We start from the raw sequence: 54,547 nt of genomic DNA, 5'->3' as shown, positions 1-54,547 counted from the left end.
CCTCACCCCTCACCCCTGCTTATGGCTCGAAGCCGCGAACCTTTTGTTAGTCTGCTCCTCTATTACGCCTTCAAGTGGTCAGTTGTTAACCCCATGCTCCGCATTTATTTTCGCGGTCATGTTTATGGTGCAGAAAATGTTCCCCAAAAGGGACCTTTAGTAGTTGTCAGTAATCATGCAAGTGACTTCGATCCGCCAATTCTTTCATGTTGTGTAAGAAGACCTGTTGCTTACATGGCAAAAGAGGAATTATTTCGTATTCCTGTTTTCAGTAAAGCAATTGAATTATACGGTGCTTATCCAGTTAAACGCGGTTCTGCCGATCGCAGTGCAATCCGTGCAGCTGTGAAGTATCTTGAAGATGGATGGGCTGCTGGTGTTTTTTTACAAGGTACTCGCACACCTGATGGCAGAATTACAGAACCAAAACTTGGTGCAGCCTTAATTGCCGCTAAAACAAACGCACCACTTCTACCCGTTAGTTTATGGGGAACTCAAAATATTCAAAGTTCAGCAATACCTCGCTCAGTACCAATTACAGTCCGAATTGGTCAGGCTATACCGCCACCAAGTTCAACAGACAAAGCAGAACTTCTTGCAGTAACGCAACAATGTGCAAATGCGATCGCCTTTCTACACGACTTAGGTCGCTAACCATCATTTTTAGCTATTGCCTGACCTATATTCATGAGTGAACCACCTGTAAAACATTTTTGGGACAGACTAAACAACTCAGCTCTAGTTCGCTTTTTGTTACTGTTTGCTTGTGGTTGGGCTTTAATTTTACTTTTAGACTATTTTCAAACTGTTATTATCATCTTTACTTCAGCAGCAATCTTAGCTTTTTTATTAAGCTACCCAGTGCAATGGCTGCGACGCTTTTTACCTCATAGTTTAGCTGTTATCATTGTTTTTTTACTCAGTCTTGTAGTGATTGCAAGTCTAACGATTACTGTAGGTTTAGCTGTTCTATATCAAGGTCAACAATTAATTGATAGCGTAACAGTTTTTTTGAATTCTCTAGCACCATTAGTTGGTCAAGCGGAAGCTTTTTTACGCGAACGTAACTTACAAGTAAATTTAGAGGGAATTGAAGAACAAATCCGCAATCAAGCTTTAGGATTAATTTTTTCTAGTTTGGCTACCTTACAAGTATTTTTAGCTAATCTAGTCATAATGATTTTGATTGCAGTTGTTGCCTTATTTATGCTACTTGATGGCGAAAGATTATGGAGACTGCTCTTAAAATTTGTACCAAACCAGCAGCGATCGCGTTTAACAGGTGTGATTAAGCGCAAGTTTTTAGGTTTTTTTAGAGGTCAGTTCATCTTAATGGTATTTTTAACCGTTGCTAGTTTTTTGGTTTTTGTAGTGTTAAGAGTCCCTTTTCCATTGGTCTTAGCAATTATTATAGGAGGTTTTGATGCTATTCCTGGTATTGGAGCTACTCTAGGTGTCAGCATCATTACTCTAATTGTTTTATCGCAAAGTGTTTGGTTAGCTTTTAACGTCTTAACTGCTTGTATTATTTTACAACAAATTCAAGATAATTTAATAGCTCCGCGTGTAATGCAAGATTCACTTAATCTTAATCCTGTTGTCGTGTTTTTTGCTTTGTTAGTAGGAGCAAGAGTTGCTGGAATTTTAGGTATCTTTATTGCAATTCCTTTAGCAGGAGTCATTGTAACTTTGTTTGAAATTGATGAAATGAAAGCAGAGGTATAAATATAATGCTTATGAATGATTCGTGAACTTAACAATGTGTTAGCAGAAGGGCTAATAGCTAATGGTTAAGCCAATGAATAAGTTTTCTCCTATTAATTAGCAATGAACAGTTAGCAAGTTCAAGGAGCTGTTCATAACTCAAATAGAAACACTATAGTGAGTATAAAGACATCCACTCACTATCAATTATCATCTTTGTTAAAATAGTAAGATAAGCATAGAGGCAAATAACTTTTTGAGTAATGCAAGATTTAAGAGCAGAATTAGTAGAAAGTTTAGATGAAGCAGAATGGAATTGGTTAATTCCTCATGTGCAGCGTGATGCGGTGATTGTTGTAACAGAACAACTCGATCTAGTTGATGTTGGCGTAGCCCTTGCGAGCGATAATGTTACTTCAGTACAAAGCTGGATTGAGGAGCAATTGATTCACAAACCTTCAGTTAGTCAATTATCAGACTGGAATGGCGATCGCACAAAGCGATTCAATAGCCTAATTGTCCAACCCTTTGTTCTGATTCAAGAACTACCTGCTTAGTAACAGAGAAGTTTTCAATAAGAAGGTTCAACTCAAAACTTACCACTAACTACTAACCGTCAACTACTCTTTACTCCTTTCTTCCTAAACTAGGAAGAGAAGCACCTGTACGACCAGTTGTTAACCAAAGCAATGCTCTGGCTCCATCCCGTATCGCTTTCTCTACAGGTTCGGGAGATTCGTCGGATGGTACAGATACAGGTTGAAATTCTACTCCTCGACTTCCTAAGACAATACTACCGATAATTTTGGCACGACGCATATGGTAGTCAGAAGTCACTAAATAGATTTTGCTAATTCCTTGAGCTTGAAACTCATCAACTAGTGTGGTGAAGTTCGTCACCGTATCTACAGCACGATAATCTAAATGTAAACGATTCAAATCAACCCCAGCGTCGGTAAATACACCTTCTGCGTAGTCTTTTGGGGTTCCGCCAGAAATCCAAACTGGAATATTTGGATGCTTTCGCGCGAATTGCGCTGCAAACTTTTCTCGTCTGGTAGAACCGCCAAGTACCAGTATGGCTTGAGGCTGTTCAAACCGACCTTTGATTTCTTGATAACCTAATAAAAAAATCAGTGGTAGAACTAGCATGAGACACTGAAATGACATCGCTGCGAATGCGGAGGTTTTCCTTGCATTGTTAGCTGTCCTGCTTCTAGATTTACGTCTGTTCAAGGACGAATAACGTTGCTTCCTCAAATAGCTACTTTTACTCAACAGCACGATTATTTAGATTAGCAGGCAACGGGACTGGCCAGATTCGAACCGGCGACCTAGCGCTTCAGATTTGTGTGAGTTTCCTCACTCTCTGGACTATACCTTCACCATAAGCATGAACGCTCTTAGGTGGCGATCGTCTAGTCTCTACACCTTCCCAATCTTAAATTTTGGATTGAAGTTAATCAAAAAAATGTAACCTCAAATCCACAATTGGGCTTGGCTCGGTATTCCCATGAAGTTTTTCAACGTCTATAACCTAAATTAATCTAGGTGTCTAACATTAAAGGCTAGCTTTTTAGGGTTCACCGACTTTGACCACATTCACACATAAAGTTTCCCCTATGGTGCCCGATAGTTCAGGAGGCGCTCGCTCTATCCTGCTGAGCTACAGCCCCATTTTTTTAACCATTATAGTCTTAACTAACGTCAGAAAGTCTCTATTCCGAGTGCCTACGAGTGATTTGTTTTTCTAATCTTTGTCTAACAGCTTTTTAGCTTAAATGTATTATTTAGTACAAAATGATGCAAGTAAAATAATGGTTATATCTTGATTAATGAGGAAATCTATCAAACAACTAACTTACCGCTAGTGTCTTTTGCTACTTAAGTCTAGATAAAAAATCTTCGTAGGCAGAATGAGGAAATTGCATTAAGGTACTAGGAATTGACTCAACTTAGAGGTGCTATGCCAAGCAGTAATTTCTAACCTCAGACAAAGTAGGCAATATACAAGGAAAAAAACCAATATGCTCAAGCAACTTTTGACAGGTAGTTCTGTTCTTGCTTTTTTAATAACAAGCAGTGTATCTGCACAAGCCAGACCAAAAGAACTAATGTTGCAGGCTCAATTGGAAGAGACACCTACCACAATTCCTGCACCAGATGCTTCTACGACTCCTCCTGGTACTGGTGCAAGCCCGACTCCTGAAGGTGTAACAACTCCAGGTTCTGATGATACAACGGTTCCCACACCGGATGGCTCTACGACTCCTGATACAGGAACTACCCCAGAATCAGATAGCACGACTCCTACTCCAGGTGGCGTAACAACTCCTGAAGGTATAACAACCCCAGATTCTGATGATACAACGGCTCCCACACCGGATAGCTCTACAAACCCAACACCAGACGATTCAGCTATTACCAACCCAGCAGGTACCTCTGAAACTTCGGCTTGTGAGCCTATTCCCACTGCAAGCCCTAGTGGTGGAGCTACCAGAGAGATAATTCAAGCTCAGCAAGCTTGCAATCAGGCGCTGTAGTTTGCATTATGATGTATATTATCTGAGTTAGGAGGCTGCTATAAAAATAGCATTATAGAGCCATATCTAATTCTTAGTATTAAACTACGATCGAGTGGTAGGCTGGATAATTTTTTAAAATAATTAATAGATAGTCTACCCTCGTTCTTTGATGAACCTTAGACATACTGGTCAATGAATTTGATTATTGTATCAGCATCATAAATATCGTAATCCTTGCACTAGTCCATAACAAATACCTGTAAGAAAATCCAAGTTAAGCGTTTCGATTGTATCGCTAGCTTTGTGATAGTGAGGATTTCGTAGCAGCGCTGTATCCGTGATCATTATTGCTGGATAGCCTTGATCCCAAAAGTGAGCGTGATCGCTTAACCGAGTTTGGGGAACAATTAAACCTTTATTGAATATAGGTAGCCACCTACTCGAAACTCCTGCTTTATTTATACTGTTACTCAGGCGAATTAAATCAGGAATTGTAGGCAAGTTGCCAATTAAGCCAATAAAATCGCCACAATTGGGATATAAACGTTCTAATACTGGCAGAGGATATTGTTGTGAACCTGGAGTACGATCGCAGTAACCTAACATCTCTAATGAAATCATCAAACGTAGTGGTTGGTGATGTTGACGTAAATGAGCTGCGTACTCTGAAGCACCTGAACCACCAACTAAACCGTACTCTTCTAAATCAAAGGCAACCAAACGAAGGGGATATCTTGCAGGTTCGCTAGCAAAGATTTTGGCTAATTCCAATAAAACTGCAACACCTGTCGCATTATCGTCTGCACCTGGTGTTCCTGGGACAGTATCGTAGTGCGCGCCGATGAGAATAGGAGCGCGATCGCCCCTTTGTTTACCAGGCAAATCCAAAATAAAGTTGTGATGCGTTTTCCCTCTAACAGTAAAATCAAAACTTTCTACAATTCCGTATTTTTCTAACTGTTGATAGATGTATTTTTGAACAAAAAAATGCCCTGCTGTTGCTAGATAAGGATCGCGATCGCGTACTATTTCTTGCAAATGAGAATGTAAATGTTCTTTTAAATCAAGTAACACTGAATTCATTGGCGCTTAAATAAACTCACCGCTAGCAACCATAACGACACTACCACCAACAAAAACTTCTATTTCTGTATCAGTTCGTTGCGCTTTTAGTAACAACAGCGAAGGTCTACCTATTTCATATCCTTGTTCAACTCGCAAATCAATTGAGTCAGCACTAAAGTAAGCATATTTCACTAAATATCCTGCTAAACAACCATTTGCACTACCTGTTGCTGGATCTTCTGGAACACCAACAGCATCAGCAAATACCCTAACACTCAAGTCATCTTCAGATTTGTTGGTTTCTGAGCAAAAGACAAGAATTGCTTTTGCTTTGGTATGACTTACTAATTCAAAGTATTTATCTCTGTTAATCTTAATACGCTTTAAACTTGAGTGTGTTTTTAAAGGAACAATGATAAATGGTATTCCTGTCGAAACTTCTTGAATTGGGTATCTAGCATCAATCTCTGTCGAATCTAAATTAAGAACTTGAGCCAGTGCATCTGCTGCAAAAGTTTGATGGTAGCTTGGTGGCTTTTGCTGCATCCATAATTCTTCTACACTCTCATTTAAATAATGAAGAGTTACAGGTATTTGCCCAACTTGTAAGTTTAAAATAATCCGATTAACTGCTAGTTTAATAATTTCTTTTTGCAGTATATAAGCAGTACCTAAAGTAGGATGTCCAGCAAAAGGTAATTCTTGCTCTGGTGTAAAAATCCGTACATCATAACCTCCTTCTCGAATATCTGTTGACGTAATAAAAGTTGTTTCTGAATAGTTTATTTCTTTAGCAATCTTTTGCATTTGTTGAGTTGAAAGTACACCTTTTTCAATGAAAACTGCTAGTTGATTACCGGCATACTTTTCTTGTGTAAAAACATCTACAATATAAAATTTCATTGTTGTATCCCGATGAATCAAAATAAATAGGTTAGCGTAATTCTTGATTGTACATTTTATACTAGTTAATAGTTAATTGTTGCTTTACTGCCATTGACTATTAACCTATAGTTACGTTTATTTTCATTTACTTAATTTGATGTACGTAGATTCACTTAACTAAAACTATCTTCCTTAAAATAAAGAATAGAGGCATCAGTATAATTTCTATTGAGAAGTTATAAAACTGGATGCTAAATTTAGCAAACATGTCGGATTCAGTCATTATCCAAACGTAGTTAGCAACGAATCTAAAAACTCTGAACTACTTACGAAATAGAGAATATCCTACACTATTTGCTAAACAAAATATAGAAACATGACAGTTATATACAATCCTTATTTAGTTATTGTCTCAGCATTTATTGCTGTACTTGCTTCTTACACAGCACTTGATCTTGCAGGTCGAGTGGCAACTTCCAAAGGTGCCGATCGCAAAGTATGGCTTGTAGGAGGTGCGATCGCAATGGGAACAGGCATTTGGTCAATGCACTTTATTGGCATGCTTGCTTTCTCATTACATAGCTCAGCACAACAAATTCCAGTCGGTTATAATCTGCCGATGACAATCATCTCATTATTAGCAGCAGTATTTGCCTCTGGATTGTCACTATCACTTGTGAGTCGTCCTCGCGTAGGTTTACCAACTTTGCTAACTAGTGCAGTTTTTATGGGTGTTGGTATTGGTGTGATGCATTACCTCGGTATGGCAGCAATGCAAATGAGTGCAACAATTCGCTACGATCCTACTTTGTTTTTACTTTCAGTAGCACTTGCAGTTGTGGTATCGCTAGTAGCATTAAAGCTATCGATCAAATTCCGCCGCCAGACTCAGAATGTTAACAAAAAGCCACAGCTAATTATAAGTGCTTTGATTATGGGTGCTGGAATTTTATCTCTACACTATACTGGCATGGCAGCAGCAAGATTCATAGAAGATTACGAACGCTACGTCGTTGCAAGTGCAAGCATTAACAACAGTTCCTTGGCATTTTACGTTGCTTGCTTCACGTTTTTGATCTTGGGTACAACCTTGGTTATCACTTCTGATAAAGCTGGTAGAGAGTACAGTATGCGAGATTTCTAAGTGGATCTACCAAATTAAATATTAACTTTAGGGTAGGCATCTTGCCTGCCCTATTTGATTCGCAAACAGCGAATTGCTTCTAAAAGTCCCCTAGCTTTGTTTAGGGTTTCTTCATATTCTCGATCAGGGTTAGAATCAGCAACTAAACCAGCCCCTGCTTGAACACTCACAGTTTGGTTGCGGACAATCATTGTGCGAATTGCGATCGCGCTATTGAGTTGTCCTTCAAAATCGTAATAACCATACGCACCAGAATAAGGACCGCGACGACATTTTTCAAGCTCATAAATAATTTCCATTGCCCGAATCTTTGGTGCGCCGCTGACTGTTCCAGCAGGAAAGCAAGCCTTGAATAAATTCCAAGCACTTTGTCCAGAAGCAAGTTTTCCCACAACATTACTGACGATATGCATAACGTGAGAATAATGCTCAACCACCATTAATTCATCAACTTTCACCGTACCGCTTTGACAAACACGTCCGAGATCGTTGCGTCCCAAATCAACAAGCATCACGTGTTCTGCAACTTCCTTAGGATCTTGTAATAAATCTTCAGCCAACGCAGCATCTTCTTGCGGTGTCTTACCACGAGGGCGCGTTCCGGCGATTGGTCGTACCGTTGCTATAAGGCTACCACTCTCATCGCGTTCTGCTTTTACCATGACTTCTGGACTAGAACCAATAATCTGCCAATCATGGAAGTGAAAGTAAGCCATGTATGGTGAAGGATTAATTAAGCGTAGAGAACGATACAGCGAAAACGGATCGCCTGAGTAATGAGTAGAGAGTCGCTGTGAGAGAACAACTTGAAAAATATCTCCTGCATGAATATATTCTTTTGCTTTTTGGACATTGGCACAATAGGCACTGCGCGAGGTATTGCTGGTATAATCCAGCTTGGGGCTATTACTAGTACCTGGTGGAGTCCATTCTAAAACTGTATTTTGGGACGATAAAGAAAGCTGTAGTTTATTGACCATTTGAGCAACACGGCTTTCAGCTTTTTGATAAGCTTGCTGAAGATTACCTTGCGCCTCGCGTAAATCAGCATAAGCAACTGCCCAGATTTTGCGTTTGACTTGATCAAAAATCAGAAGATGATCGACCTGCATCCACAATCCATCAGGTAAATCTGTTTCACTTGCTTTATGTACTGGAACTCGCGGTTCAATCCAACGAATTAACTCATATCCCCAGAAACCAAACAATCCACCGATTCCTGGAGGAAGTTGAGGTAACTTAACAGGATGATAAGGTGCTAAACACTCTGCCAAAGCTGTAAAGGGATCGCCCTCAAAAACAATCTCCGAACCATCTCGATGACGCTGTGTTGTACGATTTCCTCTTGCTTCTAAAATCCATAGAGGATCGCATCCGACAAAGCTATAACGTCCAATATTCTCTCCACCTTCTACCGATTCTAATAAAAAGCTATACGGCTGATTCCAGCAGACTTTGTACCAAGCAGAAACAGGTGTATCTAAATCAGCAACCCATTCTTGATACACTGGCACAAAGTTGCCCTGCTGAGCCAAGGCTGAAAACTGGGAAAAATCGGGAAAAACCATAATGATGAGTTATCAGCCACGAATTGAGCTGTCATTAAATTTTTCAAGCACAAAAGCCAGAAGGCAGAGTTGTGCTTTTAGCTACTCTAACTTCTGGCTCCTACTCATGATTGAGAGGTCAGGGTTCAGGGGTTGGCAATTGGAGAATTTCCATGATTAAAACTAGGAAATTTAACACAATTGATGCACTGCTTTAGTTGCACTTTAGTTTTCTCATTTGAGATTGCTGTTCAACCTCAATTTTGTTCCCATCCCGAAACGGCTGAGTTAAAGTAACTCATCCTGATTCTTGATTCGATCAGGAATTGGACAAGGACACCTTACATCTCAATACCTTGTCGAGGCAGTGAGCCAGATTTTGTATCTTGAGTACCTTTGCCAGCTTCGCTAGATCTTGGTGTTGTAGCCTCGTAGGTCTTGGTATCGCTAAATTTTAGCTTAGCTGGATCGGGATTTTTGCCAATGTTACGGTCAATGTAGCCCACTTTTTGACGTCCTTCATTAACTTTTTCTGGAAAGACACCATCGCTTGGGTGGAGATATTGAACCTCACCGTTAGGATAAACGCGGTAAATTTTATAATCTGTAATCCTGAATTTTGCTCGTAACTGCTGACCTCCTAAAGCAATACAATACTCTTTACGTGGCAGTTCTAGCTTGTTCGGACCTTGCCGCATGATGGCACTACCACCTGTCGGCATTTCAAATACTTGCTCTTTAGGGCTAGTCCACGTAATAACATACTTTTCTTCTCGATATGCTTTTGTTAATAAGCCGCCGGTGCTACCACCGAAAATTGGTGTTTGACCCGAAAGTTCTTCTGCCATAAGTTAACTTCCTTGAGGTTTTTAGGGCATCGTAGCACCGCGATTGCCCCTATCTCACTACTATGTTAGGAACTGTTACAGTTGAGCTTGGAGAGTTATGAGTCGTGAAGTGTTGAGTTATAAGTTAAGAAAACTCAAAATAATTGCCTCCGGCACCTTTCTTCGCTTTCCAAAACTTCAAAACTAATCACTCACCCCTCACTCCTTACCCCTCGCCCCTAACTTACTGCTCTTGGCGATTTTCACTAATGGGAACTGTAAAGTGAAATTGACTACCTTGATTTTTGCCTGCAGATTTCGCCCAAATTTGACCGCCCCAATTATTCACAATTTGACGACAAATTGCTAATCCTAGACCCGTACCACCCGCTGTACGACGTAGTGCACCTTCTTCTTGATAGAAGCGGTCAAAAACAACTTCTAAACGCTTAGGTTCGATTCCACGCCCTGTATCAGCTACAGTAACCTCAAGCATTTGGCTGTCGTAGCAATGGGCAGCGATCGTAATTTGACCATTTGGTGGAGTAAATTTACAAGCATTGTCGAGTAGTTTAGAAATAACTTCCACAAGCCAATCGCCATCAACTCGCACTAGTGGTAATGTTTCGGGCACTTGAATAACAATTTCTGGCAAATCTTTAGCGATTGTCCGCGTACGAATACGGCTAATTGCCAGGCTAATGCACTCTTCTAAGGGTAAAGACTCTAAGTGCCACTGAATCCGTCCGCTTTCTAAATTTGACAATGTCAGGAAATCTTGAATCAATTTCCGCATCCGCTCTGAGTCTGCTAAGGCAGTATTTAGCATAACTTGTTGTAGTTCGAGCGGCATATCAGGTTCGCTTGCCAGACTCTCTAAACAAACTTGAATAGTAGATAGCGGTGTGCGTAACTCATGACCAGTAATCGCAATTAAATTGCTGCGGGTGCGGTCTAAAGCTTCTAGCTGCTGATTTAAGTCTTCTAAGTTAGTGTAAGCTTCAGCTTGAATCAGGGTAGCACCAACTTGAGTTGCGATCGCTTCTACCAATGCGACGTCATCTTTTTGCCATTGGTAAGTTGTCGCGCCACAGTGATGTAACTCGATAATTCCCAACAATTTACCTTGATACAGTATTGGTACTATTAGCCAAGAACGAATAGCCGCTTGCTCAACAAACGCTGCCAAAACTTGAGATTTACTAATTTGTTCGTTTGTTTGTGCGTCAGCAACATAAACTCGCTCTTGCTGCTGTACGACTGTTTGAAACAAAGGGTTGTGCTGTAAAGGTACCGTTTGTTCACTGAGCAAAGACACTAAGGAGCTGACAAACTCATGACTAATTGTCGCTGTAGCATCTGTTGATTGTGCCCGATAAATAATACATCGGCTTGCATAAACTGCTTGTCCTAACTGCTGTACTGCAACCTTTAAAATTTCTTGAGGGTGTAGCGGTTGACCGGTATCACTACCACGACGGATTGCTGCAGTGATTGAGTTTACCAATCGTTCTTTACGCTCTTGCAAAGCAATTGAACCGTAGGCTTTGAGCAGTTTGTATTGACTAGCTTGAAGATATGTTACCAATCGCTGGACAAAAGGATCAGAGTCAACCTGCTCAGACGAACTGTGTTGCTTGGCGATCGCTTGGCGTGTTGATTTAGCTGAAGAAGCCGCACTTCTAGAAAAGCGAAAAAGACCAAAGTAGCGCTGTGCTTGACTAACTTTAGTCTGTAATTCAGGTCTATATACCAAAATCCGTTGTAGTAATATGTCCGCAGCAATGTGACTAACTTCTCGATCTGAAGTCCAAATTCCCTCAAATTGGCGTGCTGGGTCCATATCAAAACTTACTGGCAGCTCGGCTGAATAGAGTTCCAGAGCTGGGTTTTGTCGTTCGCGGCACACTAAACAAGTTGTGTAATGCCGCGCGATGACAACTAAATGCCATTCGTGCCGTAGGGCATCTTGCTGTGGATCAAAAGCTATTGTTTCATAGTCTTCTGAAGCATTGCTAAAATCAGTTTCTGCTGCTGCTAGAACATAAACTTGATTACTTTGGCGGGCGAGTCGCCGGTAACGATTTGCTTCTTGACGATAAAAACTTTCTCTTTGGAAGCTAGCAATTAGTAACGGATTCTCAACAGTCGCCGCCAACACTTGATCTTCCATAGCGTGAGACAGAGCCGTTAAAGAAGATTTGAAATAAATTTGGGCGCGCAATTGAGGTACGGCTTGCAGCAGCTCACTCAGCACTGAAGTTTTGATGCTCATGCGGTCTTTTTCTCTCACTGCGCCTGAATCTCCCACCGCTCTCTTTCGCCATCATAGCTATCTGGAAACGAATTAATTTCCACTACTGTAAGTTTTTGTAGCGGAAGCGTTACCATTTTCAGATGAAATAACATTCCTCTCAAATTATCCTACCGATCTTGGTGCAATCGCGTTGCTAATCATTGCGATTTACTTGAAGAAATTAGCGATTACCCAAGAGCGATCGCTTTTGTTGCAGTTTCTTTACATCATCTGTGATGACAAATATCCTCCTGCTCAAAGTAGGGCAACTCAAGCTACAATGCTGAAAATTTAGATTGTTATTGAAAAACTTATACTTACTACATCCATCTAATGGTATATCTGCATAGAGACGGTAATGCTTTGTTAAGTATAAGCAAATTATACTGGCATTATACTTAACGCCAGTCCGGTTGATGATCCTGTTATTGGTGCATACCTTGTAATGAAAATTGCCCAAGTTGCTCCTTTATGGGAGCGTGTTCCGCCTTTTCGCTATGGCGGCATTGAACTCATTGTCAGTTTGCTGACAGATGAATTAGTCCGCCGCGGTCATGAAGTAACTTTGTTTGCCTCTGGTGACTCGATTACAACAGCAAATTTAGTGTCAGTACACGAACAAGCTTTACGGCTCGATCCTGGCATTAAAGAACCTGGTATCTATGAGCAATTGATGCTGACTGAAGTCTATAGCTCAGCCCATCATTTTGATATCATTCATTCGCATGTTGGTTGTGCAGCACTGCCATACACAAGTTTTAGCAAAACGCCGACAGTACACACGATGCATGGGATCTTCACTCCTGATAACGAAAAAATGTTTCGCCGTTTTGCTTGGCAACCATATATCAGTATCAGTGAGGCACAAAGAGAACCTCGGTTGGGGTTAAACTACATTCATACGGTTTACAACGGTATTGATACGTCTGTCTATCCGCTTCAATCTGAACCAGCACAACCTGCATATCTTGCTTTTGTCGGCAGGCTTTCCCCTGAAAAAGGACCGCTACAAGCTATTCAAATCGCGCGGGCAGCTGGCTTACCACTGAAAATGGCTGGTAAGATTGATGCTGTTGACCGCGACTTTTATCGCGAACAGATCGAATCAGAAATCGATGGTGAGCAAATTCAGTATTTAGGCGAGGTTTCTCACGAACAGAAAGTCCAGTTACTTAGTGGAGCTACAGTAACACTCTTTCCCATCACCTGGCGCGAACCTTTTGGGTTGGTGATGATTGAATCTATGGCAACAGGTACGCCAGTCATTGGTATGGCACTTGGCTCGGTACCAGAAGTTATTGCTCACGGCAAAACTGGTTTTGTCTGCCGCTCACTTGAGAAGATGATTGAGGCAATTCCCGAAGCAATTAAGCTTGACCGACAGACTTGCCGAGATTACGTTGTGAACCATTTTAGTGTTCAATCGATGACAGATGAATACGAAAAAGCGTTTCAAATGGTAATGTCTTGACAACTAAGTAGTGTCAGCCAAAATGTAAACGTCAAAAAGTCAAAAGTCACTGTTGATCGCCTCTGGCTTTTGACTCCTTGCTAGTAGAACCCAACTATAATTTAGCTATTATTATTAAATATATTTACAATAGTTTATAAATAATCAGTCAAATTTCAGAAATGAAGTAAAGTGAAAGGCTAACAATCGCCTATTTTCAATAATGTCAGTTGCTAACTAGTTAAAGCTGAAAGTAGATATCATGAAGAATCTTGTCAATTTTTCATCTTGAGTGTAAGTTGTACAACTTACTTCGGTCGTGTAATGAAGTTATGTAAGGATTGCTATTGAGCAGTTGTTTGATAGGTTAAACACTGTAGAAGCAGTTAACAGCCCGAGAAATGTAAATCATTGTGGAATCGGAAATATTTGGCATGACACCAGATACGCTGATGACAACAGACAAACTCGAACTAGACGGGAGAATTTTTGTTCCTGCACAACAGTTACCGATTCCCGAGTGGCCTTGTGTCCTAAGTGAGCGACCGCAACCAACGCTTACAGTCAAAGATGACGATTTATTTCTAGTCACTGATACGCTAGGAAATGTTTCTGGTTGCATGGGGGCAACAGACGAACAAAAAGCAAGCATGGGGCTTTTTTGCAATGATACTCGGTTTCTCAGTCGGCTAGAGTTGCAAATTGAAGGGCGATCGCCGGTACTACTCAGCAGTACTGCTGATAAGGGTTTTTCTCTATCGATTTTATGTACGAATCCAACAATTGAGAACCGTTTAAAATCTGATGCACTGGGAATTCGCAGAGAAATTGCCCTAGGAGGAGCGCTGTTTGAAGAAATTGAAATTACGAATTATAGTACCAGCTCAGCTAGTTTTGAGCTAAGTCTGAGCTTTGATGCCGATTTTATTGATTTATTTGAAATTCGAGGTTTTCAGCGGGAAAAACGCGGTAGGCTCTTACGTCTTGCTGAACCATCAACCAAACCTCCAGAAGATGCATCATCTCGTGATGGAGCTTACCTACTGTGCTATCAAGACGCCCTAACGCTAGCTTACCAAGGCTTGGATGGAACGTTGATGGAATCGCGAATTCAGTTTCAATACCTACAGCCGAAATCCTTCAAAGGCTACACAGCAATTTGGCAAATAGAACTAGCTTCTCATCAAACACAAAAGTTGGGCTATCGGCTTCAAATGCTGACCAACAGTCAGCAAGCGTCAACTGTCAGTGCTCCTATGACATTAGTACAGGCGAAAGCTGCTGAGTTATTAGAAGAGCAAAGTTGGCGACACCATATTACGCAAATTCGCTCGGATAAAGTCATTTTTAACCGAACAATTGAACGCGCTGAGCAAGATTTATATCTCTTGCGACAATCGATCGGTAAAAGATTTGGTAGCTGCAAAGTTGTCTCTGCCGGTGTTCCCTGGTTTTCCGCACTATTTGGACGCGATTCACTGATTACAGCGTCTCAAACGCTAATGTTGAACCCTGCGATCGCACGGGAAACACTCACCATTCTTGCTGCTTATCAAGGTAAAATAGAAGATGAGTGGCGCGAAGAACAACCAGGTAAAATTCTGCACGAGTTACGTATGGGTGAAATGGCACGTTGCCAAGAAATTCCCCATACACCCTACTACGGCACAGTAGATGCAACTCCTTTGTGGTTGATGCTCTACGCAGAGTATTACGCCTGGACACACGATAACGAAACCCTAGAGCAACTGTGGTCGAACGCACTAGCGGCAATGGAATGGATTGACCGCAATTGCGAACAGACCGGCTATCTTAGCTATTTTCGGACTTCCCGTCGTGGCTTAGTTAACCAAGGGTGGAAGGACTCAGGTGACTGTATTGTAGACCGTCACGGGCACTTAGCAAATGGTTCTATTACCTTATGTGAAGTTCAAGCGTACGTCTATGCAGCAAAAGTGCGGTTAGCAGAAATAGCGCGCATGAAAAAGCGGATCGACCTAGCAGAACGCTGGCAAGAAGATGCCAACCTTCTTAAGGAGCGATTTAATCGTGACTTTTGGATGAAAGACCAAGATTACTGTGCTTTAGCTTTAGATGGTGAAGGCAAGCAAGTTGATAGCATCACTTCTAATCCTGGTCATTGTCTACACCTGGGCATTCTCACACCAGACAAAGCCTACAGCGTAGCTGAACGGTTGCGAGGACCTGATATGTTCAACGGTTGGGGTATTCGGACCCTAAGTAGTTTGTCCCCAGCATATAATCCAATGGGATATCATATTGGCTCAGTTTGGCCGCATGACAATGCGATGATTGCTATGGGCGTGCGATCGCTAGGATTAATCGATCAAGCTCTTGAGCTTTCTCAAAGTATTCTAGAAATGACTCAACGCCAGCCTTATCAGCGCCCACCTGAGCTGTTTTGCGGCTATGAACGCACAAACGATAATGACCCAGTACAGTATCCAGTAGCTTGTTCGCCACAAGCCTGGGCAACAGGAAGCATTTTCCAACTTTTACAAATGATGGTGAACTTAGTTCCTGATGCTAAAAACAACTGTTTGCGAATCATTGATCCTGCTTTACCAGAATCAATCAACACTCTGTCGGTACACAACTTACGCGTTGGACCTACTTTACTAGACTTGGAGTTTGAGCGTTCGGGCAATACTACTGCGTGTCGCGTTGCTAGAAAACGCGGAAACCTTAGAGTTGTTATTGAAGCTTAAGTGTAGGAGTGACTCTAGTGATTAGTGAATAGTTCGATCTTTCACTAGCATTGGCAAATTTAAGTAACACTGGTGTGCAGTAGCCAATAGCCACTCACAACTAGCCACTATCACTTGCAAATTTTAACAACACTTTATTGCGTTTTGTATAGTTTTACTTCGGTTTTCGTAAATTCCCTGCGGATATCTATCTAAAGGGGAATGCTATAGAAAGAGATTTTTGTATTGTACGATACCCACAGCGAGACGATCTAGTCATGGACTACAGCGGTTGGAATATTTTTGAAACTCAATTTGACCCAGCAGAACTGCACCACAAGGAAACTTTGTTTACCTTAGGTAACGGTTATCTGGGCACGCGTGGCAGCTTTGAAGAGGGCTACCCAAATACCAGCGCAGCGACCCTAATTAATGGCGTGTACGATGATGTTCCGGTTATGCATACGGAACTAGTTAACTGTCCAGATTGGTTGCCGTTAACAGTATACATAGGGAGCGATCGCTTTTGTCTCAGTCAAGGCGAGATCTTAGATTATCAGCGCCAGTTAGACCTCCGCTGGGGTATCGTGAGCCGTGACGTGTTGTGGCGTAGTCCTGGTGGGCATACCGTAAAGTTCCACTTTGAACGCATGATTAGTATGGCAGACGACCATGTTTTGGTGCTGCACTGCCAGATAACGCCCGTAGACTTTACGGGAGCGATCGCGGTCGAAGCTAGCATCAATGGTAACGTAGATAATCACGGCGTTAAACATTGGAGTTGGCTTGAACAAGGTGGTAGCAATAATAACGCCTGGTTACATCAGCGCTGTAACCATTCAAAAATTGAGCTAGGAATGGCGTTTCAACTAGCGTGTTCGGAAGCAACACCCGTTAAATTTATAGGAGAGGCTGGTAGTCCAACGTTAACAACAGTATTTCAGGCACAGCCAGGCAAGACTGTCACCCTAGAAAAAATTGTGACTGTTTTTACTTCACTTGAAGCAAACCAACCTGTGTCAGCAGCCCAAGAAAGACTGGCGAGTTTACCAAGCTATACAACTTTACTTGCAGCTCACGGTGCAGTATGGGACGATCTATGGCAAGACTGCGACATTGCAATCGTAGGCGACTCCACAGCCCAAATTGCTATTCGTTACAATCTGTTTCAAATCCTCGCCGCCGCACCACGACATAACAACCGCGTCAGCATTCCGGCAAAAACATTATCGGGTTTTGCTTATCGCGGTCACGTATTTTGGGATACCGAGGTTTTTATTGTTCCCTTCTTTACGTTTACACAACCACAAATTGCCCGTAACTTGCTGTCTTATCGCTACCACACCTTGGAAGGTGCCAGACGCAAAGCCCAAGCAGCAGGATATGAAGGTGCAATGTATGCGTGGGAAAGTGCAAATACAGGTGATGAAGTGACTCCGCGTTGGGTATTTGGTCCTGATGGAGAACCTGTACGCATTTGGTGTGGTGATATTGAAGTTCATATTAATACAGATATTGCTTACGCGGTTTGGCACTATTGGCAAGCAACGCACGATGATGATTGGATGCAACGCGAGGGTGCAGAAATTGTCCTCGACACTGCAGTTTTTTGGGGTAGCCGCGTTGAATGGAACGGCGATCGCCAATGCTATGAAATTCGCGATGTCATCGGTCCAGATGAAAACCACGAGCGCGTTGATAACAATACTTTTACTAACCGCATGGCGCAGTGGCACTTGGAAAGTGCTTTAGCTGTATATAATTGGTTGCATCAACATTATCCAGAACGAGCAGCAGAATTAGCGCAGAAGTTAGATATTAGACCAGAGCGGACAAAGCGTTGGTCGCATATTATCCGCCATATGCTAGTAGTTCAACCAACAGAGACAAAAGTTATTGAGCAATTTGAGGGCTTCTTTGATTTAGAAGACATTGACTGGACAGATTATCAATGGCGTACGCAGTCGATGCAAGCCATTCTCGGCGTTGAAGGGACAAATGAAAAGCAGATTTTGAAGCAGCCAGATATTTTAATGCTGCTGTACTTGTTGCGAGATACTCCGTTGAAAACTGAAATGACCGCCCAACAGCGGCCTCAGTTGTTACAAGCAAATTGGGATTATTATACTCCCCGTACCGATCACACCTATGGATCTTCTTTAGGACCTGCGATTCATGCAATCTTGGCTTGTGAATTAGATGAACCTATGACAGCTTACGAACATTTTATGCGGGCAGCACTAGTAGATATCAAAGATGTTCGTGGTAATGCAGGTGAAGGCGTTCATGCAGCATCAGCTGGTGGAATATGGCAAGCTGTTGTCTTTGGTTTTGCTGGTGTCCGTTTGACTGAAGCAGGACCAATTGTCGATCAATCTCATTTACCATCAAACTGGACCCGTTTGCAGTTTAAGCTGCAATGGCGTCAACGGTGGTACAAGTTTGACATCTCACCCGATGCCGTAATTATGACAACACAAAAACCGGAAGTATCAGGAATATCTTCTGAGGGGTTGAATCAAGTAAAACCAAATATGGCACTGAGCGATCGCTGTACGATAACTCCACTGCGAGGCGTCATTTTTGATTTAGATGGTGTTTTAACAGATACCTCAGAGTATCATTACTTAGCCTGGAAACAACTCGCAGACGAAATTGGAATTGCCTTTGACCGTCAAGCTAACGAGCAAATGCGGGGATTGTCACGCCGCGATTCGCTGTTACATATGTTAGGTGATTGCGCTGTGAGTGAAGCAGAACTTCAAGAGATGATGGTTCGCAAAAACAGTTACTATGAGCAATTAATTCAAAATCTTACGCCAGCCGATTTACTTCCAGGAGCACTTGCTTTATTAGATGAACTTCATGCTGCGGACATTAAAGTCGCGATTGGTTCATCGAGTAAAAACGCTCGCCTTGTGTGTCAACGCTTAGGAATTGCTGAGCGATTGAATGCGATCGCTGACGGTTACAGTGTCGAACATCATAAGCCAGCTCCTGATGTCTTTCTGTATGCTGCTGGTCAGTTAGGATTGCAGCCACACGAATGTCTTGTTGTGGAAGATGCTAGTTCAGGAGTTGCCGCCGGATTAGCTGCCAAAATGTGGGTTTTGGGGCTTGGTCCAGTAGAACGTGTTGGAGATGCTCATATCATCCGAGATAACTTAGCAGGACTAAACTGGCAACAACTTTTAATAGAGCTAGAGCAATCTCAAACACTTGTTTGTCTTGAAAGCTAGCATACTATTGGGGCAGGATGCCTGCCCCTAGCTTCTGAATTTCAATCTACTAAACCAAATTCCAAGGCTGAGAGATTAGTTCCCGTAGGCACGACATTTTCAAGTTGGAAACCGCTTGCTGTGAATAAGCGTTCATATTCTTTCTGAGTACGCCACGCACCACCAGGAACTGCCACCATAATCTGTGTCGCAAATAGTGATGGAATAATACCATCAGGACAAACTGTCGGCTCACCTAAATCTGGAACAATACACTGCAATAAAACTACCTTGCCATGTTTTGGTAGTGCTGCTTTACAATGACGCAGTATCGCGAGTGCATCTTCATCTTTCCATGAAGATAGGAAATACTTCATCACAATTGCATCAGCCCCAGTAGGCAATCCCTTAAAAACATCACCTGTTACGATTTGAACTGCATCAGCTGCAACGCCTTGTTTTTCAATGTGTGCGGGTGCTGTTTCTGTAACATACGGTAAATCAAATAAGATACCTTTACAGCCAAAGCGCTTAACGATCTTAGAAATGAGTCCGCCTTGACCACCACCAACATCCATGACTGTATTAAAGCGGCTAAAATCAAAAACATCGAGCAATGCATCAACAGCATGATCGGTTAAAAAACTCATAGCTTTGATGAAAACATCGCCACTCCAATCTTCATCTCGTGTAAATTCATAAACCGTCTTGCCATTAGCACGCTCAAACGGCACTTCTCCGGTATGTAAGCACGTCTCCAACACTTTCCAAGCATCCCACTGTGCTGGTTCAATAATGTGCATCGCAAAATGCCCGATCGAAGGTCCAGCATTTGTGACTAGCAGTTCAGACACTTCTGTTGCCGCAAAAACTCTTCCTGGCTGTTCTTCCAGCACTCCTAAGTGCCCTAAAGCACGTAATATAATATAAAGTTTGTCAACCTTAGTTGCAGTCTTTTCTGCTAAGGTTTCAATACTTTGCGATCCTTCAGACAATATATTAAAAATATCTAGGCGTGTTGCCACATGTAAACACTGACTTTCCCAGAAAGCTTGGATCATGCCAAAAACTTTCTTTTTGGCTTCCATGTTGTTAGTTTTTTGAGCGAGTGTAGTTGTCATTGAAACTCCGCTATGAATGTAATACCGTTTCGCTTTAGAGTTGCTTAAATAACTAGCAGGGGAGCAAAGCAGAGAGGAGAATTATGATTTGCTGCAACTCAATGGGTAGAAGATTATTTTGCTTTGAGCCTAGCTAATAGTTAGCTGTTAGCTGGCTTTTAAGACTTCAATCGCCTCCTAACTGCACCAGCTTGCCAATGTTGAAGTCAATACGTTCCCAGCCTTTGAATTGACGCACGTTGTTGAGAATTAGCAAAGGAATTTGCCAGTGATTGACTCCGAGAAATGGCAATGGATCGCGAGGATGAAAAACTGGATCTATACCATTGAAAATAATGCTGAGCCGATACTGAAAATCTCTCCAAGTCTTAATATTCAGTAACCGCCAAAGCTCGTGAAATGTCCAATAAGTAGGCTTACTATCAGGTAGAGGCTGCACAGGTTCTTTTGGTGCTTGTGCACTACTACTGAGATAAGCATCTGCCACTACCTTTGGTTGGTCGTGGAACATAGTGATACAGGTACTTGTTCGCGGATTACATTCAATCGGATAAACTGTACCATCCGCTGCTTGAATAAAGTCCAAACAAATTTGCCCTGTCAGGTTGAGTTCTTTGACAAAGCGACTTACCCAATCCAAAATTGCGGGATTGTAGTCGTGTTCGTAGTTAACCAAGAAATCACAGGATTTGGCACAAGCATAAAGCAGTAACTGTCCATCTCTAACAACAGCGTGAGTACAATACTCTTGCCCTTTGAGAAACTCCTGCATAATCCAGGGATTTTCCTCGCTGATTGGCAGACTGTAAACATACTCAGCCATTTCTTCAGCAGCACAGGGCAACTTCAGCAAAGCTAAGCGATTGATTGAGTCGTAGGCAATGCTTTTAAGAATGTACTGACTTCCATCAGCAGCAAAATCAAATTGGAGAACTTGATCTGGATCGGTAATTAAGAAGGTTTTTGGCGCAGATAGTCCTACAAAATGTGCTTTTTGGTTAAAAGTGAACTTGTTGTCTAGTAGCTTAGTTGTCTCAGCATCAAACGCAAATACTTCGCAATAGGGCGACAATGCTGGTTTGGCTAAAGAGTCATAATAGCTAGCAACTGGGCTAGATACAGGAATGAACATATCAATTTTTTCTTTCTTGACAATGTTCAGTAGCCCCTGAATGTAGCCCTCAGTATCGTGTTGGGGTGCAGGAACGGTGTACAAAGCTTCTACACAGTTAGAAAACTGATTGCCTGATAACCAGTACTTTTTGGTTTCTACCATGAAAACGCGATGCCCAGCTGCGTGAAACGATCGCGCCAGAGTTAAGCATTTTGTCATCTTAGCACCAGTAAGCAAAATCCTTTTCGGATTTGCCTGTACGCGACGCTGAAATAAGCTTGTTAGCAAACTCCATAACAGCGTGAAGACAACAACGCTCAAAGAAAATGGAAATGCTAATAAAAGTAAAGTCAGAGTACCAAGGCTCTTGAGTAAAGCAAAAGCCTGCTTGCGGGGAGTTTGTACTGATTCCATAATGACCTAGAAAACAGATTTAGGCAGTTACCGCAACAAGAGTTCCATCTCCTGCCGGAAATACAGTACTCGTGACACGGTTAGAGGTAGCAACGTGTTTGTGGAACATCTGCATTGCTTTGACTCCTTCATCAGTTGTGTCTGAATCAAGGATGGTGCAGTGGAGGAATACGTTATGAGCAACAATAAACCCACCAGGACGGGTATTTTCTAATGCCCAATTAAAGTAATCAATGTAACCTGTCTTCTCCGCGTCGATGAACACGAAATCAAAAGGTCCTTGAGCAGCAACGGAATCAACTAAGGTGTGAGCATCGCCACAAAGAATCTCTATTTGGTGAGCAACATTAGCTTTGGCAAAATTATCCTTAGCAATGTCCACACACATCTGTTCTTTCTCGAAGGTGAATAGTTTGCCTTCTGCTGCTAAGCCACGGGCAATCCAGATACTGCTATATCCTACCAGCGTGCCAAATTCTATTGCTGATTTGGCATTACTAGCACGGACTAGTAGTTGCAAAAAGCGACCTTCTTCTGGATTAATGTCGTGAGGAGGTAAACCCTCTTTTGCTGGTCGTTCGCGAATTTGTTGTAAAGTGTCGTCTTCAACAACAAATAAGTTGCGAATATATTGACTGAGGTGCTCGTTATATTCGATCGTCTCGTTGACTGTAGTCATGTCTTTGAATGTAAAAGCGATAAAGTTGATATGAATTACAAGGAAGTTTGCATTGCTGCGTCTGGTTCTAATTGTGCGATCGCTTTTACGGCTGTTTTGATTTCATCGTAGGTGATATCGTGGAAAAATTGTGCTGAACCAATTCCTACCGTTAATGGAAAGCGTTGTAGCCCGTTGCGATGTTTTGTTGTACTTTGTAATGCTGCATACAGCAGTTCGGGTGTACAAATCGGATGTAGTAATGGTAAACGCACGCTGCGCATAAAATTATAAATGCGTTCGACTTCTTGATAAGTGACTAAACTTCTTTGATAGGCAAGCATCACAGAAATTGCCATATCAACCGCAACAGCTTCTCCGTGTAAGAGTTTTGGTACAGCTTTCAACTCCAGTGTAGGGCAGAAAGTATGACCGTAATCTACGAGTCTTTCGAGTTTCTCCTCCCAGAGATTGGATTCCAAATCTTCTAACATGCCTTGTACGGAACGCCGAATAATTGGCATGGCTTCTGGATTTTGGCACTTGCTACTTAGCATTGCCGCACCGTAATTCTCTAATAGTTCAAATAATTCTGTATCTTTGACAAGTGCAATTTTGAGAATCTCCGCAATACCATTACTAATTTGTCTGTCACTTAAAGTTTGTAACAGTGTTGTATCAAGTATTGCAGCAAGTGGAGGATAGAATGTACCGATCCGATTTTTATGACCTTGGAAGTTTACCGCTGTTTTGGCACCGATTGCCGCATCGACGACTCCTAATAAAGTTGTAGGAATACGGATATAGGGAATTCCCCGTCGAAAAAGGTTAGCAGCTAAACCAACAATATCCATCAGTACGCCACCGCCGATCGCAATCACTGGTTCCGATCGCCGTGCAACTTCAAAAGCATTCAGTTCTTCAATTACCTGAAAAACTGTCTCCATTGATTTGTTATCTTCAGATACCGAAAGCGAGATCAGGCGGTATTCAATTTCGTGATACTGAAAGTACTGGCGAATGCGTTCTCCGTGGAGACGTTCAACATAATCATCTACGACAACGACTCGACGCAAAGACTGTAGGCTCGAATTCTGCCCGTCGAACAACAAAGCGTTGTTATCAGGATTGAATAGGTCGAAACTCTCAAATACAGTGTAATGAACTGGTAATTGTGTCTTGACTGACCACTTTGCACTCATAACCCTCTTCAATCCTCTTGACTTAACAAGTTGTGTGATTCGGAAATAAAAACCTTTGCTGGCAATTTGGTTGTAGTGGCTGCGAGATATAGCAATGAAAGTAAAGATCAAGACGTTATAGATCAAAGCCTTACCCTAAATAGCTTTTAACCCTAACCTTCCAAGCGCAGGTCTAAGCGATCGCGCGTTCTCTAATCTCTGACCTCTGCTATAACACAACGTTTTCAAGCACTCAACCACTTAAGCTTAGGCAACAGCTTCGCCGAACGGGGAAAGCAAAGGCTAGGTACACAGAAGGGACTGTTCGCTGCAATCGCACTTACAGACAATAGCCCAAGTTATATACTCATCGCTGCCAATGGCTTGATATTGGAGGAAATTGATTCTTGCGCTGAATTTTGCCTCGGTTGGGTTCCGTACAGAAATTCAAATCAAGATTGCAATATACTCAGGGGACTACTTTTCGTTATTGTTCAGGTGCTGTTTCAATCCAAACAATATTGATGATTGTGATGGAGTTGACTACACTCTGCGAGTTAATACCAAAGCATACATATAAAAAGCAACGCTGTTTTGCTCATTATTCTGCCTCTACCATGTCAGTCACTATTTATACTAGCGATAGGACACATCAACACAGCTGGCAATTTTTGTTAGCTGAGTTTCTGTTGGTGGAGACCGTACTAATAGTAACCCATAATAAATGTATATCATTTTGATAACACAAGATCATGAAAAAAGGACTGTTTGTTAGGCTTTCAGATGATGAGTTAGAAATACTTAGGCAATACTGTATGCAAGTTGAGCGAACTCAATCAGATGTCATTCGTGAATTTGTTCGCAGACTCAAAAAAAAGATACCCGATGCCTCCACAGGTGATACTCATAACCATGTAACGGTTTCTTTACTCAACTTGCGGCAACAACATAGCGATTCAAAAAGTCGGCAATAGATCTTCCCATAGTAGAAGGGAAAAGAGTTTTGAGTGTTGAATTTTGAGTGTTGAGTTGAATTCCCATACCTAAAGTCAGGGAATAAAGCATTGGAGGCTTTCAAGAATGTTGAGTTAAGAATGTTACAAATGTTTTCTAAAATTCAAAACTCAAAATTCATAACTCATAACTCCACTCAAAGAGCGGTGATGCTAACTTTTTACAATCCTAATTGCTTTAAATATTCTCGGTTGCGCTGAGCACTTTGTTTAGGAGTTCCCATACCAGGAAGTACATCTTGTTCGACAACAATCCAACCGTCATAATTATGTTCGCGCAGCCAAGCAACTACCGCAGGAAAATCTACGCCACCTTTGCCAAGTTCGCAGAATAGCCCGCGACGCACAGCCTCAAAATAATCCCAACCTTGGTTGCGGGAGGCTTGGGCAAGTTCAAAGTCACAGTCTTTAAAATGTACGTGCCAGATGCGATCGCCAAAGCGCTCAAAAGCTTCTAATACAGATTGCGCATCATCTGTAGCCGCACCATAAGCATAGTGTCCAGTGTCTAAAGTTAAGCCAATCAAATTGGGATCAGTTTGCTCTAAAAAGTGGGCAATTTCTTTTGGTGTTTCTAGATAAGAAGCACAATGATGATGAAACGTTGTCCGCATTCCTGTTTCATCCCGAATCGCGCGTGCAATCCGCTCAGCCCCTGCAATGCATTTACCCCACTCCTCGTCGCTTAACTCCATTCCTGGCTCAACTCTTCCTGCATTTTGCGTTCGTACAGGGACAGCACCAATTTCATCCATCACCACCATGAAAGGGCGGCTTTTTTGAGTATCACTCGTGTCTGCAACTGTCGATAGCAATCGGGCAATTTTGAGAGCCTGTGCTTCAGCTTGTTGATGTGATTCTGGATTTTTCACAGCTACTGGAACATAGCCACTGATGATTGTGAGATTACGGCGCTCAAGTTCAGCTGTTAACTGATTTGGGTCTGTAGGCATATATCCCCAATCACCTAAATCAGTACCAACATAGCCAGTTGCAACTAGCTCGTCCAACATTTGTTGATAACCAATACTTTCACCCTCAAGTCCTTGCACTCCCAAATCACCCCAAGAACAAGGGGCATTAGCAACGCGAATTCCCTGCATTATTTCTCCTAGTGGCGTGGGTGAATTCTGAGAATTTCTTTACAATTATTTATGTTTAGCGAAATAACCATAATAATGCCTCCTCCTTTAGATAGGCGACAAACCCTGTCAACTATTCTGTATAGCTAGGACTCAGCAAAAAATATAAGTTCAAGATAGATTGAAAAAAATGTAAATGTTTCATACAAGTCTTAGCATAAACTACAATCATGAGCAAACACGAAGTTTGACTAGTTTTCCTCTATCTCTCGTTAGATTTGCCCCTGAGTTCTTTTAATTAAGAATCGGTATACCTATTTTTAATACAAGATGACCAGAAAATAATATGCAAATGACGATCTTAGCGATTGGTAGTCGAGGTGATGTGCAGCCCTACATAGCATTAGGATTAGGGTTACAAGCAGCTGGTCATCAAATACAAATTGTGTCTTATGCTCGATTTGCACAATTCGTGCGCAGTCATGGATTAGACTTTGCAGCAGTAGGCACAAATCCTCAAGAATATATTCAAGCTTTAGCCAAAAATGTTGATTACTGGCAAATCTTCTGCGATCACCTAGAACAACTTTTAGAAGATTGCTGGAACTGCTGTCAAGACACAGAAGCCATTATTTATTCTCAAGTTGCCTTACCTGGCTATCATATTGCTGAAAAACTACAAGTACCGTGCTTTGCAGCGTTTACAAATCCATTAACTCGTACACGAGCATTTCCCCATCCACTTTACACAACTCCCATCAATTTTGGTGGCACTTACAACTGGTTAACGTATGTCATTCACGAACAACTGCGTTGGCAATCAGTGCGAAAAAAAATTAATCACTGGCGACAGAATCTAAACTTACCACCAGCACCTTTCGCAGGTCTTTACTCTCATTTACAACAGCAGCAAATACCGATTCTTCATTGTTTTAGCCCGACTGTAATTCCCAAGCCGAAAGATTGGTCAGACTGGGCTTATGTTACGGGCTATTGGTTTTTAGAAGATTCCCAGTGGCAACCACCACTAGATTTAGTTGATTTCATTGAATCAGGAGTGCCACCAATTTACGTTGGTTTTGGTAGCATGAGCGAACGAAATCCAGAAGTAGTCACAAATTTGATACTAGACGCTTTTATACAAACAAAACAGCGCGGCATTTTGTTGAATTGGGGAGGTTTACAAGGTGTTGATTTACCAGACAATGTATTTTCAATTACTGGCAGCATTTCTCATGACTGGTTGTTTCCTTTGTGCCGTGCGGTAGTTCATCACGGTGGTGCAGGCACAACAGCCGCAGCTTTACGGGCAGGTGTTCCTTCAGTAGTTATTCCCTTCGGCGTCGATCAACCATTTTGGGGACAGCGAGTTGCAGATTTAGGTGTAGGAACCTTGCCAATTCCTCAAAAAGAACTCACTCGCGATCAGTTTGCTACCGCAATTCAAAATGTGATTTGCAATGAAACTATGACGAACAACGCTCTTGCTTTAGGTGATCGCATTCGTGCAGAAGATGGAGTTGGACGGGCGGTTGAGATTATTCAAAGTTATCTAGATTCCTAACAACTACTCTATGCCATTTCGGGCGATCGCTTCTTTATACCAATAAGCACTTTGTTTCGGAGTACGTTTACACGTCTCAAAATCTACGCGCACAATACCAAAGCGCGGTCGGTATCCATTCGACCACTCAAAATTATCTAGAAAACTCCAAAGATAATAGCCTTGAATATTCGCTCCTGTTTGAATTGCTTCGTGTATTGCTCGTAAGTGATCTCTTAAATAATTTATACGTCCCCAATCAGCAACAAATCCTATGGTATCCGGTTGATCTTCCAATGCACAGCCATTTTCAGTAATATAAATCTTAGGATTGCCGTAGTTTTCTTTAATATCAAGCAATACTGCTTTTAAGCCTTCTGGATTAACACCCCAGCCCATTTCAGTATGACCCCAACCTGGCGCAGAAAAAGGCACAGATTTGAGCTTGAGTAAACCACCACTCGATGCAAATGATACTGACAATGTATAGTAATAATTTACACCTAAATAATCAATTGGTTGCTGAATAAATTCTAAGTCGCCATCGTGAATTTGCGGAGCTTGCGTACCTAACCAATCGATTAAATTTTCTGGATAATGTCCTCGAAATAGTGGTTGCAGAAACATTGATACTTTGTCTTCATACGCGCGTTGACACGCAGCGCGATCGCTTTCACTGTCACTAACTGGTAAGTAATGCCGAAAGCTTAAAACTATACCAATTTCCCCTTTATAACCTCCTTGACGAAACAGTTGTACTGCCTTGCCGTGCGATAGCAATAAGTGATGTACAGTTTGGTATGCTTGAGCAGCACAGGCAATTCCTGGAGCATGATTTGCGAAGCTATATCCTTGAAAAGCGTGTGACCAAGGTTCGTTGTGCGTAGACCACAACGGAACGCGATCGCCTAAGCGCTGAAACATTAGTTGTGCATACTCGCAAAACCACTCGACACTGTCGCGATTATTCCAACCACCTCGATCTTGCAATGCTTGAGGCAAATCCCAATGAAATAGCGTAACGTTTGGGATAATTTCTGCTGCTAGTAATTGATCTACTAGTTGATCGTAGAAATCGAGTCCTTTATGATTAATTGCACCTTTGCCTTGTGGCAATACCCGCGACCAAGAAATCGAAAAGCGGTACGTCTGTAGTCCTAGTTCTTTCATTAAAGCCACATCTTCAGGCATTTGATGATAGTGGTTACAGGCAATATCGCCACTTTCATTGTTATGTATTGTATGAAGACGGTGTGTAAAAGTATCCCAAATGCTTTCTCCCTTACCGTCTTCGTTCCACGCGCCTTCGATTTGATAAGCAGAGGTGGCAGCACCCCAAAGAAATTTTTCTGGAAATCGCAACACTAAGTCCTAATCTAAATACTTCTGATTTGATGTGAATTTACTCGATAGCTTGATAATTTTAAGTTGCAGTTCAACTCAAGCAAAATTAGCTGTTAGTGCTTTTAGCTAACTGCCAATTGCTTTTTAGATAAGCTGAGATTGAGTTATGCTTCCTCTTGGTTTTCACCTTTGTAGCCAGGAGAAGAGTCGTAGAGGGCATCAAGTTGTTGGCGAGCATCTTCAACACTGATTGAGCGAATGACCAACAGCGGATCTTTGATGATGTTTCCTGCAGTATCCAATAGCTCTGGATGCGGTACAGAATGAGGTGAAGCAGAATAGCTACCTTGGCTGTTTTGAGGCGATCGCGCTGGATAAGTTCTATCGCGTTCTCGGCTGAACATTAAAAGATTGCGAATTAAGTTACTAACGGCAATTAAGGCAAGAATTGTAAAAGCTAAAATGTAAAGCAGGTGTAACATTGCATTATTCTCCAAGGCAGCCAGCAGATTTATTATGGTTTTATTGTCTAAACAGTTGATTTTGCAGGGCAGCATTTTAGCTAATCAACCATCATTTATAATGAGTATCTCAGAAATCTTAAGAGTTGTCTGATCTTCTTTCCCGTTTATGAGACTGCTCCGAGCGAAACCTCATTCCGATTTTCCAGCATTCTGTCAGTAACTGGTGCCAAGGCATCATTGCTGCCATATCAATACCCACTTGTCCCCCTGTTACTTTAAATAACATTTGTGCTGAGTTGACCTCCTGCTGTGCTTGCTTAACGCGCTCAAGCAAGTCAAACTGTTGCTGCTCATCTAGAAAAGCGATTTGCTCGGTTTCTAGAAGATGGCGCGATCGCTCAAACCAATACTGAAAGTCCTCAAGCAGCGGTTGCAATATGGTTTTGAGCAATTCAGGCTCTGGTAGATTGGAGTTAAGCATAAAGCAAACACTAAATTACTCTCCTATTTCTTAATCTTAACTTTATTTACAATTGTTAACATTCTGCCAAGGGATGTAAATTTGAGGAGCGAGCATAAATTGCTGCGAGTTGATGAGAAGTACCGATAAGATAGAGGCAGTGATAATTGCGATCGCTTAATTTCAGTTACCGCCAATGGTTCAACAAATGTCATCTGCTCAATCTCCCGCACAGCAGCAACCTAAGATTCAATTGCCGCGTACTAGTGAATCGGAGACTTTGAAGAAAATTCGTCATACTGCGTCTCACATCATGGCGATGGCAGTACAGAAGTTGTTTCCCAAAGCGCAAGTAACGATTGGTCCTTGGATTGAAAACGGATTCTATTATGATTTTGACAATCCAGAGCCATTTACCGAAAAAGACTTAAAAGCCATCCAAAAAGAGATGGTGAAAATTATTAACCGCAAATTGCCAGTCATTCGCGAAGAAGTTAGCCGCGAAGAAGCCCAACGACGGATTAAAGCAATTAACGAACCATACAAGCTAGAAATCCTTGATGATATTAAACAAGAGCCGATTACGATTTACCACTTAGGAGATGAGTGGTGGGATTTGTGTGCAGGTCCCCACCTTGAGAATACGAGTGAACTTAGCCCTAAAGCAATAGAACTAGAAAGTGTTGCTGGGGCGTACTGGCGTGGTGATGAAACTAAAGCACAGTTGCAACGAATCTATGCTACGGCGTGGGAATCTCCAGAACAACTTGCCGAATACAAACGCCGTAAAGAAGAAGCACTACGCCGCGATCACCGTAAGTTAGGGAAAGAGTTAGGACTCTTTGTTTTTAGCGATGATGTTGGTCCTGGTTTGCCTTTGTGGACGCCAAAAGGAACTATTCTGCGTAGTGTCTTAGAAGACTTTTTGAAGCAAGAACAAATCAATCGAGGCTATCAACCTGTTGTGACTCCACACATTAGTCGAGTGGAATTGTTCAAAATATCAGGTCACTGGCAAAAATACAAAGATGATTTGTTCCCCATGATGGGTGAAAAGGAAGAGGAAGGCTTTGTTTTAAAAGCAATGAACTGTCCTTTCCACATCCAGATTTACAAAAGTGAGTTACGTTCGTACCGAGAATTACCACTGCGTTTAGCAGAATTTGGCACGGTATATCGCTATGAACAATCTGGAGAACTTGGTGGACTGACGCGAGTACGAGGCTTTACTCAAGATGATGCACACTTGTTTGTCACACCGGAACAATTAGATAGCGAATTTCTCAACGTCGTAGATTTGATTTTGTCTGTGATTAAAAGCCTGCGACTCGACCAAAACTTTAAAGCCCGACTTAGTTTCCGCGATCCAACTTCAGATAAGTATATTGGTTCTGATGATGCATGGAACAAAGCTGAAAACGCGATTCGTCGTGCTGTAGAAACTTTGGGAATGGATCACTTTGAGGGTATTGGAGAGGCTGCCTTTTATGGTCCTAAGCTTGATTTTATTGTCAAAGATGCTTTAGAACGCGAGTGGCAACTAGGTACTGTGCAAGTTGATTACAATTTGCCTGAGCGATTTGACTTAGAATACGTTGCCGAAGATGGTACGCGCAAGCGTCCAGTCATGATTCACCGCGCACCTTTTGGTTCTTTGGAACGATTAATCGGGATTTTGATTGAGGAGTATGCAGGAGATTTTCCATTATGGTTAGCTCCAGCACAAGTGCGTTTGTTACCAGTAAGTGAAGCGCAGCAAGATTTTGCTATGAATGTTGCAACAAAAATGCGTGCAGGTGGTATCCGTGCGGCAGCAGATACGAGTAATGAGCGACTTGGTAAACTCATTCGCAATGCTGAAAAGGAAAAGATTCCTGTTATGGCAGTTGTTGGCGCAAAGGAAGTCGAAGCGAATAGTTTAAGTATTCGTACTCGTGCAGCGGGAGAATTAGGTGTTATGCCTGTAGATGACGTATTGCACAAAATTAAGGATGCGATCGCGAATCACGATAACTTTTAAGCGCCTTTAGTAATTTGCTTGTCGCGTGCGACAGAATAAGGTTGTGGATTAACGATATCTGTTGTCCTCATCCTGATCTAGTCTCCGTGGCATAGTATTGGGGTTAAATAAAATTACGAACATATTTTCAACAGTCTTTCTCCCAACCGTCTAAATGCCAACAGCTTCAAACCCGACAACATAAACTAGCTGTAAAGTTCCTCAATGACAAAGTAAGAATCGCAAATTGGTAATGTTTGTGTAGCTACAGTTTTGTAACATCAGCTGTTTTGGGTTAAATAAATATAAATATTAATTAAAATTTAAAAATGCAACTATATTATTAACTATTTGATAAAGCTTTTTTAGGCTTTAGGTTAATAAAAAGAGAATTGAAGGACAAACGTATAACTAAACAAAAGTTATAAAATACAGACAGTGACGTGCATAGATTGTATTTATGTACTCATTATGACAATCAAGTTCATCTTCGTTTTACATCACGCATAACTTATTCTGACAAATACTTTATAAGTAAAAAAACTTAGGCATATATTCAGTTATCTTTAATTCTATCGAAGTTTGTAGAAGCAACCTTTATCTTGTCAAACTTCAGAGAGATGATTTAATTAGTAAACTTTGTCAATCTATAAATCTGGATACTAACACTACGCTAGCGGCGCAATACCAATCACTTGGTGCGCTTACTTTTTCATGAGGTAAATATTATGCTTCAAGGTGCAGCGATCGCAATTAGTAGAGAAATCGCTCAATCAGGATTAGCGCAGATACCAATAGTAACAGAGGAGATTCTCACTCCCGAAGAAGCATCTGTAATGTTTTCAGGTCCCCAATTTTTAGTTGCATTGGTAGCAGGTGTCGTAATGGCATTTGCATTTCAACTGCTACTGACTAACTTCTCAGTCGCATTTGGAATTTCATCTTTAGGAGGAGGTACAAGTTCTGATGATTCAGACTTAGGAATTCGCAAAATAGGAGGGGTCGTAGGAGTTTGGACTTTAATTACAGTTACTATTGCGCTATTTGTTGCTTGTTTCCTAGCAGTTAAATTGAGCTTGGTTGAGAGTTCTTTGCTGGGTGCGATTATTGGCGTAGTTATCTGGGCAACGTTTTTTTCACTGTTAGTTTGGCTAGGTTCAACAGCAGTAGGTTCTCTAATTGGTTCGGTTGTGAGTACAGCAACCTCTGGTTTGCAAGGACTTATGGGAACAGCAACAACTGCAATTGGTGCTAACGTGGCAAAAGGTCAAGCAGTATCTACTGCTGAAGAGATTACAGCAGCCGTCCGTCGGGAACTAACTTCAGGTTTTGACCCTAGTGTAATTCAAAATACATTGCAAAGTTCTTTGGCTAACTTGCAATTACCTAAGTTGGATGCTGAAGAAATTGGCAATCAATTTCAGAAAATTCTTAAAGATGCAGACTTACCATCACTTGCTGATGGTGATGTGCTTAAAACCATTGACCGTCAAACTTTTGTTGATTTGGTAAGTAGTCGTACAGATTTATCAAAACAAGATGTAAATGCGATCGCCGATCAGCTAGAAGGTGTTTGGCAAAACACAATTGGTCAACAGGGTAATCCTCAAGCAAAGGTACTTAACTTCCTGCAAAATGCAACAGCAGAACAACTGCGTTCTAGTGACATAGGTAATACACTACAGCAACTTGTCGGTTCAGAACAGAAGTCAGAGCAACCACAGAAGCAGGAACAAAGCGGTGGGGCAATGGGTAGAACCATGCAACTTGGTGTAGAAGCCTTGGTTGGCGCACTACTGACTAGAACTGATCTTTCAGATTTAGATATTGAAAAAATTTCTGCCCAGTTGCAAAAAGTTCTGGGTCAAACTACAGAGAAAGCTAAAGAAGCTGGCAGTGACGTTGCGGACAAAGCAAAACAAGCTGGCGAGGAAGTTGCCGACACGCCTCAAGCCTTCAGTTTAATTCGTAACGATCTAGATAACTACTTGCTGAACTCTTATGCATGGCATCTTAATCGCGAAACAATTAAACAAGAATTCAAAGACGTTATTTACGATCCAGATGCTGCCCCTGGAAAAATACGCCGCGAGTTAGAACAAATTGACCGCGATTATGTTGTGCAAAAACTGCAACAAAGAGGAGACTTGCTTGAGTCTCAAATCAACGATATTGCCGAACAGATAGAAAGTCTTCGCATAGAAGTCCTCAACACTGTACAACAATCCGAGTCACAAGAACAATCAGAAGATCTGCGATCGCGAGTAGAAAATTATCTACGTTCTACGGGTAAAGAAGAACTCAATCCAGAAGGAATTGAGCAAGAGTTCAAAATATTATTAGAAGATCCCGAAGCTGGGTTTGATGCATTGAGCGATCGCTTAAAGCAATTTGACCGTGACACGTTGGTAGAAATTCTCAAACAGCGAGATGACTTAAGTGAAGAAGAAGCAAATAATATTGTAGGACGACTGGAAAGTACCCGCGATTCAGTTCTCAATAGTGCTAAAGAAGTACAAGAACAAGCGCAAGCCAAAGCTGATGAAGTGCGGCAAAACGTTGAAGATTATCTGCGTAATACCAACAAGGAAGAATTAAATCCTGAAGGTATCAAGCGCGATTTTCAAAAACTTGTAGAAGATCCGCAAGCAGGATTGGGCGCTTTGAGAGCAAGGTTATCGCAGTTTGACCGCGATACATTAGTACAATTACTATCGCAGCGAGGAGACTTAAGCGAGGAGCAAATTAATCAAAATATCGATCAAATCGAATCGGTACGTAAAAGGATTCTGCAAGCACCACAACAAGCAGCAGACAAAGCCAAGAAACAGTACGAGGAAACTACTGCGAAAATTGGTGAATACCTACGCAATACCAATTTAGAGGAACTCGATCCTGAAGGTATTCAACGAGACTTGACAAAATTACTTGACGATCCAAAAGCAGGTTCATTAGCATTACGCGATCGCCTGGCACAAGTAGACCGAGAAACTTTAGTAAAATTGTTGAGTCAGCGCGAAGACTTGAGCGAAGAACAAGTTAATCAAGCAATCGATCAGGTACAACAGAGTATTAACAACATAGTCAAAGCGCCACGGCGTTTGGCTACCCGCGCACAAAAGCAAGCGCAAGATTTTGGGGCTACTTTAGAAGGCTACTTGAAAAATACCAACAAAGAGGAACTCAATCCTGAGGGAATCAAACGCGATTTACAAGTGTTGCTTAACGATCCGCGTGCGGGTTTGGGAAATATTGGCGATCGCTTACAGCAATTTGATCGCGAAACATTAGTTGCCTTGTTATCTCAACGCGAAGATATTTCAGAAGAAGAAGCAAACGAGATTGTAGATCAAGTAGAGTCTGTCCGCAATCAACTAGTTGAGCAAGTGCAAAAAGTTCAGCAAACAGTGCAATCGACGATTGATGGTGTTCTTGGTAAAACAAGGGAGTATCTTAATTCACTAGATCGTCCTGAGTTGAATTACGAAGGTATTAAAGCCGACTTCCAAAAAGTGTTTGACGATCCACAAGCAGGATTTGAAGCACTACAGAATCGCTTAAGTCAATTTGACCGCGAAACATTAGTTTCTGTTTTGAGTTCTCGCGAGGATATCTCTGAAGCTGATGCCAATCGCATTATCGATCAAGTTGAAGAAGCTCGTAATAGTGTGATTCAAAGAGCACAAGCAGTTCAAGAAGAAGTCCAACGCCGTCTCGTTTTATTAAAGCAGCAAACACAGAAACAAGCTGAAGAAACCAAAAAAGCTGTGGCTGGTGCGGCTTGGTGGTTATTTAGTGCTGCTGCGACTTCATTAGCTGCATCTGCTATTGCTGGTGCGATCGCGGTTGTCGGAATTCGAGGTTTAATTGGCTAATCCAACGCTTTAAAAGTTCCACTGCGAAAACACAGCCTCCTTCACCGGAGGCTTTTTTGTATGCTAAACATAAGACATCCTGCGTGAATGCGCTTGCGAATTCATTCGCAAGCTAAATAAACTAAGTCCACGGAGGTGGACTTACTGCTAAAAGGCAAGTTTTGAGTGTACGAAGGTACGATGAGGATAGCCCCGAAGGGAGTCGTAGGACATCAGTGATTCATGCAGGAGGTCTATAGTGGCGAATATCGCTGAGGTTAAATATGAACCCTACGGACACACTTACTTTAGCGAAATTTTTATCTCAACCTGAAGGAGATGTAACCTATGAGTTGATAGATGGTCAAGCAGTTCCTAAAGTGTCACCAAAATACTTCCATTCGGCTCTACAAACAGCTTTAATTATTTTGTTACGGAATTGGTGTAAAGGTAAAGGTAGAGTTGGTTCCGAATGGGCAATTGTTTTACAACGTCACGACAAGGCGGCGAGGTTCCCTCGCCGCAACGTGCCATGTCAAGGTAAAGACTGGGTACCTGTTCCTGATATAGCGTATATTTCCTACAAACGCCTACCTGCGAGTTGGAAACGCAATGAAGCTTGTCCCGTTCCTCCTGAAATCATTATCGAAATAATCTCTCCTAATCAAAGTGTTAAGGAGTTAGAGGAGAAAGCTAAGGATTATCTTAATGCTGGAGTTGCTAACGTCTGGATAGTAGAGCCTGAAACTCAAAGTATTACCGTTATTTCTCCTGATGATGTGAGGCAAAAGTATATTGGTGATAGCCCAATTGTTGATTCAACACTACCAAGTTTAGTGCTAACACCACAACAAATTTTTGCAGAAGCTGATCTTGTTTAAACTTAATCACCAATTCAGTATTAGTCAAATCGAGATTAGCTGACAAGGTTGGTGATTTAAACGGTAAAATATGACGGTTGTATTCATTGTGGCGGACGCGTGATCGAGCGTTATACTCTGCCCGAAATGGGCGAATTGTGGACGGAAACATACAAGTTAGAAACTTGGTTGCAGGTAGAAATTGCTGTTTGTGAGGCGCAAGCAGAACTGGGTTATATTCCAACCGATGCAGTTGCAGAAATTAAAGCCAAGGCAGATTTTGATCCGCAGCGCGTTTTAGAAATTGAAGCTGAAGTTCGCCACGATGTTATTGCTTTCTTGACAAATGTCAACGAGTATGTAGGTGATGCAGGGCGCTACATTCATCTGGGGTTAACAAGTTCGGATGTATTAGATACAGCTTTAGCACTACAACTGGTTGCGAGTCTTGATGTTATTTTGCAGCGCGTGCAAGATTTAATCGGCGTAATTCGTACCCAAGCACAAAAACACCGCTATACCATTATGGTAGGGCGATCGCACGGCATTCATGCCGAACCAATAACTTTTGGTTTTAAACTCGCAGGCTGGCTGGCAGAAGTTATCCGTCATCAACAACGGTTGGCGCGGTTACGGCAAGATATTGCAGTCGGGAAAATTTCTGGTGCAGTTGGAACATACGCTAATATTGACCCCCAAGTAGAAGCGATCGCTTGTGAGAAACTCGGCTTAAAACCTGATACGGCATCAACACAAGTTATTTCTCGCGATATTCACGCCGATTACGTGCAACAGTTAGCCCTACTAGCGGCATCAATTGAGCGTTTTGCCGTAGAAATTCGCAACCTCCAACGCACAGATGTTTTAGAAGTTGAAGAATTCTTTGCTAAAGGGCAAAAAGGCTCTTCTGCAATGCCCCACAAGCGCAATCCGATCCGTTCTGAACGTTTAACCGGAATGGCACGGATAATCCGCTCTCACGCTGTCGCAGCGATTGAGAATGTTGCACTATGGCACGAACGCGATATTTCGCATAGCTCGGTAGAACGAGTTATTCTACCAGATTCTTGCATTTTGACACATTTTATGCTTAAAGAAATTACTGACTTAGTCCAAAACCTCCTTGTATATCCGCAAAATATGGAACGGAATATGAATTGCTATGGCGGAGTCATTTTTAGCCAAAAAGTACTACTAGCACTCGTAGACAAAGGAATGAGTCGCGAAGATGCTTATACTGTTGTCCAATCGTGCGCACATCAAGCTTGGAATCAACCGCAAGGCGACTTTCATGATTTAATAATTAATGATGCGCGGGTAACTCAGCTGCTATCGCCAGAAGAAATTGAAACGTGTTTCGATCCTAAGCAACATCTGAAAAACCTAGAGCAAGTGTATCAACGACTTGATATCTAACAATGTATTGTAGTACCCAATGCTTCAATAAGCTGGAGGTCGTGACGTAGACGCTATGTCGCCATGATAGAACTCTTAGCTGCACTGTCTGCAGCGGCGGCGGCTAGTATGCGTATTGCCGTACCCTTGTTTGTCATAGGTATCTTACACCATGATTTCTCCTTAGGCATACCATTACTCACTTACATTCCTTCACTTGTTGTTTTGAGTGGATTAATTATTGGTTCTTTAATAGAACTAGTTGGTAGCAAACAACGATTAATTCAGCGGCTTTTACAATTAGTTCAACTGATATTTAGTCCGTTTGTCGGTGCATTTTTAGCTGTTAGTGTAACAACTGGCGCGACACTTCATAGTTGGTTATTCGGCATTGTTGGCGCATTACTTGCCTTTGTATTACAACTTGTACAAAGTGGTTGGTTTTACCGTTTACATAGTTTTCCATTATGGGTCGTCTTTCTGCAAGATGTTTTGTGTATTCTCTTCGTATTTTTAGCTGTTAATGCACCCCAAGTAGGAGGATTGGTTGCTCTCATGTTGTTATTATTAGCAGTCCGTAGCATGAAAAATTTACACCGTTGGTACAAACAACAATAGACATCCTGCGTGAATGCTGGTCGCATGAATTCGCTAGCTAAATAAACAAAGTTCAAGGAGGTGGACTTACTGCTAAAAGGCGGGTTTTGAGTGCACGAAGGTGATAGCCCGACTTCAATCGTAAGGCATCTGTGATTCATGGAGGAGGTCTAATGAATAGCAAAATTTTAGTCACAGGCGCAACTGGTAATGTCGGTAGTGAGGTTGTGTGCTTGCTTCACGATCGAGGTTATCAAATCAAAGCTGCGGTACGGGACTTAAAAAATATTGACGATACATTAACTCCTCAAGTGGAGTACGTCATTTTTGACTTTCAGCAGCAGAATACATTTAGTCCTGCATTACAGGGTGTTAGCAAACTTTTTCTAGTACGTCCTCCGGCGATCGCACAAGTCAAACGATACATCAACCCTGCAATTGACGCCGCTATAGCTGCAGGCGTTCAACATATTGTCTTTTTATCTCTGCTAGGTACAGAATATAACCCCATTGTTCCTCACGCGAAGATTGAATCATACATCAAATCAGTTGGCATATCTTACACATTTTTGCGGGCTAGTTTCTTTATGCAAAACCTCAGCACTATGCATCAAGAGGATATTAAACACCAAGAAATATTTGTTCCCGCAGGTAAAGGTAAGACAAGTTTTATTGACGTGCGTGATATTGCTTCCGTTGCTGTAAAAGCCCTCACTGAACCTGGATACAACAACCAATCGTATGCACTGACTGGAGATGAGGCACTAGACTACTATCAAGTTGCGGACATGTTTACACGAGTACTTGGTAAAACAGTTGTTTATACCAACCCATCTATTTTCCAGTTTTTTACCAGAATGTATAAGCAAGGTTTCAGTCTTCAGTTTATTGCTGTTATGATTGCAATCTACACAACAGCGCGGTTAGGTTTTGCTGCAAGAATAACTGCAGATCTCGAGCAAATCTTACATCGCAAGCCGATTCGGATGCAGCAGTTTATCGCAGATTATCGAGAATGCTGGTGATACAACATATATTACAAAATTCCGACAAAGTGTAGTAACCCGCGTCCTGTAATCAACTCAATCACTAGTGCTAAAAAGCCTAGCATTGCTAAACGACCGTTCCATACTTCTGCTGTTGTCGTCATACCCCACTCCCAACGTTCCTGTGGGTACATTCTGACTTTCTTCTTCATCTGAGTGACTTGCGATAGCTTGAGACTGGGGCTTTTCACTGCTTCTTCTACCAAGTCAACCATCGCCTGAATAAATACAGGGTGAGTGTTCAACGCTGGAACGCGGCGGAAGTGATGAATTCCTGCTTCTTCAGCAACTTCGCGGTATTCAATATCAATTTCTTGCAGTGTCTCAATGTGTTCAGAAACAAAGCTAATTGGAACAACTGCGATGTTTTCTACACCTTGACTCCCTAGTTCCTTGAGTGCATCTTCTGTGTAAGGTTGCAACCACTCTACAGGACCAACACGACTTTGATAAGCTAGCGTATGAGCATTAGGTCGATTGAGCGTCTGCATGATTAGTTCAGTACACTCTTCGATTTCTTGTTGGTAAGGATCGCCCGCTTCTTCAACATAGCTTTTTGGTACGCCATGCGCACTAAAAAAGACGTGAACTGCATCAGGGTTAGGAAACTGATCGAGTTCTTGCGCGATTAACTGCGCCATTGCTTGCAAATATCCTGACTGTTTGTACCAGGAAGGAATCACCGTGTATTCAATTTTTTCAAGTTTCGGATCTTCTTGCCACAGTCTTTGTAGTAACCGGATACTAGAACCACTGGTGCTGATTGAAAATTGAGGATACAAAGGTAAAATTACTAAACGTTGGACGTTGTCGCGTTTGATCCGAGCGATCGCCTCTTCAGTAAACGGATGCCAATAACGCATCCCGACATATACTTTCGCTTCGTGACCTTTTTTGCGTAACTGTCCTTCTAGCGCTGCGGCTTGTTCTTCAGTGATCTGACGTAGTGGTGAACCACCTCCAATTTGGCGGTAATTTTCTTGCGAAAGCTTAGTACGTCGAGTAGAAATAAACCAAGCTAGGGGTTTTTGTAACCAAGGAAAGGGAAGACGAATGATTTCTGGGTCAGAAAACAAGTTAAACAGAAACGGTCCGACATCTTCTAATTGATCCGGTCCACCTAGATTGAGTAATAGTACTCCAATTCGACCCATAGCCGTTACAATACCCCAGTGTTTTCAGCTTTGTTACTAAGTTTAACAATATATGTTTATTTATTGTATTATTTCCGCTTGACAAAGGTGATTCTAAAATCTTGTAATGTCATAGCTCCGCCATCAGCCACTGTAGGACAGCGTAGCGTGTCTTTATGCTTTTAAGTGTAGGTTGACATAGGATATTTTAATGAATTGCCTTTACAAGGTTTAACACTTGATTTAAGTACTAAGTTCCACTTGGTGCAACAGCTATTGATAAAGATTCTTAAATAAGTATACTCGGTATCGAGCACAAAGCAAGGAAAAGAAGAAGCCTTATTTTTCCTTATAAGAATTATTACAATGCTTGCCCTCTTACCATCTTCCTGATTTATGTGCTGCTTCTTTAAGTAGATACTCAATCTGAGTATTGACACTTGTTAGGTCATCCGTAGACCATTTTTTCATGACCTCGTAAAAAGCAGGTAATAGCAGATGCACGTAGGTTGCTAGCAATGAGATATTAATTCAACTTCCTTGTGGAAGAGATTGGACAGGTAGAACATCATCTCAATTTTATTAATCTATCGATTGTGTTGTAGCATTTGTATCAACAGCACCTAGAATTTTAAGTGTAGTAATAGTTGCTTTAGTTAGTCCTTTAGCATCAGTAATATTCATACCCTCATAGGGTCTAGGAACTTGTAGTGTTTTGTAGCTGACATTGCGATCGCTATGAAGATGCCAAAGTTTAATTGTTTCGTCTTGACTACAACTAGCAAGAATTCCATTTGAATTATAAGATAAGAATCTTACCCATTTACTGTGTCCTTGTAGAGTCTGTGAGTAAGAAATTGGGATTGTACAAGCAGGATATTTTAATTGCCAAAGTTTTATAGTTGTATCAGTTCCGCAAGTTGCAAAGTGCTTTCCGTTTGGAGCAAAGACAATTGATAGTACTGGACCATTATGTGCTTGTAGAGTTTGGATGCATTCTCCTGTCTCAATTTGCCAAACTTTGATTGTTCCATCTGCGCTACCACTGATAAGATATTGCTGATCTGGACTGACGGCACACGAACGAATCCAACTCGTATGTCCAAATAAAGTTCTAATGCAGCAGCCTGTTTTAACATCCCAAATTTTGATTGTTTGGTCTTGACTGCCACTTGCAAGTAGCGTTCCATCTAAGCTTAAGGCAATTGACCAAACTCCACCTTGGTGTCCTTGCAAATGCAAGTATGTTCCTTGTGATATGTTCCAAGCTTTGATTGTACTGTCTAGACTGGCACTAAACAGTGTACCATCAGGGCTAAATATGACTGCAAACACCGCATCAGCGTGTCCTGTTAGCGTTTTTAAATGCTCTTTTGTATGAGTATTCCATAATCTAATTGTGCGGTCTTCACTACCGCTTGCCAAGATATTTTCATTAGGATGGAAAGCTACTGACCAAATCCAGCTAGTATGTCCTTGTAAGCTACCTAACTCTTTGCCTGTGGCTGTATCCCAGAAGCGAATTAAGCGATCCTGAGTTCCACTTGCCAGCTGATTACCATCGGGACTGAAAGCGACGCACCAGACGCCATTGCTATGTCCTTGTAAAGTCTTTAGGCAAAAATTAGTTCGGCTATCCCACAAACGCACTGATCGATCTTCACTGCTGCTGGCTAATAGGTAGGTATTGGGACTAAATACGACAGCTGATATCCAACTTGTATGTCCTTTAAGAACTCGTAAGACTTCACCGGTGTGATAGTTCCATAAGCGTACTGATTGATCGTCACTTCCACTGGCAAGAGTTTGTCCATCACTGCTAAATACAACAGTACGAATTTGTTGCAAGTGACCTGTCAAAGTTTTAATGTTTGTTCTGGTACTAATATCCCAAAGTTTAATTGTGCGATCGCTACTGCCACTCGCCAAAATGCGACCGTTAGGACTAAACGCGACACACCACACCTTTTGTGGATGTTTTACAATTTGCAAACACTCGCCTGTATCAAGATGCCAAACACGCACAGTACCATCAAAACTACCACTTGCTAACAGCGTTCCATGACGACTATGCGCATAATGTTGTGGTGCAAAAGCAACTGAACGCACTTCATCAGTATGTCCGGCAAAAGTATGCAACAATTCACCCGTTTTGACATCCCAAACTCGCACTAAACGATCTTCGCTACCACTTGCTAAGAAACGTCCATCAGAACTAAAAGCAACAGAAAATACGCGGTCAGTGTATCCTGGAAATGATTTAATACATTCTCCTGTCTCTACATCCCACAAATTCACAGTGCAATTAGCACTACTTGCTAACCAGCGACCATTTGGACTAAAAGCAACACACCACAACCAACCTGCATCGATTTTAAAAGTGAGTATTTGTTTTCCGTCAGTAACTTGCCAGACGTGAATTTCATGGTTGACATCGCCTGTCGCAAGTAACTTACCATCAGAACTAAAAGCAACCGATAAGACTTGACTAAAGGTATCAGTAAAAACAGATTTAGCAAAATGTACTGATGCGAAATTAACTTGTTGTAAATTACTGCGACATAGGTAAGCTTGCCAAATACTAATTTGTGAAAAATCCCAACCACTTAGATTGGTTTGTAGATAGCAAAGTATATTAAGTATATTTCCACCTGCATACCCAGTTACTTGTTGAGGTTTCTCGCGCAACTCGCAGAGAATTTGTTGAAATTTTGTCTCTAGCTTGACTTTACTATTACTAATTAATTTATCTGTAATCGGTTGAAGTATCAAGCGCTTTTGTGCTTCGCGTATATAATCTTTAGCAGTTGCTTTAATCAGCGCGTGCGAATTAAAAAAATGTAGACTTTTATCTGTAATTTCTTCATATATTTGATAAATTAAGCAATCGGTCACATATTCCATAACTACAGGTTGTAGCGTAAACCGACCGTTTTCAATGAACATAGGTGCAACTTTATCAATCAGGCATTTTCTTTCTAAAGTAGCGATCGCATCTAGTAATTCACCCAAAGCTATCTGTGGAATAAAATCTGTTTTTAGTTCAGATAAAGTTACAGGTTCCCGATTAATTGCTAACCAATACAGAATATCTTGTTCTAATTCTGGTAAGTGATTGATTTGACTTGCTAATAAATCTCGGATGTCACCAAAAACAATCGTATCTTGAGGTAGAAACTCTAAAAAGTTACTGATACTACTATCAAAAAAATTCTGAATGCCCGCAGCAACAATTTTTAAAGCTAAAGGATTACCTGCATAATGCTCAACTAATAGTTTCCATTCTGGATGTGATGCGGTGAAATATCCTTTAGTGTGAAAGATTTTTTGAATAGCACTTTCATTTAAGCCCGAAAGTCGCAGCGATCGCACAGGTAAATTTTCTCCTTCTTCTACTACTATTTGGCTTGGCTTTTCACGACTTGTGAGGACTAATGTACTTTGATGCAGAGTTTGGGTAATACATTTGAATAACTGACTATATCCCTCATCAATAGAAGGCGATCGCATGATTGTCTCGCCATTATCAAGAATCAGTAAGCAGCGATGAGCGCGTAAGTAGTGCAGTAGACGTAAAATGCAACCATCAAGAGTATTAGGTAAATCAGCTTCGTGTTGCTGCGATAGAAATTGAATTAAATCTGCCAATAAGTCTAAGATCGGTGGTGCATTCCGCAAGCTGCGCCAGATGACGTACTCAAAATGACTTTGAATTTCATGAGCTAATTTTACGGCAAGACAGGTTTTGCCGATTCCACCCATCCCAAATAACCCAATCCAACGACAGCGATCGCCTGTAATCCATTGTTCGAGTGTTGCTAATTCTGCGCTTCTACCATAAAAAACTGATACATCAGGGGCATTACCCCAATCACACTTTATGTTTTGGATTGAACTACTTACACCTTCATTAGGCGAAAAATGAATATCCTGAATAAACTCCCTGGCTTTGCGCTTGAGAACTAACTGCACATTGCTTTTAGAAACTTTTTCACCAAAAGCCCGACTGAGAACTTGCCATAATTGAGAACCTGTTTGCTTGAGATACCCTACCTCGTAACCGAGTTCTTTCGCAATTTCTTGATAAGGCTGTTCTTCCCATGCATAGCGAAATACAGAGGCTTGCAGCTTACTTAAAGGTTCTTCAACTAAGGCTTTTTCTACAATTGCTAGTGCTTCTTCACTGTTCATACCTGGTATCGTTTTGATTTGGAGTTGCTACATGCAGGGAAGCAGAGGGGCAGGAGAGAGTGGAGAACGCAAACATTTTTTAATTGATGTTAAGAACTGACAAAGGTAATTTTTAATGCAGTTTTAATTTCATCGATATGCAGGTATAGTATTTTTATCTGTGCTAAAGCACCTAGATAGATCGTCGTGTAATTTACGCCTTGCTCACACTTATAAGTTGCTAGCATCTATCTCTGGTAATGCTTACAGCGGCTTTATTCATCCAAATTTTAGAATTTTCTTAACTTAATCTTTGTTACTTGGACGACATTCCTCGCACTTTCAACGCACCTTCAGCGAACTTTTTTGCGTTTCCTTCACTGATAAATACTGATAAGCTCTCCTAACAAAGAAGAAAGTAATTTTCTGCTTGCAAGCTTCGTCCGCGATCCTTTAATGAAGGAGAGTCAGAGTGAGTCAAAGAATCTATTTATCTCGTCGTCAAGTTGTTCGTGGTCTATTGGCAACAACTGCATTTGGAGTAACTGCCAAATTAGGAACTGGATGTACGCCAACCCCAGAAACACAAGCGACTACAGCTGGTAGTGGAGATAATCCTCTTGTAATTGGCTTTATTTACGTTGGTCCTAAAGATGACTATGGCTATAATCAAGCTCATGCAGAAGGTGCAGCAGGAATTGCTCAATTACCAGGCGTCAGAGTTGTTGATGAAGCGAACGTTCCTGAAACAACCGCAGTCGAAGAATCAATGCGGAATATGATTGAGGAAGACGGCGTTACTGTCTTGTTTCCTACCTCTTTTGGCTATTACGATCCACACATTCTTAAAATTGCTCAAGAGTATCCCGAAGTCCAGTTTTTTCACTGCGGCGGACTTTACCAAGAAGGCGTACATCCTGATAATGTAGGCAGCTACTTTGGTTACATTGATGAAGCGCAGTATATAGCTGGTGTTGTTGCCGGACACACTTCGCAAACAGGAAGATTAGGCTTTGTTGCTGCAAAACCCATACCCCAAGTTTTGCGTAACATTAATAGCTTTACTTTAGGGGCGCGTAGTGTCGATCCAGAAATGACAACGCAAGTTATTTTTACAGGAGACTGGGCATTACCTGTCAGAGAAGCCGAAGCTACTAATAGTATGGCTGATCAAGGCATTGACGTCGTAACGTGCCATGTAGACAGCCCTAAAGTTGTGATGGAAACTGCCCAGAAGCGCGGTATTTTCTGTAGTGGCTACCACGCCAATCAAGCAGAGTTAGCCCCCCAAGGATATCTTACGGGTGCAGAGTGGGATTGGACGCAAGTTTATACAAATTATGTAGAAATGATCCGTGCCGGTAAAACGCTGCAGAATGGAGGAATTCCGCATCTAGTGCGCGGTGGTTTACAAGATGGTTTTTTGAAATTGTCGCCCTACGGCAACGCTGTGAGTGCAGATGCTAAGCAAAGTGCAGATGCTGCTAAAGCCGAATTTATGGATGGTGACATGATTGTTTATCGAGGAGAAATGAAAGATAACACTGGAAAAGTTGTTATCCCTGCTGGTAAAAATTTTCAACAGCAAGATCAAGAATTAGAAAAGATGAATTGGTTAGTAACTGGTGTTGTCGGGAATGTGAGTAGTTAGGTAATGGTATAGAACCACGAACCAGTATCGATTGTAGTATTTTTTTCCCGCTCATTTTCAATTACCAATCACCAATGACTAGTTACCAAAATTATGATTAACCGTTACAACTCGCGTAACATCGAAGCAATTTGCATACCTTTAGCAGCGTTGCTGTTTTCGTTACTATTATTTGGCATTTTTTGTGCGTTTGCTGGGGCTGATCCTTTTGGTGTTTATGCCTCAATTTATCGTTCAGCATTTGGCAGTTGGCGGGCGTTTCAGAATACTTTATTGCGGGCTGCACCTTTGATGCTAAGTTCGCTATGTACAGCACTTCCTGCGCGTTTAGGATTAATCATTATTGGTAATGAAGGTGCGATTGTTGTTGGTGGTTTGGGGGCTGTCGCCGCAGGATTAACCCTGTCAACCGCGCCACCGACGATTGTACAAGTTGCTATGGCGATCGCTGCAATTCTCTGTGGTGGATTATGGATTGGGGCTGTTGGTGCGTTACGGCATTATCGCGGTGTGAATGAAACAATTAGCAGCTTGCTATTGAATTATATTGCGATCGCTTTGCTCAATCACCTTGTGGGCGGACCCATGCGCGATCCTAGTTCACTCAACAAACCCTCTAGCTACCCGATCGCACAGATCAATATGTTGGGGGATATCCCTGGAACTCGCGTTCACTATGGTTTAATCTACGGACTAGTTGCCTGTGTCATTGCCTATTTCCTGATTCAACGCACAACTTTTGGTTTTGCAGCGCGAGTTGCGGGTGGGAATATCCGCGCTGCGCGTATTGCTGGGCTGCCTGTCGGGAAACTAACAATGATGATTTGCTTTTTAGCAGGTTCTTGTGCAGGATTAGCCGGTATGGTCGAAGTTGCAGCAGTGCACGGACGTGCCAATGAATCGTTGAACGCAAATTACGGATATAGCGGCATTTTAGTCGCATTTATTGCCCGACATAATCCTTTAGCCGCGACCTTAGTTGCCATCTTACTCGGCGGAATTCTTGCCAGTGGCGGAAGCTTACAGCGATCGCACGATCTCCCTGATGCCACAGTTCTTGTTTTTCAAGGTTTAGTATTCTTAGTTGTTCTGTTTAGTGAATCGCTCTACGGCAGGTTTTTTAAGGAGGGGTCAGGAGTCAGAGGTCAGAGATCAGCGGTCACTATATAGCATTGTAGGAGAAAAAAATGGATCAAGCATTAGGTTGGTGGGGAGTACCACTCGCGATCGCCGCCGGAACACTGCGCGGTAGCGCCCCATTTCTCTTTGTCAGTCTAGGCGAGTGCCTCACCGAAAAAAGCGGCAAAATCAATTTAGGGCTTGAAGGAACCCTCCTTATAGGGGCAATGAGTGCTTATGCGATCGCATACCTGACAGGTTCACCGTGGTTAGGCGTCATTACGGCAGGTGTCGCTGGAATGATGTTAGGTGTCATTCACGGTTGGCTATCGCAACAACCCAGAGTCAATGATGTTGCAGTAGGAATCGCGATGATTATCTTTGGTAGCGGAATTGCCTTTTTCTTAGGTAAACCCTTCATTCAACCTTCTGCACCACCACTCCCCGCATTACAATTTGGAGCATGGAGCAATTTACCACAAGTCCAATCCGCATTGCAGATTAGCCCACTGTTTCTCTTAGGAGTTGCGATCGCACCTTTAATGCAATGGTTCTTTCGTTCAACACGCTGGGGACTCTACATCCGTGCGGTTGGTGACAGTCCTGATGCCGCTAAAGCAATGGGTATCTCTATTTTTAAAGTCAGAATGCTATGTATCGTTGCCGGTAGCTTCCTTGCAGGAATTGGCGGTGCATATTTATCCCTCTACTACCCTGGAAGTTGGAACGAACGTATTTCTGGAGGTCAAGGACTAATGGCAGTCGCCCTTGTCATCTTTGCCCGTTGGCGACCGATGCAATGTTTATACGCCTCTCTCCTCTTCGGTGGCGCACAAGCGATCGGTCCTGCACTACAATCCGTCGGTATCGATTCCTACTATTACCTCTTCAACGCCTCCCCATACATTCTCACCCTCCTAATTATGATTCTCACCTGTTCCCCCAAACGCACCCTCAATGGCGCACCAGGGGCATTAGGACAATAAATAGTTTTAAGTTTTGGAAAGCGAACAAAGGTGCCGGAGGCAATTATTTTGAGTTTTGAATTAGAAGAACTCTCTTAAACTCAACACTTCACGACTCATAACTCTCTTAAACTCACAACTTTCTTAAACTTATAACTCAACACTTCACGACTCATAACTCATAACTTTCCTCCTCTGCACCTCTGCGTCTTTAAAAATGCATCACCTACTCCTCGCCGTCAACGGCACATTAATGCGTGGCTTAGAACTCAACTCTAATCTCCTCGCCGTCAACGCTATCTTTGACCGCGAAACCAAAACTGCACCAGTGTATCGTCTTTGGTCAATCAACGATAAATATCCTGCCATGCTACGCGTTGCCAGTGGTGGAAATGCGATCGCCCTCGAAATTTGGCAAATCCCCGCAAGTGGACTTGTACAAGTTCTACTGCAAGAACCTCCTGGACTCTGCATCGGTAAAGTCGCCCTCGAAGACGGAACCGAAGTTCTTGGAGTTTTATCCGAACCAATCCTATGTGAAAACCAGCGTGACATTACCCAATGGGGTGGTTGGCGCAACTATATTGCAACTAAAGGAGTTTTATGAGTGGTCTTGGTGGACTCAACAAATCACCCAACGGAGTTGTTATCGGTCTTGTTCAGTTACAATTACCCAACGTCGTTACTCCAGATGATTTGACAACGCAATGCGATCGCATTTGTCAGATGGTCGCTAAAGCCCGCCGCAATCAACCAACGATGGATTTGGTTGTGTTTCCAGAATATTCACTCCACGGCTTATCGATGGATACGAATCCAGAAATTATGTGCCGTCTAGATGGATCTGAAGTTGCCGCGTTTCAAAAAGCTTGCCAAGACAACCGCATTTGGGGCTGTTTCTCAATTATGGAATACAATTCCCACGGCAATCCCTACAATAGTGGCATTATTATTGATGATACAGGAGAACTCAAGCTTTATTACCGCAAATTACATCCCTGGATACCTGTCGAACCGTGGGAACCAGGTAATTTAGGAATTCCCGTATGCGCAGGTCCTAATGGTAGCACGATCGCACTCATCATCTGTCACGACGGCATGTTTCCTGAAATGGCACGCGAATGTGCCTACAAAGGTGCAGAAATTATGCTTCGGACTGCGGGTTACACTGCACCAATTCGTCATAGCTGGCAAATTACCAACCAAGCCAATGCATTTTGCAATCTCATGTACACTGCTTCGGTTTGTATGTGCGGTAGCGATGGAACATTTGACTCGATGGGCGAAGGCACAATCGCCAATTTTGATGGTACGCCCTTGGTCATGGGAAGCGATCGCCCTGATGAAATTATCACCGCCGAGGTACGCCCCGATCTAGTCCGCGAAGCCCGCGTTCATTGGGGTGTGGAAAATAATATTTATCAATTTGCACATCGCGGTTACGTTGCAGTTAAAGGTGGCGCGCAGGATTGTCCTTACACCTATATGCAAGATTTAGTTAACGGCTGCTATTGTCTCCCCTGGGAAGACGAGGTTGTTCATAAAGATGGAACTTCTTGCGGTTTTCCACCTCCAACACGAACTTATCAAGGAGAACTTCTCAAAAAAGAAATGACAACATAATCCATTTTCTCCTGCACTTCTGCCCCTCTGTCTCATTACCCTCCTACTACGTAATCCAAATTTACTATGGGACACTTTGTTGAAGCTGATCCGTACCCGTATCCTTTTAATGGAGAATTACGCTCTGAAAATACCGCACTGCTCATTATTGATATGCAGATTGATTTTTGCGGAATTGGTGGTTATGTCGATCGCATGGGATACGATTTATCGTTGACTCGCGCACCGATTGAACCGATTCGGAAAGTTCTAGAAATCGCACGGGCAAAAGGTTTTCATGTCATTCATACGCGTGAGGGACATCGACCGGATTTATCAGACTTACCAGAAAATAAACGCTGGCGATCGCAGCAAATTGGGGCTGGGATTGGCGATCCTGGACCTTGTGGCAAAATTCTCATTCGTGGCGAACCAGGATGGGAAATTATTCCTGAACTTGCACCACTTCTGGGAGAAGTCATTATCGATAAACCAGGAAAAGGGTCATTCTACGCAACTGATTTAGATTTGATTTTAAAACGCAAAGGCATTCAAAATATCATTCTTACTGGAATCACAACTGATGTCTGCGTTCACACCACAATGCGCGATGCAAACGATCGCGGTTATGAATGTTTGCTACTATCCGACTGCACAGGTGCAACAGACTATGGTAACTACTTAGCTGCTTTAAAGATGGTCAAAATGCAAGGTGGTGTCTTTGGTGCAGTTGCAGACTCGCAAGCATTTATTGAAGCAATCAGGGTTCAGATGCCCTTCGACTGAAGTCGGGGCTACTCAAGCAAAGTGTACTGTACACTACAAATCTTTTGACCGTAAGTCCACGGAGGTGGACTTTGTTGATGTAGCAGCGAATTTATTCGCACTCGCTGAGGAAAACCGATGTCAGGATTAACAGACTCTGTAATTCAAAATCAACAACCTATCAATCAAGCGAACTTACCACCCGATTTAGAAGTGGTAAACATGACAAAAAGATTTGGTGCAATGACAGCGCTAGATAACGTCTCACTGCACGTTAAGCCAGGAACATTTCACGCACTCTTAGGAGAAAATGGTGCGGGGAAAAGTACGCTAGTTAAATGCGTTATGGGGTTTTATACTCCTGACAAAGGTGATGTATTAGTTGACAAGCGATCGCGTCCGATTTCTAGTCCTCGTGATGCGCACAAATATGGTATTGGGATGGTGTATCAGCACTTTACTTCAGTCCCTGCAATGACAGTTGCAGAAAATTTGGTATTGTCGCGGTACGACGATCGCAACTTGATTAACTGGAAAGCTGAGTATGAACATCTCAAGGCGTTTATGCAAAGCGCACCGTTTCAAGTTGATCTTGATACTCCCGTGATGCAGTTAGCTGCGGGACAAAAACAAAAGCTGGAAATTCTCAAACAACTCTATTTACAAAGTCGCATCCTGATTTTAGATGAACCAACCTCAGTATTGACTCCCCAAGAAGCTGATGAAGTTTTGGGTTTACTCCGCAATGAAGTGCAAGCGGGAAATTTGAGTGTATTGATGATCAGCCACAAATTCCGCGAAGTTATGGCGTTTGTCGATGAAGTGACGGTACTGCGCAAAGGACAATTCGCTGGTCATGGCTTAGTCAAAGATTTATCACTGTCTGACTTAGCAACAATGATGCTAGGGGAACGCCGCGAAACGCAGCAGCTTGATAAGACACTATCTGTTGCAACAACTCCGGTTTTAGAAATCAAAAACATCCACGCCAACAAAGATAATGGTTTAACTGCGGTGAGTGATGTCAATTTAACTGTCCACAGTGGCGAAATTGTCGGAATTGCAGGAGTTTCTGGGAATGGTCAACGCGAATTAGTCGAAGTCTTAGCGGGTCAACGTCCGGCGACAGCAGGGCAAATATTAGTCAACGGCGAAACTTATACTGCTACTCGAAGTGAGATGTTTCGTTATCGTGTATTCGCGCTTCCAGAAGAACCGTTACGCAATGCGTGTGTCCCTCATATGAGTGTTGCTGAAAACCTAGCACTACGCACATTTGATCTTCCGCCGCAAGCTACAGGTGGTTGGTTACTCGTTCTCAAAGCGATGCGGGAAGCCGCTAAAAGTTTGGTAGATACCTTTTCAATAAAAACCCCCTCAGTCGATGCACCTGTTGGTAATCTTTCTGGCGGCAACGTCCAGCGTACTGTATTAGCCCGTGAATTATCCAGCGATCGCATCAACTTACTCATTGCCGCAAATCCTTGTTTTGGTTTAGATTTTGGTGCTGTCGAATATATTCACACTCAAATTGTCGCTGCCCGTAATCGTGGCGTTGCAGTACTCCTCGTTAGTGAAGATTTAGACGAACTTCTGACACTAGGCGATCGCATTGTTGTTATTAGTGAAGGCAAATTTGTCTACGAAAGTGCGATCGCAGATGCTGATATTACCACGATAGGTCAGCGCATGGCAGGACATTAAGTAACTAGTAACTAGTTACTAGCCACTCACCCCTCACCCCTCACCCCTACAAATATGCAACAAGTCTTACTACTCAAAAACTTACTCAATATTGCTGCTTGGCATAACGATTTACGGTGGGAATCTTTTCGTCCTGGGGTAGATATTTATCGCTTTTACCAAGACGGCGAACAGGGGGCAACAGCAGCGCTATTACGGTATCAACCTGGTGCAACTATACCTAAACACGAACACGTTGGTTTTGAACACATTTTCGTGTTGTCTGGTTCGCAAAGCGATCGCAATGGCAATCATCAAACGGGAACTTTAGTTATTAATCCTCCTGGTACAAGTCACACCGTTACTAGTGAAACTGGCTGCATTGTACTAGCAATTTGGGAAAAACCAGTAGTGCTATGGTCTTAATTGCTGCACAACCTTACGATTATGAACTTCCATCGGATTCACAAAAAGTGGCACTGTTAATTATTGATATGCAGCGCGACTTCTTAGAACCTGGTGGATTTGGGGAAGCATTGCACAATGAGGTAAGTCATTTAAGCGCAATTATCCCCACCATCAAAAACTTACTCGAAATCTTCCGTAAACTTCAATTACCTGTATTTCACACAATCGAAGGTCATCAACCTGATTTATCAGATTGTCCGCCGTCAAAGTTGCGTCGCGGAAAGAGTCAGTTAAAAATTGGTGACACAGGATCAATGGGACGTATTTTAGTTTTGGGTGAACCAGGAAATGCAATTACTCCTCAGCTGCAACCGATTGCTGGTGAGACTGTAATTTCCAAACCAGGTAAAGGCGCTTTTTACAACACTCACTTGCAATTGCACTTACACAAACAAGAAATTACACATTTAATCATCACTGGAGTCACCACCGAAGTCTGCGTTCAAACAACAATGCGCGAAGCCAACGATCGCGGTTTTGAATGCCTACTTGTTGAAGATGCTACCGCTAGCTACTTTCCTCAATTCAAACAATCTACCTTAGAAATGATTCGTGCCCAAGGTGGAATCGTTGGCTGGACTGCAACGGCTGCTAATGTCATACAAGCATTTTGCAGTATCTAACCCCTGAACCCTTATCTCTGATTCATTCCCGCTTGCACTGGGTCAAAATTTTCCGGAAAATGCGTATTGCGATCGTAATCTGCCCCTTCTAGTTTGGCATGTTGGAGTTTAGCTTGACGTAGATTTGCTGCAAGCAGTAAACTACCTCTTAAATCAGCTTGACTCAAATCAGCTTGGCTCAAATCGGTATAGCTTAAGTCAGCACCTCTAAGATTTGCATTGCTTAAGTTTGCTTGACTCAAATCAGCATAGCTAAGGTCAACACCCTTAAGGTTCTGTTGAAATAACTGAGCATCACTCAAATTAGCATTATTAAAATCTCGTTTCCCTGCCGCATATTTCTGTAAAAGTGTAGTCACATCACTAACGGTTTGCTGAAATTTTGCTGCCTCAGACATAATATTGCCTCGCAGATTGCTGCCTGACTTCTATTATGCAATCTTCAGTCATCATAGTTTTCTGCCTCACTTTAAGGTTGATGAAGCAAACGAAATATGAGTTGTGGGATAGAAACCTTGCCCGTCCACACGTTCGGGCTACTTCCACAGCCTATTCATGACAAAAAATCTTGCGAAATTCCTGTAAAAGACTTGTAGTAGTTCTTATCCAAATTACGTTCAGCTGTTGAACATAATCAAACCAGCACAAGTCGGTTATGGATAACAATACCCGCCCAACTTCAGAACTTGATCCTTTCTGGATATATACTCTCTCAGATTTGTGATTCATACGAACTTGCGTTCTAAAGAACAATTAGGGTAGGGTGCAGTTAACCGAGAAACGAGCACTGTTATGGCAAGAGTCAGTCGAGTTGTAGCCCACCAGAGCGTTGAAGAAGTTAAGCAGAAGCTGGC

The 54,547-nt window shown here is 42.1% G+C and carries 42 protein-coding genes and 1 pseudogene; 26 read left to right on the top strand and 17 right to left on the bottom strand.

The window, feature by feature from the left end; all coding sequences use genetic code 11:
* The first annotated feature begins 21 nt into the window (after nt 1-21).
* The 3 genes from IQ230_RS15570 (at nt 22) to IQ230_RS15560 (ending at nt 2,261) form a co-directional block, all read left to right on the top strand.
* On the top strand, nt 22-654 hold the full coding sequence (locus IQ230_RS15570) for a lysophospholipid acyltransferase family protein (RefSeq protein ID WP_193932865.1): 633 nt from the start codon (nt 22-24) through the stop codon (nt 652-654).
* A gap of 33 nt (nt 655-687) precedes the next feature.
* Nucleotides 688-1,725, top strand: coding sequence for an AI-2E family transporter (locus tag IQ230_RS15565; protein ID WP_193932864.1), 1,038 nt, complete (start codon nt 688-690; stop codon nt 1,723-1,725).
* Nucleotides 1,726-1,967: 242 nt separating this feature from the next.
* Nucleotides 1,968-2,261 (top strand): DUF2288 domain-containing protein, encoded by a 294-nt coding sequence (locus tag IQ230_RS15560; RefSeq protein ID WP_099699247.1) that lies wholly within the window; start codon nt 1,968-1,970, stop codon nt 2,259-2,261.
* A gap of 70 nt (nt 2,262-2,331) precedes the next feature.
* On the opposite strand, the gene IQ230_RS15555 is transcribed toward IQ230_RS15560, so the two are convergent.
* Complete coding sequence (locus IQ230_RS15555) at nt 2,332-2,874, bottom strand: YdcF family protein (RefSeq protein ID WP_228054995.1); 543 nt, start codon at nt 2,872-2,874, stop codon at nt 2,332-2,334.
* Nucleotides 2,875-3,731: 857 nt separating this feature from the next.
* Here IQ230_RS15555 and IQ230_RS15550 point away from each other — a divergent pair.
* Nucleotides 3,732-4,247, top strand: a complete 516-nt coding sequence (locus IQ230_RS15550) for a hypothetical protein (protein WP_193932863.1) — start codon at nt 3,732-3,734, stop codon at nt 4,245-4,247.
* 198 nt (nt 4,248-4,445) lie between these two features.
* Here IQ230_RS15550 and IQ230_RS15545 read toward each other — a convergent pair whose 3' ends face one another.
* Together IQ230_RS15545 and IQ230_RS15540 are read right to left on the bottom strand one after the other, a co-directional pair.
* On the bottom strand, nt 4,446-5,312 hold the full coding sequence (locus IQ230_RS15545) for a M28 family peptidase (protein WP_193932862.1): 867 nt from the start codon (nt 5,310-5,312) through the stop codon (nt 4,446-4,448).
* 6 nt (nt 5,313-5,318) lie between these two features.
* The gene (locus tag IQ230_RS15540; protein ID WP_193932861.1) at nt 5,319-6,197 is read right to left on the bottom strand and encodes a PhzF family phenazine biosynthesis protein; all 879 of its coding nucleotides are present in this window, start codon (nt 6,195-6,197) and stop codon (nt 5,319-5,321) included.
* Between the two features lie 358 nt (nt 6,198-6,555).
* Between IQ230_RS15540 and IQ230_RS15535 the strand changes: the two genes are divergently transcribed.
* The gene (locus IQ230_RS15535; RefSeq protein ID WP_193932860.1) at nt 6,556-7,323 is read left to right on the top strand and encodes an MHYT domain-containing protein; all 768 of its coding nucleotides are present in this window, start codon (nt 6,556-6,558) and stop codon (nt 7,321-7,323) included.
* A gap of 50 nt (nt 7,324-7,373) precedes the next feature.
* Here IQ230_RS15535 and trpE read toward each other — a convergent pair whose 3' ends face one another.
* From trpE to IQ230_RS15520, 3 genes and pseudogenes are all read right to left on the bottom strand, one after another.
* Nucleotides 7,374-8,891, bottom strand: coding sequence for an anthranilate synthase component I (gene trpE / locus IQ230_RS15530; RefSeq protein WP_193932859.1), 1,518 nt, complete (start codon nt 8,889-8,891; stop codon nt 7,374-7,376).
* A 407-nt stretch (nt 8,892-9,298) separates the two neighbouring features.
* Nucleotides 9,299-9,718 (bottom strand): annotated as a pseudogene (gene psaD / locus IQ230_RS15525) (photosystem I reaction center subunit II); the annotation flags it as partial.
* 223 nt (nt 9,719-9,941) lie between these two features.
* A complete protein-coding gene (locus tag IQ230_RS15520; protein WP_193932857.1) occupies nt 9,942-11,972 on the bottom strand; it encodes a DICT sensory domain-containing protein in 2,031 nt (676 codons plus the stop codon).
* Between the two features lie 172 nt (nt 11,973-12,144).
* Between IQ230_RS15520 and IQ230_RS15515 the strand changes: the two genes are divergently transcribed.
* From IQ230_RS15515 to pgmB, 4 genes are all read left to right on the top strand, one after another.
* Nucleotides 12,145-12,288 carry a hypothetical protein gene (locus IQ230_RS15515; RefSeq protein ID WP_193932856.1) on the top strand — a complete coding sequence of 48 codons (144 nt, stop codon included), beginning with the start codon at nt 12,145-12,147 and terminating at the stop codon, nt 12,286-12,288.
* Nucleotides 12,289-12,438: 150 nt separating this feature from the next.
* Nucleotides 12,439-13,464, top strand: coding sequence for a glycosyltransferase family 4 protein (locus IQ230_RS15510; RefSeq protein ID WP_193932855.1), 1,026 nt, complete (start codon nt 12,439-12,441; stop codon nt 13,462-13,464).
* Between the two features lie 413 nt (nt 13,465-13,877).
* Nucleotides 13,878-16,172, top strand: a complete 2,295-nt coding sequence (locus IQ230_RS15505; RefSeq protein ID WP_193932866.1) for an amylo-alpha-1,6-glucosidase — start codon at nt 13,878-13,880, stop codon at nt 16,170-16,172.
* A 257-nt stretch (nt 16,173-16,429) separates the two neighbouring features.
* The gene (pgmB, locus tag IQ230_RS15500) at nt 16,430-19,390 is read left to right on the top strand and encodes a beta-phosphoglucomutase (protein WP_193932854.1); all 2,961 of its coding nucleotides are present in this window, start codon (nt 16,430-16,432) and stop codon (nt 19,388-19,390) included.
* Nucleotides 19,391-19,431: 41 nt separating this feature from the next.
* On the opposite strand, the gene IQ230_RS15495 is transcribed toward pgmB, so the two are convergent.
* The 4 genes from IQ230_RS15495 to IQ230_RS15480 form a co-directional block, all read right to left on the bottom strand.
* Nucleotides 19,432-20,490, bottom strand: coding sequence for a methyltransferase (locus tag IQ230_RS15495; RefSeq protein ID WP_193932853.1), 1,059 nt, complete (start codon nt 20,488-20,490; stop codon nt 19,432-19,434).
* Nucleotides 20,491-20,656: 166 nt separating this feature from the next.
* Nucleotides 20,657-22,018: an ATP-grasp domain-containing protein gene (locus tag IQ230_RS15490; protein ID WP_193932852.1), complete on the bottom strand. Its 1,362-nt coding sequence runs from the start codon at nt 22,016-22,018 to the stop codon at nt 20,657-20,659.
* A 19-nt stretch (nt 22,019-22,037) separates the two neighbouring features.
* Nucleotides 22,038-22,697: an O-methyltransferase gene (locus IQ230_RS15485; protein WP_193932851.1), complete on the bottom strand. Its 660-nt coding sequence runs from the start codon at nt 22,695-22,697 to the stop codon at nt 22,038-22,040.
* A gap of 35 nt (nt 22,698-22,732) precedes the next feature.
* Nucleotides 22,733-23,878, bottom strand: a complete 1,146-nt coding sequence (locus IQ230_RS15480) for a sedoheptulose 7-phosphate cyclase (RefSeq protein WP_193932850.1) — start codon at nt 23,876-23,878, stop codon at nt 22,733-22,735.
* Between the two features lie 731 nt (nt 23,879-24,609).
* Here IQ230_RS15480 and IQ230_RS26730 point away from each other — a divergent pair.
* On the top strand, nt 24,610-24,831 hold the full coding sequence (locus tag IQ230_RS26730; protein WP_228054993.1) for a ribbon-helix-helix domain-containing protein: 222 nt from the start codon (nt 24,610-24,612) through the stop codon (nt 24,829-24,831).
* 200 nt (nt 24,832-25,031) lie between these two features.
* Here IQ230_RS26730 and IQ230_RS15470 read toward each other — a convergent pair whose 3' ends face one another.
* Nucleotides 25,032-25,973, bottom strand: a complete 942-nt coding sequence (locus IQ230_RS15470) for a TIM barrel protein (protein WP_193932849.1) — start codon at nt 25,971-25,973, stop codon at nt 25,032-25,034.
* 325 nt (nt 25,974-26,298) lie between these two features.
* Between IQ230_RS15470 and IQ230_RS15465 the strand changes: the two genes are divergently transcribed.
* The gene (locus tag IQ230_RS15465) at nt 26,299-27,516 is read left to right on the top strand and encodes a glycosyltransferase (protein WP_193932848.1); all 1,218 of its coding nucleotides are present in this window, start codon (nt 26,299-26,301) and stop codon (nt 27,514-27,516) included.
* A gap of 3 nt (nt 27,517-27,519) precedes the next feature.
* On the opposite strand, the gene IQ230_RS15460 is transcribed toward IQ230_RS15465, so the two are convergent.
* From IQ230_RS15460 to IQ230_RS15450, 3 genes are all read right to left on the bottom strand, one after another.
* Nucleotides 27,520-28,860, bottom strand: a complete 1,341-nt coding sequence (locus IQ230_RS15460) for a GH1 family beta-glucosidase (RefSeq protein ID WP_193932847.1) — start codon at nt 28,858-28,860, stop codon at nt 27,520-27,522.
* Nucleotides 28,861-29,003: 143 nt separating this feature from the next.
* On the bottom strand, nt 29,004-29,321 hold the full coding sequence (locus IQ230_RS15455; protein ID WP_193932846.1) for a DUF2973 domain-containing protein: 318 nt from the start codon (nt 29,319-29,321) through the stop codon (nt 29,004-29,006).
* A gap of 118 nt (nt 29,322-29,439) precedes the next feature.
* Nucleotides 29,440-29,784: a DUF2605 domain-containing protein gene (locus IQ230_RS15450; protein ID WP_193932845.1), complete on the bottom strand. Its 345-nt coding sequence runs from the start codon at nt 29,782-29,784 to the stop codon at nt 29,440-29,442.
* Between the two features lie 187 nt (nt 29,785-29,971).
* Here IQ230_RS15450 and thrS point away from each other — a divergent pair, with 187 nt between their 5' ends.
* The 6 genes from thrS to IQ230_RS15420 all read left to right on the top strand — a co-directional run bounded on the left by thrS (nt 29,972) and on the right by IQ230_RS15420 (nt 39,493).
* On the top strand, nt 29,972-31,783 hold the full coding sequence (gene thrS, locus IQ230_RS15445; RefSeq protein WP_407646667.1) for a threonine--tRNA ligase: 1,812 nt from the start codon (nt 29,972-29,974) through the stop codon (nt 31,781-31,783).
* A gap of 707 nt (nt 31,784-32,490) precedes the next feature.
* Nucleotides 32,491-35,637 carry an MFS transporter gene (locus tag IQ230_RS15440; protein WP_193932843.1) on the top strand — a complete coding sequence of 1,049 codons (3,147 nt, stop codon included), beginning with the start codon at nt 32,491-32,493 and terminating at the stop codon, nt 35,635-35,637.
* Between the two features lie 263 nt (nt 35,638-35,900).
* Nucleotides 35,901-36,497, top strand: coding sequence for a Uma2 family endonuclease (locus IQ230_RS15435; RefSeq protein ID WP_193932842.1), 597 nt, complete (start codon nt 35,901-35,903; stop codon nt 36,495-36,497).
* Between the two features lie 99 nt (nt 36,498-36,596).
* Nucleotides 36,597-37,892, top strand: a complete 1,296-nt coding sequence (gene purB / locus IQ230_RS15430) for an adenylosuccinate lyase (RefSeq protein ID WP_193932841.1) — start codon at nt 36,597-36,599, stop codon at nt 37,890-37,892.
* Nucleotides 37,893-37,955: 63 nt separating this feature from the next.
* Nucleotides 37,956-38,489, top strand: coding sequence for a DUF4126 domain-containing protein (locus IQ230_RS15425; protein ID WP_193932840.1), 534 nt, complete (start codon nt 37,956-37,958; stop codon nt 38,487-38,489).
* A 152-nt stretch (nt 38,490-38,641) separates the two neighbouring features.
* Nucleotides 38,642-39,493: an SDR family oxidoreductase gene (locus tag IQ230_RS15420; protein WP_193932839.1), complete on the top strand. Its 852-nt coding sequence runs from the start codon at nt 38,642-38,644 to the stop codon at nt 39,491-39,493.
* An 11-nt stretch (nt 39,494-39,504) separates the two neighbouring features.
* Here IQ230_RS15420 and hemH read toward each other — a convergent pair whose 3' ends face one another.
* Complete coding sequence (hemH, locus tag IQ230_RS15415; protein WP_193932838.1) at nt 39,505-40,668, bottom strand: ferrochelatase; 1,164 nt, start codon at nt 40,666-40,668, stop codon at nt 39,505-39,507.
* 561 nt (nt 40,669-41,229) lie between these two features.
* Complete coding sequence (locus tag IQ230_RS15410; RefSeq protein ID WP_193932837.1) at nt 41,230-44,838, bottom strand: WD40 domain-containing protein; 3,609 nt, start codon at nt 44,836-44,838, stop codon at nt 41,230-41,232.
* 451 nt (nt 44,839-45,289) lie between these two features.
* Between IQ230_RS15410 and IQ230_RS15405 the strand changes: the two genes are divergently transcribed.
* The 9 genes from IQ230_RS15405 (at nt 45,290) to IQ230_RS15365 (ending at nt 53,693) form a co-directional block, all read left to right on the top strand.
* Nucleotides 45,290-46,468, top strand: coding sequence for a BMP family ABC transporter substrate-binding protein (locus IQ230_RS15405; protein WP_193932836.1), 1,179 nt, complete (start codon nt 45,290-45,292; stop codon nt 46,466-46,468).
* A 93-nt stretch (nt 46,469-46,561) separates the two neighbouring features.
* A complete protein-coding gene (locus IQ230_RS15400) occupies nt 46,562-47,638 on the top strand; it encodes an ABC transporter permease (RefSeq protein ID WP_193932835.1) in 1,077 nt (358 codons plus the stop codon).
* A gap of 17 nt (nt 47,639-47,655) precedes the next feature.
* Nucleotides 47,656-48,573 carry an ABC transporter permease gene (locus IQ230_RS15395; RefSeq protein WP_193932834.1) on the top strand — a complete coding sequence of 306 codons (918 nt, stop codon included), beginning with the start codon at nt 47,656-47,658 and terminating at the stop codon, nt 48,571-48,573.
* A gap of 196 nt (nt 48,574-48,769) precedes the next feature.
* Nucleotides 48,770-49,159: an allophanate hydrolase-related protein gene (locus IQ230_RS15390; protein WP_193932833.1), complete on the top strand. Its 390-nt coding sequence runs from the start codon at nt 48,770-48,772 to the stop codon at nt 49,157-49,159.
* Complete coding sequence (locus tag IQ230_RS15385; RefSeq protein ID WP_193932832.1) at nt 49,156-50,175, top strand: formamidase; 1,020 nt, start codon at nt 49,156-49,158, stop codon at nt 50,173-50,175. Before IQ230_RS15390 ends, IQ230_RS15385 begins: the two co-directional genes overlap by 4 nt.
* Nucleotides 50,176-50,241: 66 nt before the next feature.
* The gene (gene biuH, locus IQ230_RS15380; protein ID WP_193932831.1) at nt 50,242-50,940 is read left to right on the top strand and encodes a biuret amidohydrolase; all 699 of its coding nucleotides are present in this window, start codon (nt 50,242-50,244) and stop codon (nt 50,938-50,940) included.
* A gap of 117 nt (nt 50,941-51,057) precedes the next feature.
* Nucleotides 51,058-52,623 (top strand): ABC transporter ATP-binding protein, encoded by a 1,566-nt coding sequence (locus IQ230_RS15375; protein ID WP_193932830.1) that lies wholly within the window; start codon nt 51,058-51,060, stop codon nt 52,621-52,623.
* Between the two features lie 54 nt (nt 52,624-52,677).
* Entirely contained in the window at nt 52,678-53,028 is a 351-nt protein-coding gene (locus IQ230_RS15370) for a cupin domain-containing protein (protein WP_193932829.1), read from the top strand.
* Nucleotides 53,019-53,693 carry a cysteine hydrolase family protein gene (locus IQ230_RS15365; RefSeq protein ID WP_193932828.1) on the top strand — a complete coding sequence of 225 codons (675 nt, stop codon included), beginning with the start codon at nt 53,019-53,021 and terminating at the stop codon, nt 53,691-53,693. Before IQ230_RS15370 ends, IQ230_RS15365 begins: the two co-directional genes overlap by 10 nt.
* An 11-nt stretch (nt 53,694-53,704) precedes the next feature.
* On the opposite strand, the gene IQ230_RS15360 is transcribed toward IQ230_RS15365, so the two are convergent.
* Entirely contained in the window at nt 53,705-54,091 is a 387-nt protein-coding gene (locus tag IQ230_RS15360; protein WP_193932827.1) for a pentapeptide repeat-containing protein, read from the bottom strand.
* Nucleotides 54,092-54,547: the final 456 nt, after the last annotated feature.

Source organism: Gloeocapsopsis crepidinum LEGE 06123 (genome assembly GCF_015207655.1).
In the GTDB taxonomy this organism is placed as follows: Bacteria; Cyanobacteriota; Cyanobacteriia; order Cyanobacteriales; family Chroococcidiopsidaceae; genus Gloeocapsopsis; species Gloeocapsopsis crepidinum.
Note: the sequence above shows the minus strand (reverse complement) of the source record. Positions and strands in the feature narration are given on the sequence as shown.

What these genes read in the sequence shown, in the direction of transcription:
- IQ230_RS15570 (WP_193932865.1), top strand. Translation starts at nt 22, where the DNA reads ATGGCTCGAAGCCGCGAACCTTTTGTTAGTCTGCTCCTCTATTACGCC.
- IQ230_RS15565 (WP_193932864.1), top strand. Translation starts at nt 688, where the DNA reads ATGAGTGAACCACCTGTAAAACATTTTTGGGACAGACTAAACAACTCA.
- IQ230_RS15560 (WP_099699247.1), top strand. Translation starts at nt 1,968, where the DNA reads ATGCAAGATTTAAGAGCAGAATTAGTAGAAAGTTTAGATGAAGCAGAA.
- IQ230_RS15555 (WP_228054995.1), bottom strand. Translation starts at nt 2,874, where the DNA reads ATGTCATTTCAGTGTCTCATGCTAGTTCTACCACTGATTTTTTTATTA.
- IQ230_RS15550 (WP_193932863.1), top strand. Translation starts at nt 3,732, where the DNA reads ATGCTCAAGCAACTTTTGACAGGTAGTTCTGTTCTTGCTTTTTTAATA.
- IQ230_RS15545 (WP_193932862.1), bottom strand. Translation starts at nt 5,312, where the DNA reads ATGAATTCAGTGTTACTTGATTTAAAAGAACATTTACATTCTCATTTG.
- IQ230_RS15540 (WP_193932861.1), bottom strand. Translation starts at nt 6,197, where the DNA reads ATGAAATTTTATATTGTAGATGTTTTTACACAAGAAAAGTATGCCGGT.
- IQ230_RS15535 (WP_193932860.1), top strand. Translation starts at nt 6,556, where the DNA reads ATGACAGTTATATACAATCCTTATTTAGTTATTGTCTCAGCATTTATT.
- trpE (WP_193932859.1), bottom strand. Translation starts at nt 8,891, where the DNA reads ATGGTTTTTCCCGATTTTTCCCAGTTTTCAGCCTTGGCTCAGCAGGGC.
- IQ230_RS15520 (WP_193932857.1), bottom strand. Translation starts at nt 11,972, where the DNA reads ATGAGCATCAAAACTTCAGTGCTGAGTGAGCTGCTGCAAGCCGTACCT.
- IQ230_RS15510 (WP_193932855.1), top strand. Translation starts at nt 12,439, where the DNA reads ATGAAAATTGCCCAAGTTGCTCCTTTATGGGAGCGTGTTCCGCCTTTT.
- IQ230_RS15505 (WP_193932866.1), top strand. Translation starts at nt 13,878, where the DNA reads ATGACACCAGATACGCTGATGACAACAGACAAACTCGAACTAGACGGG.
- pgmB (WP_193932854.1), top strand. Translation starts at nt 16,430, where the DNA reads ATGGACTACAGCGGTTGGAATATTTTTGAAACTCAATTTGACCCAGCA.
- IQ230_RS15495 (WP_193932853.1), bottom strand. Translation starts at nt 20,490, where the DNA reads ATGACAACTACACTCGCTCAAAAAACTAACAACATGGAAGCCAAAAAG.
- IQ230_RS15490 (WP_193932852.1), bottom strand. Translation starts at nt 22,018, where the DNA reads ATGGAATCAGTACAAACTCCCCGCAAGCAGGCTTTTGCTTTACTCAAG.
- IQ230_RS15485 (WP_193932851.1), bottom strand. Translation starts at nt 22,697, where the DNA reads ATGACTACAGTCAACGAGACGATCGAATATAACGAGCACCTCAGTCAA.
- IQ230_RS15480 (WP_193932850.1), bottom strand. Translation starts at nt 23,878, where the DNA reads ATGAGTGCAAAGTGGTCAGTCAAGACACAATTACCAGTTCATTACACT.
- IQ230_RS26730 (WP_228054993.1), top strand. Translation starts at nt 24,610, where the DNA reads ATGAAAAAAGGACTGTTTGTTAGGCTTTCAGATGATGAGTTAGAAATA.
- IQ230_RS15470 (WP_193932849.1), bottom strand. Translation starts at nt 25,973, where the DNA reads ATGCAGGGAATTCGCGTTGCTAATGCCCCTTGTTCTTGGGGTGATTTG.
- IQ230_RS15465 (WP_193932848.1), top strand. Translation starts at nt 26,299, where the DNA reads ATGCAAATGACGATCTTAGCGATTGGTAGTCGAGGTGATGTGCAGCCC.
- IQ230_RS15455 (WP_193932846.1), bottom strand. Translation starts at nt 29,321, where the DNA reads ATGTTACACCTGCTTTACATTTTAGCTTTTACAATTCTTGCCTTAATT.
- IQ230_RS15450 (WP_193932845.1), bottom strand. Translation starts at nt 29,784, where the DNA reads ATGCTTAACTCCAATCTACCAGAGCCTGAATTGCTCAAAACCATATTG.
- thrS (WP_407646667.1), top strand. Translation starts at nt 29,972, where the DNA reads ATGTCATCTGCTCAATCTCCCGCACAGCAGCAACCTAAGATTCAATTG.
- IQ230_RS15440 (WP_193932843.1), top strand. Translation starts at nt 32,491, where the DNA reads ATGCTTCAAGGTGCAGCGATCGCAATTAGTAGAGAAATCGCTCAATCA.
- IQ230_RS15435 (WP_193932842.1), top strand. Translation starts at nt 35,901, where the DNA reads ATGAACCCTACGGACACACTTACTTTAGCGAAATTTTTATCTCAACCT.
- IQ230_RS15425 (WP_193932840.1), top strand. Translation starts at nt 37,956, where the DNA reads ATGATAGAACTCTTAGCTGCACTGTCTGCAGCGGCGGCGGCTAGTATG.
- IQ230_RS15420 (WP_193932839.1), top strand. Translation starts at nt 38,642, where the DNA reads ATGAATAGCAAAATTTTAGTCACAGGCGCAACTGGTAATGTCGGTAGT.
- hemH (WP_193932838.1), bottom strand. Translation starts at nt 40,668, where the DNA reads ATGGGTCGAATTGGAGTACTATTACTCAATCTAGGTGGACCGGATCAA.
- IQ230_RS15410 (WP_193932837.1), bottom strand. Translation starts at nt 44,838, where the DNA reads ATGAACAGTGAAGAAGCACTAGCAATTGTAGAAAAAGCCTTAGTTGAA.
- IQ230_RS15400 (WP_193932835.1), top strand. Translation starts at nt 46,562, where the DNA reads ATGATTAACCGTTACAACTCGCGTAACATCGAAGCAATTTGCATACCT.
- IQ230_RS15395 (WP_193932834.1), top strand. Translation starts at nt 47,656, where the DNA reads ATGGATCAAGCATTAGGTTGGTGGGGAGTACCACTCGCGATCGCCGCC.
- IQ230_RS15390 (WP_193932833.1), top strand. Translation starts at nt 48,770, where the DNA reads ATGCATCACCTACTCCTCGCCGTCAACGGCACATTAATGCGTGGCTTA.
- IQ230_RS15385 (WP_193932832.1), top strand. Translation starts at nt 49,156, where the DNA reads ATGAGTGGTCTTGGTGGACTCAACAAATCACCCAACGGAGTTGTTATC.
- biuH (WP_193932831.1), top strand. Translation starts at nt 50,242, where the DNA reads ATGGGACACTTTGTTGAAGCTGATCCGTACCCGTATCCTTTTAATGGA.
- IQ230_RS15375 (WP_193932830.1), top strand. Translation starts at nt 51,058, where the DNA reads ATGTCAGGATTAACAGACTCTGTAATTCAAAATCAACAACCTATCAAT.
- IQ230_RS15370 (WP_193932829.1), top strand. Translation starts at nt 52,678, where the DNA reads ATGCAACAAGTCTTACTACTCAAAAACTTACTCAATATTGCTGCTTGG.
- IQ230_RS15365 (WP_193932828.1), top strand. Translation starts at nt 53,019, where the DNA reads ATGGTCTTAATTGCTGCACAACCTTACGATTATGAACTTCCATCGGAT.
- IQ230_RS15360 (WP_193932827.1), bottom strand. Translation starts at nt 54,091, where the DNA reads ATGTCTGAGGCAGCAAAATTTCAGCAAACCGTTAGTGATGTGACTACA.